Source organism: Paenarthrobacter sp. NPDC090517 (assembly GCF_044769165.1).
Taxonomy (GTDB): Bacteria; Actinomycetota; Actinomycetes; order Actinomycetales; family Micrococcaceae; genus Arthrobacter.
The window spans coordinates 284971-342323 of record NZ_JBIVXN010000004.1 but is presented as its reverse complement, the minus strand read 5'-3'; the positions used below and the strand labels follow the sequence as shown (position 1 = coordinate 342323).

The 57353-nt window shown below is 62.2% G+C and carries 51 protein-coding genes (1 of these 51 running past the window's edge); 36 read left to right on the top strand and 15 right to left on the bottom strand.

Annotated features, from left to right (window positions below; genetic code table 11):
• From ACIQTW_RS15140 to ACIQTW_RS15080, 13 genes are all read left to right on the top strand, one after another.
• Window positions 1-769, top strand: partial view of a thiamine pyrophosphate-binding protein gene (locus tag ACIQTW_RS15140; RefSeq protein ID WP_402938300.1) — the 3' portion only. It extends 935 nt beyond the left edge of the window; the window shows 769 of its 1704 coding nt (coding positions 936-1704); the start codon falls outside the window, past its left edge; it ends in the stop codon at window positions 767-769.
• Between the two features lie 215 nt (window positions 770-984).
• Entirely contained in the window at window positions 985-1467 is a 483-nt protein-coding gene (locus tag ACIQTW_RS15135) for a MarR family winged helix-turn-helix transcriptional regulator (protein ID WP_402938297.1), read from the top strand.
• Window positions 1468-1477: 10 nt separating this feature from the next.
• On the top strand, window positions 1478-3589 hold the full coding sequence (locus ACIQTW_RS15130) for an MFS transporter (protein ID WP_402938294.1): 2112 nt from the start codon (window positions 1478-1480) through the stop codon (window positions 3587-3589).
• Between the two features lie 308 nt (window positions 3590-3897).
• On the top strand, window positions 3898-5631 hold the full coding sequence (locus ACIQTW_RS15125) for an ABC transporter ATP-binding protein (RefSeq protein WP_402938291.1): 1734 nt from the start codon (window positions 3898-3900) through the stop codon (window positions 5629-5631).
• Complete coding sequence (locus ACIQTW_RS15120) at window positions 5628-7706, top strand: ABC transporter ATP-binding protein (RefSeq protein WP_402938288.1); 2079 nt, start codon at window positions 5628-5630, stop codon at window positions 7704-7706. The genes ACIQTW_RS15125 and ACIQTW_RS15120 overlap by 4 nt, the downstream gene beginning before the upstream one ends.
• A 56-nt stretch (window positions 7707-7762) precedes the next feature.
• Entirely contained in the window at window positions 7763-8179 is a 417-nt protein-coding gene (locus ACIQTW_RS15115; RefSeq protein ID WP_402938473.1) for an acyl-CoA thioesterase, read from the top strand.
• Between the two features lie 25 nt (window positions 8180-8204).
• Complete coding sequence (locus ACIQTW_RS15110; protein WP_402938286.1) at window positions 8205-8969, top strand: copper homeostasis protein CutC; 765 nt, start codon at window positions 8205-8207, stop codon at window positions 8967-8969.
• 218 nt (window positions 8970-9187) lie between these two features.
• Window positions 9188-12172, top strand: coding sequence for a glycoside hydrolase domain-containing protein (locus ACIQTW_RS15105; protein WP_402938283.1), 2985 nt, complete (start codon window positions 9188-9190; stop codon window positions 12170-12172).
• A 1-nt stretch (window position 12173) separates the two neighbouring features.
• On the top strand, window positions 12174-14114 hold the full coding sequence (locus tag ACIQTW_RS15100) for a DUF5107 domain-containing protein (RefSeq protein ID WP_402938280.1): 1941 nt from the start codon (window positions 12174-12176) through the stop codon (window positions 14112-14114).
• Window positions 14115-14212: 98 nt separating this feature from the next.
• A complete protein-coding gene (locus ACIQTW_RS15095) occupies window positions 14213-14815 on the top strand; it encodes a DUF1349 domain-containing protein (RefSeq protein WP_402938277.1) in 603 nt (200 codons plus the stop codon).
• A gap of 96 nt (window positions 14816-14911) precedes the next feature.
• The gene (locus tag ACIQTW_RS15090; RefSeq protein WP_402938274.1) at window positions 14912-17146 is read left to right on the top strand and encodes an McrB family protein; all 2235 of its coding nucleotides are present in this window, start codon (window positions 14912-14914) and stop codon (window positions 17144-17146) included.
• A 115-nt stretch (window positions 17147-17261) separates the two neighbouring features.
• Window positions 17262-18470, top strand: a complete 1209-nt coding sequence (locus ACIQTW_RS15085; RefSeq protein ID WP_402938271.1) for a restriction endonuclease — start codon at window positions 17262-17264, stop codon at window positions 18468-18470.
• A gap of 32 nt (window positions 18471-18502) precedes the next feature.
• Window positions 18503-18763 (top strand): PLD nuclease N-terminal domain-containing protein, encoded by a 261-nt coding sequence (locus ACIQTW_RS15080; RefSeq protein WP_402938269.1) that lies wholly within the window; start codon window positions 18503-18505, stop codon window positions 18761-18763.
• Window positions 18764-18766: 3 nt separating this feature from the next.
• On the opposite strand, the gene ACIQTW_RS15075 is transcribed toward ACIQTW_RS15080, so the two are convergent.
• The gene (locus ACIQTW_RS15075; RefSeq protein ID WP_402938267.1) at window positions 18767-20437 is read right to left on the bottom strand and encodes a sensor histidine kinase; all 1671 of its coding nucleotides are present in this window, start codon (window positions 20435-20437) and stop codon (window positions 18767-18769) included.
• A gap of 99 nt (window positions 20438-20536) precedes the next feature.
• On the opposite strand from ACIQTW_RS15075, the gene ACIQTW_RS15070 reads away from it, so the two are divergent.
• On the top strand, window positions 20537-21277 hold the full coding sequence (locus tag ACIQTW_RS15070; protein ID WP_402938264.1) for a response regulator transcription factor: 741 nt from the start codon (window positions 20537-20539) through the stop codon (window positions 21275-21277).
• Window positions 21278-21389: 112 nt separating this feature from the next.
• On the opposite strand, the gene ACIQTW_RS15065 is transcribed toward ACIQTW_RS15070, so the two are convergent.
• Entirely contained in the window at window positions 21390-21770 is a 381-nt protein-coding gene (locus ACIQTW_RS15065) for an Hpt domain-containing protein (protein WP_402938262.1), read from the bottom strand.
• A 191-nt stretch (window positions 21771-21961) separates the two neighbouring features.
• Between ACIQTW_RS15065 and ACIQTW_RS15060 the strand changes: the two genes are divergently transcribed.
• The gene (locus ACIQTW_RS15060) at window positions 21962-22150 is read left to right on the top strand and encodes a hypothetical protein (RefSeq protein ID WP_402938259.1); all 189 of its coding nucleotides are present in this window, start codon (window positions 21962-21964) and stop codon (window positions 22148-22150) included.
• On the opposite strand, the gene ACIQTW_RS15055 is transcribed toward ACIQTW_RS15060, so the two are convergent.
• The 6 genes from ACIQTW_RS15055 to bioB form a co-directional block, all read right to left on the bottom strand.
• Entirely contained in the window at window positions 22147-22587 is a 441-nt protein-coding gene (locus ACIQTW_RS15055; RefSeq protein ID WP_402938257.1) for a very short patch repair endonuclease, read from the bottom strand. The two genes, ACIQTW_RS15060 and ACIQTW_RS15055, sit on opposite strands and share 4 nt — an antisense overlap.
• Before the next feature lie 9 nt (window positions 22588-22596).
• Window positions 22597-23769, bottom strand: coding sequence for a cytochrome P450 (locus tag ACIQTW_RS15050; protein ID WP_402938254.1), 1173 nt, complete (start codon window positions 23767-23769; stop codon window positions 22597-22599).
• Window positions 23766-24449 (bottom strand): dethiobiotin synthase, encoded by a 684-nt coding sequence (gene bioD, locus ACIQTW_RS15045; RefSeq protein ID WP_402938252.1) that lies wholly within the window; start codon window positions 24447-24449, stop codon window positions 23766-23768. Before bioD ends, ACIQTW_RS15050 begins: the two co-directional genes overlap by 4 nt.
• On the bottom strand, window positions 24446-25618 hold the full coding sequence (locus ACIQTW_RS15040; protein WP_402938470.1) for an 8-amino-7-oxononanoate synthase: 1173 nt from the start codon (window positions 25616-25618) through the stop codon (window positions 24446-24448). Before ACIQTW_RS15040 ends, bioD begins: the two co-directional genes overlap by 4 nt.
• Window positions 25619-25626: 8 nt before the next feature.
• On the bottom strand, window positions 25627-26988 hold the full coding sequence (bioA, locus tag ACIQTW_RS15035; protein ID WP_402938250.1) for an adenosylmethionine--8-amino-7-oxononanoate transaminase: 1362 nt from the start codon (window positions 26986-26988) through the stop codon (window positions 25627-25629).
• 211 nt (window positions 26989-27199) lie between these two features.
• Window positions 27200-28234: a biotin synthase BioB gene (bioB, locus tag ACIQTW_RS15030; RefSeq protein ID WP_402938247.1), complete on the bottom strand. Its 1035-nt coding sequence runs from the start codon at window positions 28232-28234 to the stop codon at window positions 27200-27202.
• Between the two features lie 193 nt (window positions 28235-28427).
• Here bioB and ACIQTW_RS15025 point away from each other — a divergent pair, with 193 nt between their 5' ends.
• Window positions 28428-30155 (top strand): purine-cytosine permease family protein, encoded by a 1728-nt coding sequence (locus tag ACIQTW_RS15025; protein WP_402938244.1) that lies wholly within the window; start codon window positions 28428-28430, stop codon window positions 30153-30155.
• A gap of 158 nt (window positions 30156-30313) precedes the next feature.
• Here ACIQTW_RS15025 and ACIQTW_RS15020 read toward each other — a convergent pair whose 3' ends face one another.
• A complete protein-coding gene (locus ACIQTW_RS15020; protein WP_026005342.1) occupies window positions 30314-30499 on the bottom strand; it encodes a CsbD family protein in 186 nt (61 codons plus the stop codon).
• Between the two features lie 108 nt (window positions 30500-30607).
• Here ACIQTW_RS15020 and ACIQTW_RS15015 point away from each other — a divergent pair, with 108 nt between their 5' ends.
• A complete protein-coding gene (locus ACIQTW_RS15015) occupies window positions 30608-31588 on the top strand; it encodes an SDR family oxidoreductase (protein WP_402938242.1) in 981 nt (326 codons plus the stop codon).
• A 26-nt stretch (window positions 31589-31614) separates the two neighbouring features.
• Here the strand turns inward: ACIQTW_RS15015 and ACIQTW_RS15010 are convergent, their stop codons facing one another.
• Window positions 31615-32790: a zinc-dependent alcohol dehydrogenase gene (locus ACIQTW_RS15010; RefSeq protein WP_402938239.1), complete on the bottom strand. Its 1176-nt coding sequence runs from the start codon at window positions 32788-32790 to the stop codon at window positions 31615-31617.
• Window positions 32791-32921: 131 nt separating this feature from the next.
• On the opposite strand from ACIQTW_RS15010, the gene ACIQTW_RS15005 reads away from it, so the two are divergent.
• The 14 genes from ACIQTW_RS15005 (at window position 32922) to ACIQTW_RS14940 (ending at window position 44962) form a co-directional block, all read left to right on the top strand.
• Complete coding sequence (locus ACIQTW_RS15005) at window positions 32922-33125, top strand: hypothetical protein (protein WP_402938237.1); 204 nt, start codon at window positions 32922-32924, stop codon at window positions 33123-33125.
• A gap of 81 nt (window positions 33126-33206) precedes the next feature.
• On the top strand, window positions 33207-33416 hold the full coding sequence (locus ACIQTW_RS15000) for a hypothetical protein (protein WP_402938234.1): 210 nt from the start codon (window positions 33207-33209) through the stop codon (window positions 33414-33416).
• 110 nt (window positions 33417-33526) lie between these two features.
• Window positions 33527-34084 carry a hypothetical protein gene (locus ACIQTW_RS14995; RefSeq protein WP_402938231.1) on the top strand — a complete coding sequence of 186 codons (558 nt, stop codon included), beginning with the start codon at window positions 33527-33529 and terminating at the stop codon, window positions 34082-34084.
• Window positions 34085-34111: 27 nt separating this feature from the next.
• A complete protein-coding gene (locus ACIQTW_RS14990) occupies window positions 34112-34735 on the top strand; it encodes an SIS domain-containing protein (protein ID WP_402938229.1) in 624 nt (207 codons plus the stop codon).
• A 268-nt stretch (window positions 34736-35003) separates the two neighbouring features.
• Window positions 35004-35357: a hypothetical protein gene (locus ACIQTW_RS14985; RefSeq protein ID WP_402938226.1), complete on the top strand. Its 354-nt coding sequence runs from the start codon at window positions 35004-35006 to the stop codon at window positions 35355-35357.
• Window positions 35358-35447: 90 nt separating this feature from the next.
• Complete coding sequence (locus tag ACIQTW_RS14980) at window positions 35448-36518, top strand: alkene reductase (RefSeq protein WP_402938223.1); 1071 nt, start codon at window positions 35448-35450, stop codon at window positions 36516-36518.
• Between the two features lie 175 nt (window positions 36519-36693).
• Window positions 36694-37392: a GntR family transcriptional regulator gene (locus ACIQTW_RS14975; RefSeq protein WP_402938221.1), complete on the top strand. Its 699-nt coding sequence runs from the start codon at window positions 36694-36696 to the stop codon at window positions 37390-37392.
• A gap of 274 nt (window positions 37393-37666) precedes the next feature.
• On the top strand, window positions 37667-38668 hold the full coding sequence (locus tag ACIQTW_RS14970; protein WP_402938218.1) for a sugar phosphate isomerase/epimerase family protein: 1002 nt from the start codon (window positions 37667-37669) through the stop codon (window positions 38666-38668).
• Window positions 38669-38671: 3 nt separating this feature from the next.
• Window positions 38672-40426: a dihydroxyacetone kinase subunit DhaL gene (gene dhaL / locus ACIQTW_RS14965; RefSeq protein ID WP_402938215.1), complete on the top strand. Its 1755-nt coding sequence runs from the start codon at window positions 38672-38674 to the stop codon at window positions 40424-40426.
• A complete protein-coding gene (locus tag ACIQTW_RS14960) occupies window positions 40423-40905 on the top strand; it encodes a ribose-5-phosphate isomerase (RefSeq protein WP_402938212.1) in 483 nt (160 codons plus the stop codon). The genes dhaL and ACIQTW_RS14960 overlap by 4 nt, the downstream gene beginning before the upstream one ends.
• A 2-nt stretch (window positions 40906-40907) precedes the next feature.
• The gene (locus ACIQTW_RS14955) at window positions 40908-41906 is read left to right on the top strand and encodes a 3-hydroxyacyl-CoA dehydrogenase family protein (protein WP_402938209.1); all 999 of its coding nucleotides are present in this window, start codon (window positions 40908-40910) and stop codon (window positions 41904-41906) included.
• Between the two features lie 19 nt (window positions 41907-41925).
• Window positions 41926-42690 (top strand): SDR family NAD(P)-dependent oxidoreductase, encoded by a 765-nt coding sequence (locus ACIQTW_RS14950; protein WP_402938206.1) that lies wholly within the window; start codon window positions 41926-41928, stop codon window positions 42688-42690.
• A 148-nt stretch (window positions 42691-42838) separates the two neighbouring features.
• Complete coding sequence (locus tag ACIQTW_RS14945) at window positions 42839-44188, top strand: MFS transporter (protein WP_402938203.1); 1350 nt, start codon at window positions 42839-42841, stop codon at window positions 44186-44188.
• Between the two features lie 6 nt (window positions 44189-44194).
• The gene (locus ACIQTW_RS14940) at window positions 44195-44962 is read left to right on the top strand and encodes a triose-phosphate isomerase family protein (protein WP_402938200.1); all 768 of its coding nucleotides are present in this window, start codon (window positions 44195-44197) and stop codon (window positions 44960-44962) included.
• 73 nt (window positions 44963-45035) lie between these two features.
• On the opposite strand, the gene ACIQTW_RS14935 is transcribed toward ACIQTW_RS14940, so the two are convergent.
• Window positions 45036-48623, bottom strand: coding sequence for a TM0106 family RecB-like putative nuclease (locus ACIQTW_RS14935; RefSeq protein ID WP_402938467.1), 3588 nt, complete (start codon window positions 48621-48623; stop codon window positions 45036-45038).
• A gap of 97 nt (window positions 48624-48720) precedes the next feature.
• Between ACIQTW_RS14935 and ACIQTW_RS14930 the strand changes: the two genes are divergently transcribed.
• Both ACIQTW_RS14930 and ACIQTW_RS14925 read left to right on the top strand, forming a co-directional pair.
• Window positions 48721-49173 (top strand): nucleoside deaminase, encoded by a 453-nt coding sequence (locus ACIQTW_RS14930; protein ID WP_402938199.1) that lies wholly within the window; start codon window positions 48721-48723, stop codon window positions 49171-49173.
• Between the two features lie 132 nt (window positions 49174-49305).
• Window positions 49306-49740, top strand: a complete 435-nt coding sequence (locus tag ACIQTW_RS14925; protein WP_402938196.1) for a CBS domain-containing protein — start codon at window positions 49306-49308, stop codon at window positions 49738-49740.
• Between the two features lie 48 nt (window positions 49741-49788).
• Here the strand turns inward: ACIQTW_RS14925 and ACIQTW_RS14920 are convergent, their stop codons facing one another.
• Complete coding sequence (locus tag ACIQTW_RS14920) at window positions 49789-50085, bottom strand: hypothetical protein (RefSeq protein ID WP_402938193.1); 297 nt, start codon at window positions 50083-50085, stop codon at window positions 49789-49791.
• A gap of 87 nt (window positions 50086-50172) precedes the next feature.
• Between ACIQTW_RS14920 and ACIQTW_RS14915 the strand changes: the two genes are divergently transcribed.
• Complete coding sequence (locus ACIQTW_RS14915; protein WP_402938191.1) at window positions 50173-52623, top strand: Tex family protein; 2451 nt, start codon at window positions 50173-50175, stop codon at window positions 52621-52623.
• 93 nt (window positions 52624-52716) lie between these two features.
• On the opposite strand, the gene ACIQTW_RS14910 is transcribed toward ACIQTW_RS14915, so the two are convergent.
• From ACIQTW_RS14910 to ACIQTW_RS14900, 3 genes are all read right to left on the bottom strand, one after another.
• Window positions 52717-53751: an alpha/beta hydrolase gene (locus tag ACIQTW_RS14910; RefSeq protein WP_402938188.1), complete on the bottom strand. Its 1035-nt coding sequence runs from the start codon at window positions 53749-53751 to the stop codon at window positions 52717-52719.
• Window positions 53748-54110 (bottom strand): DUF1622 domain-containing protein, encoded by a 363-nt coding sequence (locus ACIQTW_RS14905; RefSeq protein ID WP_402938185.1) that lies wholly within the window; start codon window positions 54108-54110, stop codon window positions 53748-53750. Before ACIQTW_RS14905 ends, ACIQTW_RS14910 begins: the two co-directional genes overlap by 4 nt.
• Window positions 54111-54243: 133 nt before the next feature.
• Window positions 54244-55158, bottom strand: a complete 915-nt coding sequence (locus ACIQTW_RS14900; protein WP_402938183.1) for an MSMEG_6728 family protein — start codon at window positions 55156-55158, stop codon at window positions 54244-54246.
• A gap of 83 nt (window positions 55159-55241) precedes the next feature.
• Here ACIQTW_RS14900 and ACIQTW_RS14895 point away from each other — a divergent pair, with 83 nt between their 5' ends.
• Together ACIQTW_RS14895 and ACIQTW_RS14890 are read left to right on the top strand one after the other, a co-directional pair.
• Entirely contained in the window at window positions 55242-56273 is a 1032-nt protein-coding gene (locus ACIQTW_RS14895; RefSeq protein WP_402938180.1) for an adenosine deaminase, read from the top strand.
• 145 nt (window positions 56274-56418) lie between these two features.
• A complete protein-coding gene (locus ACIQTW_RS14890; RefSeq protein ID WP_402938178.1) occupies window positions 56419-57330 on the top strand; it encodes a glycosidase in 912 nt (303 codons plus the stop codon).
• Window positions 57331-57353 lie beyond the last annotated feature (23 nt).

Sequence of the window (57353 nt, the reverse complement as noted above, 5' to 3'; positions counted from 1 at the left end):
GATCGACGCCGAACCCCGGGTTCTCGAATCCAACAGGCCAGGCCTGGGCATCCGTGCCGATGCCGGCCAGGCACTCGCAGCGCTGGACAAAGCACTCGCAGAAGCGGGCGCCGCGGACGCAGCCAAGCGTGACTGGCATGGCACCAGCCCGGAAGATGTGGTCAAGGAGTCCCTGGCCAAGGTCAAGACACGCCTGGAATCACAGGACCTGGCCAAGGAACTGAAGTTCATGTCGGACATCCGCGAGGCTGTCCCGGCTGACATGCAGACGTTCTGGGACATGACCATTTCCGCGTACTGGGGTTGGAGCTGCTGGGACGCCCGGCAGGGTCAGTTCCACTCGGCCCAGGGAGCCGGCGGCCTCGGTTACGGCTTCCCGGCAGCAATCGGCGGCGCCGTGGGATTGGAAACCACGGGTAAGCCGAGTCGTGTGCTCGCGGTATCCGGTGACGGTTCCTCAATGTATTCCATCTCCGAACTCGCCACCGCAAAGCAGCACAACGTCCCGGTCACCTGGCTGATCGTGGACGACGGCGGCTACGGCATCCTGCGTGAGTACATGGTGGGTGCCTTTGGCCAGGCCACCGCCACCGAGCTGGCCCGTCCGGACTTCGTCAAGCTCGCCGAGTCCTTCGGTGTCCCGGCCCGCAGGGTTGCGCCCGAGGAAGTGGGGGACGCGCTCAAGGCGTCCTTCGAAGCAGACGGACCCAACGTCGTCGTGGTCGAAACACTGCTGAAGATGTTCGGCCCCACGCATTTGGACAACTAGAGCGACTAAACAAACTAACAGCCAACGCAGTCAGCCCCCGCACGGAACACCGTGCGGGGGCTGACTGCGTTGTTGGGCCTGCTCTGCGCCCAATTTCCCAAAAATAGGGTGCAAAGCGGGCCCCACAAGTTAGACACTCCTCGCATCTTTAGTTTCCCAAAGCAATCAATCTGGGTTATAGTTGCTTTAGGCAAACAAAAAGAGGGGTGTTTCGCATGTCCGTCGGTTCTGCCACAGCAACCGATCTTGTGCATCAGATTTTCGATCTCCAGCGCACGCTGCGCTGTGTGGTGACCGCCCATATGGCCCGCGTTCCCGACGTCGGAATGGCCGTGCAGGGGGTGATGCGTTTCATCGGCGAGGGGGAGACCCGCGCAACCCAGCTCGCCACGCGGCTCGGCGTCAGCGCCCCGGTTCTCAGCCGGCACATCACCGAACTCGAGGAGCTTGGCTTTGTCATCAGGCGGCCTGATCCTGCTGATGGTAGGGCCCAGCTTCTCGCCCTATCGGAAAGCGGTGCGGCGAAACTGCGCGAATTCGAAGAACAACGCAGCGTGAGACTGCGCGATTACCTGGCGGATTGGAGCGAGGCCGACGCCCTCGAGGCCTCCCAGGTCATCAACAAACTCACTGTGTCCCTCAAGGACTCAATCCGGGCAACGGCGGCCGGCTCCATCACAACAAACCAGACAGCTTAGGAGCCCACGCATGGCTACACCAGCAGTACAAAACTCCCAGGCGGTGGACGCCTCAGTTAACAGGGCCTCCGCGCCCATGACCCATCGACAGATCATGGAAGCCCTGACCGGGCTCCTCGCCGCCTTCTTTACAGCGATCCTCAGCAGCACCATCGTCGCGAATGCGCTGCCCACCATCATGTCCGAGCTCAAGGGGACGCAAACCGACTTCGCCTGGGTCATCACGGCTGCGCTGTTGGCAAACGCTGCCACCACGCCCATCTGGGGCAAGCTCGCGGACCTCTTCGACAAGAAGCTCCTGGTCCAGCTGAGCATCATCATCTTCGTCGCGGGCTCGGTCATGGCAGGCCTGTCTGAAACCATTCCGCTACTGCTGACCGCCCGCGTCATCCAAGGCGTGGCCATGGGTGGCCTCACCGCCTTGGCTCAGGCGATCATCGGCTCCATGATCCCGCCGCGAGACCGCGGTAAGTACTCCGGTTACATGGGCGCTGTCATGGCGGTGGGCACTGCCGGCGGACCGCTGCTGGGCGGCTTCATCGTTGACAGCCCGCTCGGCTGGCGCTGGACGTTCTTCGTCTGCGTGCCGCTGGCCGTCGTCGCGCTCATCCTGCTCCAGGTGACGCTGAAGATCCAGCACATCAAACGTCCGGCGAAGATCGACTGGCTGGGTTCCATCCTGCTGACGTCCGGCGTGAGCCTGCTCCTCATCTGGGTTTCCTTCGCCGGCAACCCTGACTACTACGACTGGTTCTCCTGGCAGTCCGCGCTTATGGTGGGCGGCGGGGTAGCCCTGCTGGCACTTCTGGTGCTGGTGGAAACGAAGGTTCCCGAGCCCATCATTCCGCTCAAGATCATCTCCGAGCGCACCACCGCATTGGCTATCGTTGCCTCCGTTGCCGTTGGTATCGCCATGTTCGGTTCCTCCACCTTCCTGGGCCAGTATTTCCAGGTTGCCCGCGGTGCCACGCCCACCGAGGCCGGCCTCCTGACGCTGCCAATGATCGCCGGCAACTTGATCGGTTCCGTTGCATCCGGCATCCTGATCAGCCGTTTCGGTAAGTGGAAGAGATTCCTGATTGCAGGGTCCGTCCTCCTCATCGGCGGCCTCGCGTTTGCCGGAACCATGGACCACACCACTGAGTTGTGGATCGTGGCGATTTACACCGGCGTGTTCGGCCTCGGCCTTGGCATGCTGATGCAAAACCTGGTGCTCGCTGTTCAGAACACCGTCCAGGCCAAGGACATTGGAACCGCCAGCGCTTCGGTGGCGTTCTTCCGCTCAGTGGGTGGCGCGATCGGCGTATCCGTACTGGGCGCCATCATGTCCAATCATGTGAAGGACCTTGCCGTTGAAGGCATGACTGCTGCGGGCATTCCGGCCCAGGACGGTGCCTCCGGAGCCAGCATGGACCTGGCCGACATGCCCGCTCCCATCGCCGAGATCATGCGGGCAGCCTACGGTGATGCGACCGCGCAGATCTTCCTGATTTCGGCGATCATCAGCGTTGTGGCCCTCCTTGCTGTGCTCTTCATCAAAGAACGTCCGCTGCGCCGCACGGTTGATGCTGCTCCGGAAAAGGAGCTAATCGCCGCGGCGTCAGGAGACGCAGGAATGTCACTGGACACGGCGTCCATGGACGCGGTGAAAGCGTCCGACGACGACGCACACGGCTTGGGTGCCGACGCTGCGGTTTCACGGGGTTCCCGTCAGGTCCCGGCGGGGGAGCGGTCGGCTTCAACGGGGGAGCGGCCGGCTTCAACGGGGGAGCGACCGGCTTCGAACGTGGAGTCCGGATCCGATCTTGACCTGGAGTTCGCCCGGATCCTCACGCAGGAACGACCCCAGGGCACGGCTGACGTGAAGGACGTCCAGGAACAGCTGTCCCGCACCCAATACGTCCTGGCCGAACAGCAGCTGCAGCTCAGCCGGGCCAACGTGGAACTGCAGGCCCGATTGCGGGAGCAGCAATCCATCGCGGAGCAGCAGGCTCGTACCGCGGAGGAGCTCGCAGCAATCCGTAAGGAGCTCAAGCGAGAGCGCAGGCAGCAGGAACGGATGGCGTTGTTGCTCGTCCAGGGCGTAGAAGCCCGTGCAGACCACGGCAAGCACGCGGGCTGACTCCTCTAAGGATCCCGCCCTTGTTTGACACTCCTCGCGTACTACGTGGAGCTTGACCAACGAGGGCGGGACTGAAAACGCCGGCTGGGAAACCAGCCGGCGTTTTTGTTGCCGGCAGGGTGTCTACCCAAGGGGGCTACCCCAGAGCGAGCACGACCGACACGGGAAATACTCCGCTGGGATGATCTTTTCCGTAAGTTGTTTCGCCCGGGCAACGGATTTCGTAGAGTGGGGAGGCTAATACTGTCAGCCCTTGCTGCCAAACTTCTCTTATCTCATTCACGCACTCTTTCTAAGGACCCGTGGGCATGCTTGTCACCCTTATACGGCGCTACTCCAAGCCGTATTTGCCGCAGATTGTGGCTGTGCTGATTTTCCAGTTGGCATCCACCATCGCCACGCTCTACCTCCCCAGCCTCAACGCCAAAATCATTGATGAGGGAGTTTCCCGCGGAGACACCGACTTCATCTGGCAAACCGGTGTGCTCATGCTCGGTGTCGCCCTTGGACAGGTGCTTACCGCCATTATCGCCGTGTACTTCGGCGCCCGCGTTGCCATGGCAATCGGCCGCGACCTGCGCCGGAGCGTCTACCGGCAGGTCAGCAGTTTCTCCGCCCAAGATGTCAACCGATTCGGTGCTCCAACGCTGATCACCCGCGGCACCAACGATGTCCAGCAGGTACAGATGCTGGTGCTCATGGGGCTGAACTTCATGGTTTCCACGCCCATCATGTGTGTTGGCGGCATCATCATGGCCCTCCGTGAGGACCTCAACCTCTCCTGGCTCGTGTGGGTTTCCGTTCCGGTGCTGGTGGCCGTTGTGGGCTACCTCGTGGTCCGGTTGATGCCCCTGTTCCGTTCCATGCAGACCAAGATCGATGCGATCAACGGTGTGCTTCGCGAGCAAATCATCGGCATCCGCGTGGTCCGCGCCTTTGTGCGTGAACCCCACGAGGCAAAGCGCTTCGGCGACGCCAATGATGACCTCACCGCAGTGTCCGTGAAGATCGGCAACCTGTTTGTCCTCATGTTCCCGGCCATCGGCATGATCCTGCACCTGTCTACGGCTGCCGTGCTGTGGTTCGGCGGCCAGCGCGTTGATTCGGGTGAAATGCAGGTGGGTGCGCTCACGGCCTTCCTCCAGTACCTGTTGCAGATCCTGATGGCCGTCATGATGGGCACGTTCATGGCCATGATGATTCCCCGCGCGTCCGTCTGTGCAGATCGCATCGGCGAGGTGCTCGACGTCGAGCCTTCCATCCACAACCCCACCTCACCGGTGGTGCCCGCTGAGAAGAAGGGTCGTGTGGAATTCCGCGACGTCACGTTCAAATACCCCGGTGCGGAGGCGCCGGTGCTGAGCAACATCTCCTTCACCGCCGAGCCGGGCAAGACCCTGGCCATCATCGGATCCACGGGCGCAGGCAAGACCACCCTGGTTTCGCTGCTGCCAAGGCTTTATGACGTCGCCTCGGGCGACGTGCTGCTCGACGGCGTGCCGGTTACCGAGATGGACGCATCTGAAATCACCAGTCGGGTCTCCGCCGTTCCGCAGAAGCCCTACCTGTTCTCCGGGACCATCGAGCACAACCTGCGCTTCGGCAAGCCCGACGCCACTGACGAAGAACTGTGGGAGGCGTTGGAGACTGCACAGGCCAAGGGCTTCGTCGAGGAAAAGTCATCCGGTTTGAACCGGCGCATCGCCCAAGGTGGGACCAACGTATCCGGTGGCCAGCGCCAGAGGCTGTCCATTGCCCGGGCGTTGGTTACCAAACCGAATGTGTACCTGTTTGATGATTCGTTCTCCGCTCTGGATGTCGCTACCGATGCCAGGCTGCGCAAGGCCTTGAAAGCCAAGACCAAGGACGCCACGGTCATCATCGTGGCCCAGCGTGTGTCAACCATTGCGGATGCGGACGAGATCCTCGTGCTGGATAACGGCCGGATCGTCGACCGTGGAACGCACGACGAACTGCTGGAGACATCACCCACGTACCAGGAAATCGTTGAATCCCAGCTGAGCGTGGAGGAAGTGGCATGAGCGAGCAGAACCAGCAGAAGAAGCGGGGCTGGGCTGCCAAGGCAGAGGCCGCCAAGGATGCCAAGGCAACGGCCGAGGCTGAGGTAGCAACTGAGCTGCTTGACGACGACGACTTCGTTGAAGAGGAATACGTTCCTTCCGAAGCCGACGGCGGCATGTTCGGCGACGTACCGGCCAAGAAGGCCAAGGAGTTCTGGCCCTCCGCCAAGCGCCTTATGGGCCTGCTGAAGCCTGAGAGCGTTGGCGTGTACATCGTGATCGGCCTAGTCATTGTCTCGGTGGTCCTGAACGTGATCGCCCCCAAGGTACTGGGCATTGCCATGGACGTCATTTTCGGCGGCGTCATCGGCAGGCAGGTCCCGGAGGGGGTCTCCCAAGAGCAATTCGTGGAGCTCATGCGTCAGCAGGGGCAAGGTAATTTTGCGGACATGGTTTCCAAGATGGAACTTACCAACGGGATCGACTTCCCTCAGCTGACGTTCCTGATTTCGATCGTGCTCCTCATGTACTTCGTGGCCAACATTTTCCTGTGGGCGCAGGGTTGGTTGCTCAACAGGATCGTCATGCGGGTCATCAAGAAGCTACGCAACGACGTCCAGGCCAAGCTCAACCGGCTCCCGTTGAACTACTTCGACACCCGCCAGCGCGGCGACATCCTGTCCCGCGTGACCAACGACGTCGACAACGTTCAGCAGGGTCTTCAGCAGGCGTTCTCCCAACTTGTCAGCTCCGTGCTCACGGTGCTGGGTATCACCGTCATGATGTTCATCGTGTCCTGGGAGCTGGCGCTGATTGCCTTGATCGCCCTGCCATTGTCCGGCATTGTTGCGGGCGTCATTGGTGCCCGCAGCCAGAAGCTCTTTGCCGCGCAGTGGAAGAACACCGGCGCACTCAATGGCCAGATCGAGGAGTCGTTCTCAGGCCACGACCTCGTGAAGGTGTTCGGCCGCGATGCCGACATGCTGGAGCGTTTCGACGAGAAGAACGAGGAACTGTACAAAGCTTCGTTCGGTGCACAGTTCGTGTCCGGCGTGATCTTCCCGGCCATGAACTTCGTCTCCTACCTGTCCTACGTCGGCATTGCCGTGGTGGGCGGACTCCGGGTTGCCTCGGGCTCCATGAGCCTCGGCGACGCCACCGCGTTCATCCAGTACTCCCGTGAATTCACCCAGCCGCTGGGCCAGATTGCAGGCATGGCCAACATGCTGCAGTCCGGCGTCGCCTCCGCAGAGCGCGTCTTCGAGTTCCTGGACGCCGATGAAGAAGTTGAAGAGAACGCTACGCGCCACCTGCCCTCCAAGACCGACGGCCACGTGGAGTTCGAACACGTGTCCTTCAGCTACGTGGAGGACAAGCCGCTGATCGAGGACCTGTCCTTCGCTGCGGAACCTGGTCACACGGTGGCCATTGTGGGGCCCACCGGTGCAGGCAAGACCACGCTAGTGAACCTCGTGATGCGTTTCTACGAGCTCAATGCCGGCCGGATCACCCTGGACGGCGTGGACATCAAGGACCTCAGTCGTGCCGAGCTGCGGTCCAAGGTTGGCATGGTGTTGCAGGATGCCTGGCTCTTTGGCGGGACCATCTACGACAACATCAAGTACGGAAACCTGGACGCCACCGAAGAGCAGATCATGCAGGCGGCCAAGGCCACCTACGTGGACCGCTTCGTGCGTGCCCTTCCGGACGGTTACCAGACGATCATCGACGAAGAAGGCAACAACGTCAGCGCCGGTGAAAAGCAGCTCATCACCATCGCCCGTGCCTTTGTCTCCGATCCTTCGTTGTTGATCCTTGATGAAGCCACGAGCTCCGTGGACACCCGTACCGAGCTGCTGTTGCAGAAGGCCATGGCAGCGCTCCGAACGGACCGTACGAGTTTCGTGATAGCCCACCGACTCTCCACTATCCGGGACGCCGATACGATCCTGGTGATGGAAAACGGCAAGATCGTGGAGCAGGGAAACCACACCCGGCTGCTCGCTCTCCAGGGCGCGTACTACCGCTTGTACATGTCCCAGTTTGCGGGTGAGGAAGAGACCGCTGTGGACGACTCGACGGCGGTGCACAGCTGAGCACGGAAACACTGAAGGAGTCCATGGCACCCCGGCGCATTGAGGTCCTTGTACCCATGCGCTGGGGTGACATGGACGCCTACGGACACATCAACAACGTCCAGATTGTGCGCATGCTCGAGGAAGCCCGTATCGCAGCCTTCGGGCCGCCCCGCGGTGCCGGCCTCCCCGGCGTCGAACCTCCTGCTGCCCTCTTCAACGATGTTGAGGATGGTGTCATGACCCTGGTTGTCGAGCATAAAGTCCGCTATGTCCGGACGCTGGACTACCGCAACATGCCGGCCGTTGTTGAGATCTGGGTCGGCGCCATCAAGGGCGCGAGCTTCGATCTCCACTACGTCATTAAGGACCCCGTCACGCGGGAAGACTGCGTCAAGGCCACCACTCACCTGGCTTTCGTGGCAGAGGCCACAGGGCGGGTCCTCAGGCTCACGCCGGAGCAAAAGGAAAAGCTCGAACGCTACCGCGCGTAGCTCCTGCTGCCCGTAGAGTTTCAGCATGAAACTTGAAATTGCCGTGGTGAGCGCGGCGGGTGCAGGCACGGCTGCCGCCGAAGGAGCCCACCGTGTTGAGCTGTGCAGCAGCCTGGAACTTGGTGGAATCACTCCAAGCCAAGGACTCATGGAAGCGAGCATGGAGCACGTCGATGGCCGTCTGGAAATTCACCCGCTGATTCGTTGCAGGCCCGGCGATTTCCGGTACTCGGCTTCAGACCTGGACACCATGGTCCACGAGATCCGCCATCTGCTCGCCCAAGGTGCGCATGGGGTGGTGGTTGGGGCGCTTACTCCTTCAGGAGAAGTGGACGTGCAAGCAGTGCAGCGTCTGGTGGGCTCAGCCAGGGATACCAATCCTGAAGCGCAAGTGACCTTCCACCGGGCCATCGATCAGTCAAAAGACCCTTTGGCCGCCCTTGAGCAACTCATGGAACTGGGCTTAACACGGGTCCTGACGTCAGGGCACGAGGCTACTGCCGGAGCAGGCCTGCGAACCTTGACCTCCATGGTGGGGCGTGCAGGGGGTGCTCTGGAAATCATGGCCGGCGGTGGACTCTCCTTAAAGGACATCCCGGCAATGCACGCAGCGGGCCTGTCCGCCGTTCACCTCTCGGCAAAGAAGGCCGTCTCCACCCTTGGAGAAGGAGCGATTTCCCTCGGCGCCCAGGATGGCAGCGATCCCACTGCCTACACCGTGACCGACCGCGAGGTTGTCAGGGCAGCCAAGGCGAAAGTCAACGCGCTGAACTTGGCCATGCCCACGTAGTCCCTGCCGTCCAGCTCACAGGCGGGAAAATTGCAGTGATCGCACATCGTAATGACCCTTTACGAGTCCGTGGAACATCGGGATGATGTAAGGATTCACCACTCGGTGGAAAGCCCCGGAAGCTACGTTCAGGAGTCCCAGCGATGCCGCTGCCCGCGCCGGTTTCACCGGCCCCCGTTTCCCCTCCCAAAACAAGCAGTCACAGTGCCCACCCGGAGGTGGAATGTGGCATTGGGGCGTGGGACAAACTGCTCTACGGGAACCACCGGTTTGTAGTGGAAGTCGTGGAAGTGGTGGAAGCGGCCCAGGAAGCCCACCTACCAGCCCAGGCTCACAGAGTGGTTATTCCTTGGCGGCGGCAGGACCACCACCCGGCGTCGATCGACGTCATCGTCGTCCCGGAGAAAAGCGGTACCAGGGTCCGGAACGTGATTGTGGAAGAGGCCACCAGGGAGTCCGGAAGCATCGTTTTCGAGGCGATCGATGGCCCGGGGATCTACTTCGTCTATTACCTGCCCTACGCCATGCTGGGTAAACCCCACTATCCCCAAGCACAGTACCTCCCGCATCGTTCGGCCGCGGACCCCGCGTGGGCTGCCGCCGTCGGGCATTCAGGGTGGATTCCGTCGAAGCGCGAGCTACCAAGGGCCACAGTCCAGAGATACGAGGCGGCTAGCGAGCGGGATACCTTCGCGCCGATGAACTTCACTGCCCGCATCGACGAACTCGAGAAGTTCCAGCGGGCATACGGGGGCGAGGCCTTCCTGGTGTTTCCGGAGGACCGACTGAACCCCATTTCCATGCATGCGGACCTTCCAGCACACTGGGTGATCCACGGACCAGCCAGGACTTTCACTGCCAAGGCCCAGCCCGGGGAGGACTACGTGGTCCAGCTTGGTTTGTATGCCCTGCAGGATCTCGAAGCCGTGACTGTCGAAGTCACAGCGCCGTCCGGGGGACATTGCATCAACACTGATGGCGTGGACCGTCTGGGCAGGCCATGGCAGAGGACGCTTGCCTTAAGGGCCGGGCAGGTGAAGGCGCTGTATGTGATCCTTCCAGTTCCCCACAATGCTGCCGGTGCCACCGTGGAGGCGTTCGTGAGGATTGCCGCTACTGGTATCACCGCCGCTGGCCAAACGACCCAGGACATCGAGGTCACGCTTGATGTGGCTGGAGTGACGGACACGGAACCCGACGGCGGTTTCGGAGATCCGCGTTTGCTGCGGCGCCTGGCATGGCTGGATTCGCGGGTTGCCCAGGACGCGGAGCTGGTCAGCCCCTTCACGCCCATCACTTTGGACGAATCGAGCAGGACGTTGGGGATTCTGGGCAGGTCCCTAAGGTTGACGGAGGCGGGCCTCCCGGCGCGGGTGACGTCCACCTTCACCGCTGCTGTCACCGCAACTGATGGTCCCGCCGTCGAACTTTTCAGCGCCGGGACAAGGCTGGACGTCGAGGGAATCGATTGGACGCACGGGCAGCTCGTCTTCACGGAGGAGGGCCCGGCGCGGACGTCGTGGCGGTGCGGCTGGACGGGCCGAAAAGAGGGCAAGTCAGTGCTGGCTTTGGAGCTGCACGGCATTCTCGACGCCGATGGCGCAGTTTCGTACTCGCTGCGCCTCAGTTCCGAGGGGACTTTGGACGTGAACGACGTGGGGCTGCAGCTTGAGTTTCTGGAGCCGGCGGTTCCGCTGGCCATGGGTTTGGGTGTCCCCGGTGGTCGACGGCCGGAAGCCCTGGACTGGACATGGGACGTTGCCACGAAGAACCAGGATGCGCTGTGGCTGGGATGTGTCAACGCCGGAATCCAGATCGCCCTGCGCGATGGCAGTTATGAACGGCCGCTCAACACCAACTTCTACCGGGAGAAGCCGTTGGTGGAGCCGACGTCGTGGGCCAATCGTCAGCAGAGCAGCGGGGACGCAATCGTTCGAGGCGGGGTTAGGCTGCACACGGCTGACGGTACGGTAATGCTGAACGCCTTCAGTGGCCCACGGACACTGGCTGCCGACGAACCGATGAACTTCGATTTCCGCCTGTTGCTGACACCGTTCAAGCCGATCGAGCCAGCCAAGCACCTTGGGAAACGCTACTTCCACGCTCCTGACGATCCGGCGGACGTCAGGGCGGCGGGCGCCACCGTGGTCAACGTCCACCATGCAACCGCTCCGGCGCCGTATATCAATGACCCCCTGCTGACCCGGGGCTCGCTGCGGAACTACGTTGCCGAGTGTCATCGGCAGGGTCTGAAGGCCAAGGTGTACAACACGGTCCGCGAGCTCACATTCCACAGTCCGGAGCTGTTGCCGTTGCTGCACCTGGACCACGAGATCTTCAGTGATGGACCGGGCGAGGGACATATCTGGCTGCAGGAACATGGGGGGTGCGGTTATGTCTCAGCGTGGTTCGCGCCCAACGTGGACGACATCGCCGTGGTGACTACGGGTGAGTCCCGATGGGAGAACTTCTACGTGCGGAGCCTGGAGGAACTCGCCAAGGGTGAGGACGGGATCGACGGCATCTACCTTGATGACATTGCCTATGACCGGCATGCCATGCTGCGGGTCCGCAAGGTCCTCGAGCGGGCAAGCAAGGAACGGGAAAGCGATGGCCCTGAAATAGACCTTCATTCCGCCAACCAGTTCACAGCCCACGACGGATATGCGTCCTCCGCCAATCTGTACATGGAGCAGTTGCCCTATGTGGACCGGCTCTGGCTGGGGGAGTACTTCGACTACCAAACCACTGATCCCGACTATTGGCTGGTTGAGTTATCCGGGATTCCCTTCGGCCTCATGGGCGAGATGTTGGAAGGCGGTGGCAACCCATGGCGGGGCATGGTGTTCGGCATGACGGGCCGGGCACCCGCCGTCGATAACCGCCCGCTATGGGATTTCTGGACGGCAACCGGGCTGGAAAGCGGGCAGATGCATGGCTTCTGGGATCCCCACGCACCGGTTCGAACCAACCACCCGGGCGTGCTGGCCACCACATGGTTGACGGAGCGCGGAATAGTTGTAGCGCTGGCATCCTGGGCCGGGCAAACTGAGCATGTGACGTTGATTTTCGACGACGATGCTGCCGCCCATGACGTCGTGGCCCCGGCCATCCGCGGATTCCAATCCGCCGCGAGCTACGCGCCCGGCGAAGCCATCACTATTGAGCCGCAGCGCGGCCTCCTTCTCACGATCGGATACTGACGTGGCCATCACCGCAAGCTCCAACCTCACCGTCACCACTATCTCCCTGACAATGGCGGAGCTCGGCCCATTGAACCCCCTGCCGGTGGTGGCAGCCGAATTGGGCCAGCCCTACACCGTGGGCGAGGGCGTGCCTGAGGAACTTCAAGCCTCGGCCCGCTACGGAGTGGTGCCCAACGTTTACCCGTACCTCATGCAGGACGGCTACAGCAGGGACGCGGCACCCAAGGAGTTTCCCGCCGTCGTGCTTGAAAACAGCAAACTCAAGGTGACCGTCATCCCTTCATTGGGTGGCCGCATCTGGGAGTTGTTCGATAAAGCCACAGGCAAACAGCTCCTCCACAGCCACGATGCCCCGCAACTGGCCAACATTGCGCTGCGGAAGGCGTGGTTTGCGGGCGGGCTGGAATGGAATATCGGCACCCGTGGACATTCGCCCACCAGTTGCGATCCGCTGCATACCGCGATCGTTCACACCCCGGAAGGCAAACACATCCTGCGCGTGTGGGAGTACGAGCGGCTGAGGGAAGTCGTCTTCCAAGTGGACATCTGGTTGCCTGCGGACTCGGCCGTCCTCTTCGCCGCGGTCAGGTTGCGGAACCCGAACGATCACGATGTCCCCATGTATTGGTGGAGCAACGCAGCCATCCCGGAAACGGATCGTACCCGGGTCATCGCTCCGGCGGACGAGGCTTTCGGCAGCGACTACGCCACGGATATCACCCGGGTGAAGCCCACTGAGCACGAAGGGTATGACGGCACGTGGCTGGTCAACAGCCCGCACGCGGCTGACTTCTTCTTCGACATCGACCCTTCCGAACGGCGTTGGGTTGTGGCAGCGGACGACGACGGCGACGGGCTGGCGATGCTGTCCACGGGCCTCCTGCGGGGAAAGAAGCTCTTCGTGTGGGGCCAAGGACAAGGCGGCAAACGTTGGCAGGAGTGGTTGAGCCCAGGGGCGGGACCGTACGCCGAGATCCAGGCCGGCCTCGCGCAGACGCAGTTTGAACACCTGGTGATGCCCGCCGGCGCCGAGTGGGCATGGGTTGAAGCGTACGGGAACGGGCACCTTGATCCGGACACTTCGCACGGTGCCGACTGGGATGCTGCGGTGGCACACGCCAGCGGACGTTTGGAACAGCTCCTGCCCCACGAGGAACTCGAGTCCATGCTTCCCGCCGCCATTAGCAATGCCGATGTCCCGCCGTCGAAAATGCTGCTGCACGGCAGCGGTTGGGGCGTTGTGGAGCGTGCCCGGCGCAGCAGGTCAGGCATGGCCTGGGTTGATGAAAGCGGCACACCTTTCGTGGACGAGAGCGCCACGGCGGAGCAGGAACCGTGGCTTGGGTTGCTGCACGGAAAAGCGTTCGACGGCGCGCCCAGCTTCGTCGCCGGCGCGGATTGGGAGGAGCTGCTGGCGGCGCAGAACAACGTTGAAGCGAAACTCCACCTGGCCACCATGAGGCATGCACGGCAGGACTTGGACGGGGCGAAGGGCCTGTATCGCGAGGTCCTTGCGGCCGGTGACGTGCGGCCGCTTACCAGGGCACTCGCGCATCGTGGACTGGGCTTGGCACTCCTCGCTGAGGGACAGGAACCCCAAGGGCTTTCCGAGCTTCGGAACGGCGTGGAGACTGACCATTCCACCACAGCCTTGATCACGGAGGCGGCCACGCTCAGCATCCGCCACGGAGACCCGGCCCTGGCCTTGGAACTTACAGAGTCAGCACCCAAGGAGGGCGCCGCCGTCGGCCGTTTGAGGTTCCTTCGGGCGCTTGCGCTTGCGCGGACGGGAAACCCGGGGGAGGCGGCCGTCATCCTGCGTGAGGGCGTCGAAATTCCGGACCTCCGTGAAGGCGAGGACGTCATCGCCGCGTTGTGGGAGGAGGTCTGTCCGGGCAAGCCTGTTCCCTTCAGCTATCAGTTCGGGATGCACCAGTAATTTTTCCGGTGGTGCCCGGGTGTGGCCTCCCCTACATCTCCGGCAATCTCTGAAAGCGTGTTCTTGACAATTTTTTCAGGCCACAGAGGAGCACCCAATTGATCCCCGAAATAGCAGGACTCCCATCCTTGGAGTGGACGTCGTCCCCCGGTCACGCCAGCTATGACGGGACCGAAGGGACGCTGACTCTCACCGCAGCGCCCGGGGTTGACTGGACCAACGACTCCCTCGGGGGAGAACCGCAGCACGGCGCTACAGCGCTGGGGTTCAGGGCGCCGGCGGCTTTCTCGTTGTCGGCCAGGGTCCTGGTGGCCTCACCACGGACAACGTTCGACGCCGGGGTGCTGACCCTGTGGGCGGACAGCGAGCACTGGGCCAAGCTCTGCTTCGAGTATTCTCCGCAAGGGGAAGCCATGGTGGTCAGCGTGGTGACCAACAGCTATTCGGACGATTCCAACGGGCCTGTGGTGACTGCCCCGTGGGTTTACCTGCGCGTCAGCCGGGTAGGTCCAGCGTGGGCTTTCCACTGGTCGCCGGATGGCCGCGAATGGTCCTTCGTCCGGTTGTTCAGGCTGGATACTGAGAAGCCCGTGCACGTCGGGTTCCTGTCGCAAGCCCCGATGGGTGAGAGCTGCGAGGCACGATTCGATGCCATCGAATTGAAGGACGAACCCCCTGCGGACCTCCGCGACGGAAGTTAGCGGCGGGGAAGCACAGGCCAGTCGCGGGTCACGCCGGTGGAACGGCAAGCCTGTGGATATCCAGATGCTTGGATAAACCAAACAAGGTAAGTTGGCATGGTGATTCCCTCCGTAAAAACTGCCATTGACCGTGCCCCCGGAGTCTCCAAGGAGATCGAGGACGCAGCCTGGTATGTGCTCGGTCCGGCGCTTCACGGGAGACCTTCGGCGCTGGACGGCAAAACATTGACGTGGACCGCAGATGCGGCCGGCGAGCTTCTTGAAAGGCTCGAACGCGGGGTTGAGGACTCAAAAGCCCCCATGATGACCAACCTGCGGCAGAACTTGGAAGGCGCTTCCCGGGAGGCCAAACTGCTGGCCGTGGAACTGCTGTTCCTGCAGTCACTGCCGCTCGCGCACGAAGTCAAGTCACTCAGGGTGAAGAGGGCACGCGTCGCCGAAGCAGCGTCATGGGTTGAGCCGCCCATCGAACTGCCGGAAGAACTCTACGAGGGCATGACGGACCACGGCGTTATCCGGGACCGCACAGCCGAGTTCAACTGGACCATTTGGGATCACTTGAAGTGGCTGTGCCGTTTCGTGGCCCACGTGGACAGCCAAAACACGGCCACCATCAACGAAGCGCTTGCGGACCCGTTGAAGTTCCACGAACTGGCCGCAGCGACGCCTGAGGATCAGCCCGCCCTTCGCCGCAGCATCGAGTACCTGGTGTGGCCCAGCTACTTTGAACCCGTGGTGGCCGATGTTGAACGCCAGGAGATCCGGGACGCCTTCGCCTCACTGGTGGGCGGTGCCAAAGGTGACACGGACGAGGACATCACCGCGGACATTCACCGCATTCGCCTCCACTTGGACGAGCAAGCCGGGCAGCGCATCGACTGGTATTCCCGCCAACTGGTGAGTCAGTGGCGCAAGGTGGGGGATCCGGGCCGTCGTTCCTGGCTCCTGCGCACCCATCACGACAACGGTGACCTCCTGGCCAGCTGGGTTGCGGAGGAAAAGGCCACCCTGGACGTGGAGCACCTGCGTACCCTCACGGCGGGTGTTACGGCTGGCGTGGTTCAGCATGCCGTGGACGAGGATTACAAGCACCTTGGCTACGTGGAACGAGAAGACACCAAGACGGCTGTTTTCGCCTTCCTGACGGTCATGAAGCCGGGCGACCTCACGCTGTACCAGCATGCCGGCCGAGTGCGCGTTGGTGTGGTTCTTGGTGAACCTGAACACGACGAGGACAATCGCCGCATCCGCCGCAAGGTCCGCTGGTTTGAGGACAGCTATGCCATCCCCGAGCTGCCCCGTCATGCTCAGCGTCAGCTTTCCACGCCGGGCATCATCGTGGACGTCACCAGGGTGATCCAAGCCCTGCAGGAACTGCTGCCGGTGGAGGCCGAAACCGATGGTGAGGACGAAGCTCCGCCCACCACCGTTGTCGAAATTGTCCAGCAAGGTTTCCGGCCCCTGACGGAAGAGTTCGCGGCCTCGCTGCACATGGACCTTGAACCGCTCAAGGAAATTGCGGAACTGCTCGAAGAGAACCGCCAACTGGTTCTGTACGGTCCTCCAGGAACCGGCAAGACCTACCTGGCCAAACACCTTGCCGCGGAGCTTGCCGGTGACCACACCGACGAACGGGTGAAACTGGTGCAGTTCCACCCCTCGTATGCTTACGAGGACTTTTTCGAGGGCTACCGGCCGGACAAAACCGACGATGGCCAGGTGTCCTTCAAACTCGTGGCCGGGCCGTTGCGGCGTCTGGCGGAGGAGGCTGCCAAGGCCGAGAATGCGCACAAACCGTACTTCCTGATCATCGACGAAATGAACCGCGCCAACCTGGCCAAGGTATTCGGTGAGCTCTACTTCCTCCTGGAGTACCGGGACGATCGCATTTACCTCCAGTACAGCCCCAACGAGCCTTTCAGCCTGCCGGATAACCTCTACATCATCGGCACCATGAACACGGCGGACCGCTCCATTGCCATGATGGATGCCGCCATCCGCCGCCGATTTGCCTTCATCGAGCTGCACCCCAAGGAGGAACCGATCCGCGGTACACTGCGTCGTTTCCTGGAAGCCCGCGGACTGGACACCCTCAACGCGGACCTGCTGGATGCGCTCAACGACGCGATCGACGATTGGGACAGGGACCTGATGATCGGACCGTCCTACTTCATGAAAAATGCCGCGCAGAACCCCACAGGACTACGTCGCATCTGGAAATACGAGCTCATGCCGTTGCTGGAGGAGCACTACCACGGGCAGCTGAACCGAGCGCAGCTTGAGGAGCGCTTCGGCCTGGACCAGTTGCTGGGACGTCTTGCAGCCCGCTAAATCCATCCCGCCCAGGCCGGGCCGGGCGCCTGCCAGCGCCGGACGGCCACCTGCTTCTGCCGGGCAAGCACCTGCTTCTGCCGGGCGGGTCAACTCCGGGCCGCGGCATATCGTCATGGACGAGCTCTCCCGCGGCGTGGTGGACAAACTCGATCCCGAATCGGCTGCGTTCATCAATACCAGCGGCCTGGCCAAAGCGTCGCCCATGGGCATGGGTCTTTACAGGATTGAACCCGTTGGCAAGGTGGGCTCAGTCCGGACCTCCACAGTGCAGTTGGAAGTCCGTCCCAAGGATCGGCTTGGCCTCAGCCGGCTTCTCTTCCTGCTCAGTTACGCCGGGGACCAAGGCTTCCGCGACCATTCCGTGGAGGCAGTGGAGCACCCGTATTTGTGGAGTGCGTTGGCCGAATCGCTCGCTCAATTGGCAGATAAAGCCCTGAGCCGTGGCGTCCTGCAGGGCTATCTGACCGTTGAAGAGTCCCTGCGTACCGTCAAGGGCCGCATCCGTATCTCGGACCAGATTTCCCGACGCCCGGGAATGATGGTGCCGCTGGAGGTCTCCTACGACGAATTCACGGAGGACATTGCCGAGAACCGCATCCTCCGTGCCGCGTTGGAGCGCATGGGCAAGGTTCCCGGGGTTCGGCCGGATGTCCTGAGCCGCTTGCGGCAGCTCAAGGGAAAGCTCGACGCCGTTACGCGGCTTCAGTCCGGAGCACCCCTGCCGCCGTGGCGCGCCAGCAGGATGAATCTCAGGTATCACGCCGTACTGCGCCTATCCGAGGTAATTCTGCGCAATGCCTCCGCCGAGGCCGGCGAGGGGAAGCAGCAAACCGCGTCCTTCGTGGTGGACATGGGCCAGGTGTTTGAGGAATTCGTGGGCACCGCGCTCAGGTCCGCCATGAGTGCCCATCCGGGGGAGATGCGCCTCCAATACGGGGCGCTGCTCAACGAGGCCGTCAGGGACTCTGATCGCCTGACTGTCCGCCCTGATGCCGTCCACTTCCTGGGTGGCCGCCCCGTGGTGGTCTATGACTCCAAATACCAAGCAGCCTCCGACGCCGGTGCCTCCCTGAGCGCAGACCACTACCAGTTGCTGGCGTACTGCACTGCCCTCAGGGTTCCCACCGCGTGGCTCGTCTATGCGGGAGCGGGGGAAATGAAGCTCCGCCGCATTCTCAACACGGACATCGACATCGTGGAGTACCCGCTGGACCTGTCCCTGCCGCCGTCGGAAATTCTGGCCGCTGTGGCTGACCTGGCCGAACAATCGTGGGGCGAAGTAGTACGCCAAGCTGTGGCGAACCGGTCGGCGTCGGACTAGCCTGATACTAAATCTTCACGGATGGAGGCATCATGGCCCGCAAAAAATCGTGGCGCGATATGACCAAAGGCCAACGGATCATGCTGTTGGTCAGTGGAGCGGTGAATATGGCCCTATTAGGTGCTGCGCAGAGAAGCATCGGCAAGACCCCGGACGAGCAGATCCGGGGCAAGAAGGCCATCTGGCGGGCGGTCTCCTTCATCAACTTCTTCGGGCCCGTGAGCTACTTCCTCTTCGGCCGCCGTCGGGGTGCAGAACATGCAGGGAAGGGCGCAGCGGCAGTAAAGCACTGACGGTTAGGCAGGCATCTTCACTGTAAAAGTGGTGCCCTCCCCGGGGACACTCTCCAGTGTGATGGTCCCGCCATGGGCCTCAACAATGGCTTTGCTGATGGGCAAACCCAGCCCCACGCCCGGGATGGCACTCTTGCGCACCCCGCCAGCGCGGAAGAACTTGGTGAAAGCCTCGGCCTGCTCCTCTTCGTTCATTCCCATCCCGGTGTCAGTGACCCGGCAGAAAACAAAGTCCTGCTCCTCCCAGGCAGCTACTTCCACATCCCCGCCGTCGGGGGAGTACTTGATCGCGTTGGACACCAAATTGTCCAGCACCTGCGCAATCCGTGATGAGTCAACACGGGCTTCCAGCGCGTCCGGGAGGTCCACCGATAGCCGGATGCCGGCCTTGGCCGCACGTGGTTCTGCAGAGGTGACGCTGCCCCGCACCAACTCCGCCACGTCCACTGAGTGCGGCTGAATGACGATCTGGCCCGAGCGCACGGCCAGTAGGTCCGAGACGAGGGTCAGCAGCCGCTCTGCGTTGCGCCTGACAATGTCGAGTTGTTTGCGGGCCCGGGCATCGAGGGCGTCCGGATCGTCCAATATGAGCTCGACGTAGCCAAGGATGGACGTCAACGGGGTACGGAATTCGTGGGAGACGTTGGCAACGAAGTCGTCCTTGGCGGCAAGCGCATTGACCAAGTCCGTGACATCGCTGAACACCACCACTGAACCGGTGAACTTTCCGGCGTCATCCACCATGGGGCGTGCGCTCGCGGTGAAGGCTCGTTGTTCGCTCCCCGAGCCCAACCACACCAACTGGTCCGTGAACCTTTCACCCAGGACAGCACGACGCACCGGTCGCCTGTCTGCCGGCAACGGCGTTGTCCTGTCAATATCGAAGATCAACAACTGGGACTCATTGGGATCGTCATTGTCCGGGGGAGTTGCCAGGACATGAGTTTGGCGTTGCCGGCGGTTCATGAGGATGTCATGCCCATCGCCATCCACAGCGACCACGCCCAGAGGCAGAGCTTCCATGACGGTGTTGAGGAGCCGTTCCTGCTTGGTACTGACGCTCAGGGCTTCCTTGAGTGCCTCGTCCTTCTCTTCCAGGGCTCGTTGCTGGCGCACCATGCTCAGCGTCAGGACGCTGACGGAAATTCCAATTCCCAGCATGAGGATGGGGAACAGGAGCGGCTTGGTGAAGTCCTGCTCGCTGAGGGTTCCGCGCACGAACAGGGGAACCCAGACGATTCCCAACGGTCCCAGGAAGGACATGACAATGGCGAGCTTCGGGTACAAGCCCGAAGCACACAACCAGATGACCGGCAGCACTACCAGGACACTGAGGCCGGTGATGGATTCCACCGCACCTTCACGGGCGAATCCGATGGAGACCATGTCCAGGATGGGGATGGTGAGGAAGCTGGCGAAGGGGAGCCGGTGCCACGGCACAATGATGCACAGCGTCAGCAGGAGTGCCTGGCTCAGCAGGAAAATGAGGAACAGCGGATTCTCAAGTGTGGCGGGGAAATACAGCCAAACCAGGACGGCTGAAATACAGACACACACCGACAATGGCAGTTGGCTGAGGACAACGCGCATACGCAGGGTATGTTCGTGGAAAGAGCGCCTAAAAACCAACAATTTCTTCTTTTCACCAATATCCCAAGTTGAAGGGTGGGTCATGGCACATCCACCAAAGATGCGGAAGAAAGTCGGTTCATGAGATCAGCCTAACCATAATGGATATACTTCTGAGGTTATCGAAGGGGCTGAGGGGCAGCGATGAGTGAAGCACGTGTGGGGCTGGTCATTGAAGATGACCAGGATATCCGCGAATTGGTACGCGTAGTTCTATCCCAGGCGGGATTTGATGTACATGTCGCGTCCACGGGATCCGCAGGTGTAACGTCGGCCCGCGAGCTGAATCCGGACGTTATTACGTTGGATCTCGGCCTCCCCGATATTGACGGTTTTGAGGTAGCACGCCAGATCCGGAAATCCTCGGACGCCTACATCATTATGCTCACGGCACGCGCCGAAGAGCTGGACACCCTCATGGGTTTGGAAGCCGGCGGCGACGACTACCTCACCAAGCCTTTCCGTCCCCGGGAACTGCGCGCCCGCGTTGAAGCCATGATGCGGCGTCCCCGCGCGTCGTCGGAATCCAAGAGCGGCCCGGAAGAAGTGGATCCCGAAGTGAGCCACAACGGGCTGGCCGTTTCTGCAGGTTCCCGCACCGCGGTCCTGAACGGCAAAGAGCTCAAGCTGACGCGCACGGAGTTTGACCTCCTGCTCGCGTTGCTGGAGACCGGACGGATAGTGCGGACCAAGGCAGACCTCGCGCGTCGCCTCCGGAACGAACCGTACGACGTCGGCAGTTACGTCAGCGATGCAGACGAGCGCGCCGTTGAGGTACATATGGGAAACCTGCGTAAGAAACTTGGCGACAGCATCCAGGCGCCGCGCTGGCTTGAGACCGTCCGCGGGGTTGGCTACCGGCTGGCTCCCTCAAGCAACAACTAAGCACACCCAACCAGGTAGCAGATCAGGCCGTTATGAGCGCTCATAACGGCCTGATCTGCGACCTACTTGGGTTGGCCGACGCGCAGAGGCTCTTCAGCGACGGTGAAGATTTTTACGGAATCGGGGTTTCCAATTCCCGGATCGTCGCCGGGACGAAGTGCTCGATTTCGTTGATCAGCGGGCGGAGCTCTTCCAAGTGGGCTGCGTTGGGCAGGAGCCTGATGCTGATCTCCAGCTCAGTGGCCAATCGACTCATGCAGATGGCACCCACCATGTGGCTGGATGTCTTCAGGCTAAGGACCGCATCCATGGCGTCTTCCATGTCGAGCTTTTCCAAGGCATGATGAAGCCGGTCCACCCGCCACGGCAGAAGTTCAACGTAGTTGCGCACGAAGGTGCTGATGATGGCTTGGTCGCCGCCAAGTTCAGCTCGGAGTTCGGTGAGGACGCTGGGATCCACCAGGGCGTCGGTGCATTCTTCATACTCAGACACCAAACCCCTCCCGCCTCCAAACAATAGATTCACGATTCAACAGTAGGACTCTTGGAACTTCCGCAGCGCCATTTAGCCAAAGATTGATCCAATCTTGAGCGGACTCAGAGCCACTCTTGATCTCGTCCCCACAAAGTAGTGAAAAGCAGATCCGGGCGTTGCCAGGCTGAACCAGGGGAACGGGAAACAACATGGAAAGTGGTGCTCGCCCGTCACTGGGCCTCATGCTCATCATCGTGGTCTGCATGACCGTCTTGCTCGGCATCGGCGGGTCGGCCGCTTTCGCACTATGGCAGCAGAGCTCTCAAACGTCTGTCACGGATCGATCCGTGGAGTCCGCACCGACCACCACCACCATGCCCACCGCAACTACGCGTTAGTCCGCCGCTGATTCCAGAAATTCGGTAAGCCGATCCTCTAGCATGGACCTGTCCTTCAGCTCGCACTCCCACACCGTGAGTACCTCCCAGCCGGCAGCCTTCAACTGTTCGCGCTGCAGCGCGTCCCTTTCGCGGGTTCGTGTTCTCTTGGCTTCCCAGAATTCCGCGTTCGCTGCCGGGGCATGCTGCCCTGCTTTGCAGTGATGGAAATGCCAAAAGCAGCCATTAACGAAAATGACCTTGCGCCGCCCCGCGAACACGAGGTCCGGGCGGCCCGGTAGTTTTGCCGTTCCGGCTTTTCCGTGGAGCCGGTACCGGTAGCCTTTCGCGTGCAGGAGCCTGCGGACCAGCAACTCAGGTTTCGTGTTCTTCCCACGGATTTTGGACATGTTGCGGCTGCGCTGCTCCCGCGTCAAAAGGTCCCGGCTCTCGGCCATACACCAAGCCTACCCAGGCTCTACCACCACTGTTCGGGGAGCCTGGAAGGACAGCAACCGTATCCAGTCCGGGTTTGAATCCTGCAGCCGGACCCCCTTGAGGGCGGCTGCTGTTTCATGAACGACGACGGCGGCCTCCAGCTCTGCGAGTTTGGCGCCGAGGCAGCGGTGGATCCCGGAGCCAAACGCCAAGCCGTAGGGCGTCGGTCCGGGGCGGTTGGTGGCCTCTGAATCTGCTGGTTCCGCCACTGTTGGCTCGGCCCAAGGAAATCCGTGGTTGCCGGTCAATTCCAGCAGGATCTCCTCACCGGCCGGGATGGTTCGTCCGTCCAAAAAGGTGTCCTGGTTTGCCACCCGCCGCCAAGTGGGAACGGACGACTCCGTTGCGAGGACGTGCCGGACCAGGTCGCGCGCCTTCATGCCGCTTGCTGCCTCGCTCCACGAGATACCCCGGGAGCCTTCGGCCAGCCGGAACAGCGTGGTGCTGATGAGTTGGGTAGTGGTCTCTTGCCCGGCGATCAGGAGGAAGTAGCCCAAGGAACAGATCTCGGCTGTGCTCAGCGCGTGGCGGCTCAGCGCGTTGAAAAGGTTGGGGTCCGGTGACGCCACAAACTCCAAAACCAGTTCCCTCAACCAGCGGTAGAAATCCGCGGCGCTGTGTGCCAACTCAAGTTGCCGTTCAGCATCCGGCCAACCCCAGAAAAGCTCCAGGGAGTCCAGGCTCCAGGCCTTCAAGGCCGGCAGGTCACGGACGGGCAGCCCCAACATTTCCAGCATGACGACAGCCGGGGGATTTGCCGCGACGGCCTTCACCAAGTCCACGCTGCCCTCCGAAGCCAGGCGTTGCGCCGCACGGGCCGCCGATTCCCGGGCCAAGCCGCGAATGCGGGGCTCCTTAGCCGCCACTTTGGCAGGGGTAAAGAAACCCGCCACCACCTTTCGAATGCCGGCATGGGTCTCGGTATCGTTGCTCGCAAGGATCGGCGGCAGCGCAAACCGGGCCTTCTGCAGTATGCGCAGCGCCTGTCCGCTCAAGGGTGTTACCGCGAGCAGGGCATTGGCCGGGCTGAAATCTTGAGGCCTGTGCAGCACTTCCCTCACGGTGTCGGGGTTGCGGAACACCAGGTAAGGACAGCGGCCGGACCCGGGAAGCCCCACCTCGGCAGTTGTCACCGCGCTCATACTGGCAAACCTTCGAGCCAATCGCACGCGTGCGAGCGGAAGTCGGCAGGATCCAGTCCGGAGGCACCGGCAGGAACCGCACCCATGAATGGAACAGGCCAACTCCGCAGAGTCGCCCGGTTGGTGAGCTCCACCGCGCCTGGCCTTGCCGGCCAGCTCCCGAGGACTATCCCCAACACCGGCAGGGACCGGGCATCCAACGCCTCCAGCGTCAGCGCCGTATGGTTCAACGTGCCCAACGCCGGCCGTGCCACCACGGCAAATCCAGCCAACTCTCCCAGATGCGTGCCGAGATCAGCCAGCGTCCCGCCGTCGTGGTCCAACTCCACCAGCAAGCCGCCGGCGCCTTCCACCAGCACATGGTCGTGGCTGGCAATCAGCTCACGAATCCGGCCGGCGTGGACAGCGAGCGACGGCAAAGTGACCTCGTCCAGAGCCGCGGCAGGGACGGGCGCCATGGGCTCTTCGAGAACGACGCCGGCTTCCGACGTCGCCGGATCGGCCAACCGTGCCACCTCGGCGCAATCTGAATCACCCAGCGCGTTTCCGCTCTGGCACGGCTTGTAGACGGCAACCGTCCGGCCGCGTGAATGTAGTGCGGCCGTGATGGCAGCCGACGTAATGGTCTTGCCGACGCCGGTATCGGTACCGGTGACCATGATGACGGGAGGCAGTTTCATGATGTTTTCTCCAGGATGTTGCGCAACGTTGCACAGGCTTGCTCGATGTCGGCCGGTGTGAGGGTGGCGCGCGCCGTCAGGCGAAGGCACGACACCCCATCCGGGACGGACGGTGGACGAAAGCAACCCACACGGACGCCAGCGTCGTATGCTGCTTTGCCGGCAGCGACGGCCGCTTCGGCGGACGGCATGCGAATGGATTGGACCGCTCCGATGGAATGCTCGACGGCGGTGGCGAGCCTTCCCGGCGCAGCTTGCAGTGGGGTGGCTTGCAGTCCGGCGGCCAACGCGGCTGCATTGTGATGGACTGCCGTCGAACGCCACGGCTCGGCCTTGATGACGCCAATGGCCGCGAGCGCGGCGGCTGCCGCAGGGGGAGCCAACGCGGTGTCGAAGATGAGGCTTCTGGCACGGTTGACCAGGTGCTCCCTCAGCAACGATGAGCCAAGGACAACGCCGCCTTGGCTGCCGAGTGCCTTGGAAAGAGTGGCGGTGACCACGACGTTGGGATGTCCGGCCAATCTGGTTCCTGCGATGGCGCCGTGCCCCGCTTGGGACCCTGAGCCCAAGACACCCAGGCTGTGGGCTTCGTCAACCAGCAGCATGGCGTCGCGTGCTTCCGCCAACTCCAAAAGTTCCATTAACGGCGCCGCATCCCCGCCCACGCTATAGATGGACTCGACGGCGATGAGCGCCCGCGGCTGGGTGCGGTTAGCCAGTTTGTCCGCTGCGTCCTGCACATGGTTGTGCCTGAAATTCTTCACTTCGGACCGGCTCAACCGGAACCCGTCGATCAACGAGGCATGGCATTGCTCGTCCGCCACAATCAACGTACCTGGACCGCCCAAGGCCGTAGTGACTCCAAGGTTCGCGAGGTAACCGGAGGAAAAACCCAACGCCGCGTCCATTCCCGTCAGCCCAGCGAGTTCGTGCTCCAGCTCCACGTGCAGCTCGGTGGTGCCTGCTACCAACCTCGATGACGTAGCGCCCGTGCCCCACTTCGCGATGGCTTCCTGTGCGGCTTCGGCGAGCCTGGCGTCCGTGGCCAAGCCAAGATAGTCGTTGCTGGCGAGGTCAATCATCCGATCCTTGGCCCCGCGCACCAACGGACTTCTCACCAAGCCCCTGCGCTCACGGACCCGGGCTTGCTCCTCCAGCCACTGAGTCATGGTGATACTCACGCGGCCACCCCGTGTTCCGAGGTTTCTTCCACGGCAGCCACCATCGCAGCGGCCATCACGCCCACTTGGGTGTCGGAACTGATGAACGGCGGCATTGCGTAGACGAGGTTTCTAAAGGGGCGCACCCACACGCCGTGTTCGACGGCGGCACGTGTCACTGCGGCGACGTCCACAGCGTCCCATAACTCAATGACCCCCACGGCACCGAAGGTGCGGACGTCAGCAACGGCGTCGAGCTTCAACGCAGGAGCCAGTCCCGCTGTGAGACCGGCACCAACACGTGCCACGTCCGCACGCCAAACCCCCGTTGCCAGGATGCCCAGGCTTGCGTTGGCCGCGGCGCACGCCAAGGGGTTGGCCATGAAGGTGGGCCCGTGCAGGAGTGCCCCCGCCTCGCCTGCGGAAACCGTACGGGCTACCTCGCCCGTACATAGCGTCGCAGCGAGGGTGAGGTAGCCGCCGGTGAGCGCCTTGCCAACACACAGAATGTCAGGGACAACGCCGGCGTGCTGTGCGGCAAAGAGCTCACCGGTTCGCCCGAAGCCCGTGGCGATCTCGTCCAGGATCAGCAACAAACCGTGATGGTCCGCGATGTCGCGGAGGATCCGAACACACTCGGCCGGGTACATGAACATCCCGCCTGCACCTTGCAGCATCGGCTCCACAATGATTGCTGCGAGCTCGTTGGAATGCTGCCTGGCCAGCTCCTCCGCTTCTGCCCGCCACTCTGCGATGGCTGCTGCACTGGCACTGGCACTGGCACTGGCACTGGCACTTGCGTTGGCTGTTGCAGCCGCAGGCGGACGGGGTGCAAACACGTTGCGCGCCAGCAGCCCAGGGAAGGAGGAATGCATGCCGTCCACAGGATCGCACACGCCCATGGCCGCGAACGTGTCCCCGTGGTAGCCGCCGCGGATGGTCAGGAAACGCTGCCGTTTTGGCCGGCCGTTCGCCGTTTGGAATTGGACAGCCATCTTGAGGGCGACTTCCACGGAGATGGAACCGGAGTCCGCCAGGAACACGCGCTCCAGACGGCGGACAGGTTCAGCCGGTGCCATGGAAAGCAGGCTTTCCGCGAGCTCAACTGCAGGTTGATGCGTCAGCCCGCCGAACATCACGTGGCTGAAACTTCTTAGTTGACGTCGGATGGCGGAGTCCATGACGGGGTTCCGGTAGCCGTGGATCACCGACCACCATGACGACATCGCATCAAGCACCTCATGGGTCCGCCCTTGCTCATCGCGCAGCCGCAGCGCTACGCCGTCGGCCGCTTCCACTTCCCACAGCGGCAATGTGGGGCAGGCCGGCGCGTACGGGTGCCACAACGTAGCCCGGTCCCGTTCGATCAGCGAGCTCATGACGCCAACCTTCCGTGGCGGGAACAGTCAGCGGTCCACCCCAAAGGCGTGACCTGCACTTTCATGCGGCGGCGGCACTGCGGGCAAAAGCGCGGCGGCTCCATCGCCAAATGCTGCTGGCAGCTACGGTGGGCGTCCGACGTCGGGCCGTCACTGCCGCAGTGCCGGTCACCGCCGCAATGCCCGCAGAACTGCTGTGAGACTGCGGTGGTCACAGCGACTTCTGGAATTCCTTGATGGGCATGTTGAGCTCCACCAGGAGGTTGAGGTCAGCGTTTGCCGGCCGGCCCAGAGTGGTGAGGTAATTGCCTACAATGACGGCGTTGATGCCACCGAGCAGGCCCTCGCGGGTGCCGAGGTCGCCGAGGGTTAGTTCACGCCCGCCCGCGTAGCGAAGGACCGTTCGCGGCATCGCGAGCCGGAAAGCAGCGATGGCACGGAGGGCGTCCTTGCCGTCCATGATGCCTTGGTTCTCCAGCGGTGTGCCGGGGCGCGGGTTGAGGAAGTTAAGGGGGACTTCGTGGGGTTCGAGGGCAGCGAGTTGGGCTGCGAGTTCAGCCCGCTGGGCCACTGATTCGCCCATCCCGATCAGTGCACCGCAGCATAGTTCCATTCCGGCGGCCTTCACCATGGCGCAGGTTTCCAGGCGTTCCTCGTAGCTGTGCGTCGTCACGACTTCAGGGAAGAAGCTGCGGGCCGTTTCAAGGTTGTGGTTGTAGCGGTGGACACCCCACTCTGCCAACTGGTCCACTTGGCGTTGCGTGAGCATGCCCAGGGAGCAAGCGATGTTGATGTCCACTTCCTCCTTGATGCGGTCGATCGCGAACTTGATCTGGTTCATGAGTTTGATGTCCGGGCCCCGGACGGCGGCGACGATGCAGAACTCGGTGGCACCCGTTGCGGCGGTTTCCTTCGCGGCCTTGACCAGCTCCGGGATGTCCAGCCACACACCGCGAACAGGGGAGTCGAACAAGCCGGATTGGCTGCAGAAATGGCAGTCCTCGGGACAGCCGCCGGTTTTGATGGAGATGATGCCTTCCACTTCCACGTCCTCGCCGCAGTGCTTGAGGCGAACCTCATGGGCGAGTTGCAGGGCCGCAGGGATGGCATCGTCCGGCAGTTCCAGGATTTCTTTTAGTTGAGCCTCGTTCAGGCCTTCGCCCTGTTGGAGCACCTGCCGGCGGGCGGTGTCCAGGATGGCGTAGGTGCCGGTTTCATGGGCTTCTTCTGTTGCTTGGGTGGTCATGTCCTTGACGGTATCCGCGCTGATGGATGGCGATTTTGTGGAGTGCGTACAAACCCCGGTGCTTGATTTTGGTCTTGGATGCGCGGGGCGACTGATACAGAAGTTACAGCTGTGAAACATGGACGTGACTGAATTGACGCGCTGCGTGACTAGCGTCGGGGACGAGACAAAGCCCCGACGAAAGCGACCACGAATGAGCGACGACAAGACGAGCACCGCCACATTGGAGCCGACGACGGCGGCAGGAACCGCCGTCGGAAACGGTACTTCAGCTGCGCCGATGGCAGGCAACGCCGACGCGATGAGTGCCGCGAAGGAGAGCCTGGAAGACTACACGCTCCGGTTCGCCCCGCGTTCCTACCGGAAGTGGAGTGCCGGGGTTGTGGCAACGAGTGCGCTGGGTGGCATTGCGTACTTGGCCGACTTCTCGATCGGCGCAAATATCGGCATTGCCTACGGAACCGTGAACGCGATCTTAGGCATCATCGTGGCCGCGGTCATCATCTTCGCTACGGGTTTCCCGCTGGCCTACTATGCCGCACGGTACAACATCGATCTGGACCTGATCACCCGCGGCTCAGGCTTTGGCTATTACGGCTCGGTGGTCACCAACATCATCTTCGCCACCTTCACCTTCATTTTCTTCGCCCTTGAAGGCTCCATCATGGCCCAAGGCCTGCAGTTGGGTCTGGGCATCCCGCAGTGGATCGGCTACGCGGTGTCCACCATCATCATCATTCCGCTGGTGATTTACGGGATGAAGACCTTGGCTACCTTGCAGGTGTGGACTACGCCTTTGTGGTTGCTGCTCATGGTGGTTCCGGTGGGTTACCTGCTCCTGTCCCACCCCGAAAGCATCGATGCCTTCTTCGCTTTCACCGGTGCTTCGGGCGAGGGCGGCCCCAACCTTGCTTCGGTGATGCTTGCCGCGGGTGTCTGCTTGTCCCTGATGGCGCAGATCGCCGAGCAAATCGACTACCTTCGCTTCATGCCGCCCAAGACGGCCGAAAACAAGGGCGCTTGGTGGCGCGCGGTGATCCTTGCCGGACCGGGCTGGGTCATCTTCGGTGCCATCAAGCAGATCATCGGCTTGTTCATCGCGATCTACCTCATCGCCAAGCTTGATCCTGCAGCAGCCGCTTCCGCGAATGAGCCTGTCCACCAGTTCCTGGGTGTTTACGAAGAAATGATGCCGGCCTGGCTCGCCATGACCCTGGCCGTGGTGCTGGTGGTCATTTCGCAGATCAAGATCAACGTCACCAACGCCTACTCCGGCTCACTGGCCTGGACCAACTCCTTCACGCGCATCACCAAGACCTACCCGGGACGCATGGTGTTCGTAGTGGTCAACCTGGTTATCGCGCTGATCCTGATGGAGTCGAACATGTTCGAGTTCCTCAACACGATCCTGGGTTTCTACGCCAACTGCGCCATGGCCTGGGTTGTCACGGTGGCCTCCGATATCGCGATCAACAAGTATCTGCTGAAGATTTCGCCCAAGGTCCCGGAGTTCCGCCGCGGGATGCTCTATGCAGTGAATCCCGTGGGGTTCGTGTCCATGCTCGTCTCCGCCGGGGTGTCCATCGCAGTGTTCTTCGGGGCGTTCGGTGCCGCTGTCCAGCCGTTCTCGCCTATCTTCGCGGTTGGCCTGGCCTTGGTGCTGCCGCCGGTGCTGGCTTTGCTGACCAAGGGCCGCTACTACCTTCGCAGGACCGACGACGGAATCGACCTCCCGATGTTCGATGCCGACGGAAACCCCAGCGATGCCAAGCTGCTTTGCCATGTCACCGGGCTTGAGTTCGAACGTCCGGACATGCTCCGCTCAGCCCAGGACGGGCCCGACGGCGAACCCCAGTTCATCTCCTCCCTCGCGTTGTCCACGGATAAGTCGGGGGAGCTGGTGCTGCCGGCGCAAAAATAAGTCTTGTACCCAAGTAGGTAGCAGATCAGGCCGTTTTGAGAGCTGAGAACGGCGTTAACTGCTACTTAGTTGGGTGCACGCAGAACGCCCCGGCTTCTTTTAGGTGGCCGGGGCGTTGTGCTGCGTGTTTCGTTCTATGCGTGTTTCTTGCTGCGGGCTTACTTGTCGAAGGCGTCCTTTGCGGTGTCCTTCACGTTCTCGCCCGCCTGCTTGGTCTTGGCAGCCGCCTGGTCAGCGACACCTTCGGCCTGCAGTTTCTCGTTATTGGTGGCGTCACCCAAGGCTTCCTTCGCCTTGCCGGTGACTTCCTGTGCCTTGTTGCTGATCTTGTCTCCGAGTCCCATGGGCCCTCCTTCGATGTAATCCAACACTGACGATTGCTAGGCTAACGAGCGATTCTGGGTACTTCCTGAACGCCTGTCAAGGATCGTAAGGATGCTTACACTGAGAGCATGGCTGAGGAGACCCGCAACGAAAATACGGAGCAGACCGACCTTGACGAGGACATCGCCATGGCATTGGTGAACCACGTCATCAATACCCCGGACGAGTCCGGGGAAACCGATCCGAGGACCAAATATCCGTCTGAAGAATTCGAGCCGCAGACCCAGGATTATCCCGGGTGGACCGAGGCCATGAACCCGCGGCCCCATCATGGCGAGCAAAGCTACGTAGGGCATCACCGCATGATGGGCATGCGGACGTTGGTCACTGGTGGTGACAGCGGGATCGGCAGGGCGGTGGCCATTGCCTACGCCCGCGAAGGAGCGGATGTCGCGTTTACGTACCTGCCTGAAGAGGAACAGGACGCAGAGCAAACCGTCCAGCTCATCGAGGATGCGGGCAGCAGGGCCTTGGCCTTGCCCGGCGACCTGCAAGACGAAGAATTTTGCCAGGAAGTCATTGCCCAGACCGTGGCTGAGTTCGATGGGCTCAACGTCCTGGTGAACAATGCCGGCTTCCAGATGACCACGAGCGTGGGCATCGAGGACCTCAACAGCGAACAGTTTGATCGGACCTTCAAGACCAACGTCTATGCGCTTTTTTGGCTCACCAAAGCCGCCTTGCCGCACATGAAGCCTGGGGCCGCGATCATCAATACTTCTTCGATTCAGGGCTACCACCCAAGTCCGTCGCTGATTGACTACGCAGCCACCAAGGCCGCGATCAACAGCATGACCTTCTCGCTGGCAGAGTCACTGGGGCCTAAGGGCATCCGGGTCAACGCTGTGGCTCCGGGTCCCGTGTGGACACCCCTGCAACCACCCACCCAGCCGTCGGAAAAGATCGAAAAGTTCGGCCAGGACACCCCGCTGGGCAGGGCGGGGCAGCCTGCCGAACTAGCCGCCACCTACGTTCTTTTGGCAACGGAGGAATCCAGCTACATTTCCGGATCAGTCATCGGTGTGACCGGTGGAAAGCACCTGGCCTAGGCTGCGGGTTGAGAGGCAGGCCATGATCAGGGCTTGAGCACTACTTTGATGCAGCCGTCCTGCTTCTTTTGGAATTTTTCGTAGAGGGCGGGGGCTTCATCCAGTCCTCCCGTGTGGGTGACCAGATGCATAACCCCCAGCGGATCGGCGTCGTCCTCTACCAGGGGCAGCAGATCGTCGGTCCAGCTGCGCACATTGCATTGGCCCATGCGGAGCTGGATTTGCTTGTCGAACATGGTCATGAGCGGCATGGGATCGGCCTGGCCGCCGTAGACGCCACTTAAGGAAACCGTCCCACCGCGGCGCACCAGGTCCACGGCTGTGTGGAGCGCCGCAAGCCGGTCAACGCTCATGGTTTCCATGGCCACCTGTGCAGGTTTGTCCGGCAACAACGAGACGGCCCGGTGAAGGAAGGATGCAACGGGGGATCCGTGAGCTTCCATGCCCACAGCGTCCACCACGGAGTCGGGACCGCGTCCGAGTGTCTGCTCACGGATATGGGAGGCGACGTCGGAACTGTAGTCCATGGTTTCTACGCCATGTGTCTCTGCCATCGCGCGGCGTTCAGGGACCGGGTCCACCCCAATCACCCGGAAGCCCTTGTGGATGCCTATCCTTGCGGCGAACTGGCCCACCGGGCCCAGCCCGAGCACGGCGAGCGTGCCACCGTCCGGCACATTCGCGTACTCCACTGCCTGCCACGCTGTGGGCAGGATGTCTGAGAGAAACAAGTAGCGCTCGTCCGGCGCGTCCGAGTCGATTTTGACGGGTCCGTAATCCGCGAAGGGAACGCGCAGGTATTGTGCTTGCCCACCGGGGACGGAGCCATACAGTTCCGAATAGCCGAAAAGTGCCGCCCCTGATCCTTTTGCTGTCACTTGTGTCGTTTCGCATTGCGATTGAAGGCCTTGGTTGCACATGTAGCAATGACCGCAGGAGATGTTGAACGGCACCACCACGCGGTCGCCCTTCTTGAGCCGGTGGACCCCGGAACCTACTTCTTCCACGATTCCCATAGGCTCGTGCCCGATGACATCGCCCTTGTGCATGTAAGGGCCCAGCACTTCGTAAAGGTGAAGGTCCGAGCCGCAAATGGCTGTGGACGTGATCCGGACAATCGCGTCCGTGGGTTCCTGGATGGAGGGATCGGGTACGTCTTCGACGCTAACTGAGCGCCGGCCTTGCCAAGTCACTGCTTTCACGATTGATTCTCCCTGCGTTTCGGCTGGGTGGGTCCCTCGCTGCTGGAGACCCTCCCAGCGAAGCAGAGATGGTAGAGGTGCACAAGGCTGCCAGCCTCGACACCACTAGGGGGCAGGCTTAGATTGAGGCTATGAGCGAAGAACCGAGCGAAACTGAACAGACGCCCTCCAAAGCCTCGAAACCCGGGGTGCCTGCCGCCGTCGGGAATGACGACGATGCCGCGGGCACGGGTGACTTCACTACCGAGCTGGACCCGACCTTCGTCCCGGACGAAAGCACTGAGACGCCGGAACAGAAGCGCGCCAGGGAGCATCCGGAAGCCACCGGAAGCTGAAACTAGTAAGCACCCTGATTATTAGTGTTAATATGGTGGAGGGAGAGAGTTTCGGGCAGAGCTGACCGAGGAGTGATCGCATTGTCCACCATGAAAACCGTGTCCGGCTTGCTCCAGTTCGGTGGGGCATATTTTCACTGCGGCGAGCCCATGTCTTTCGCTAAGTCCTCAGCCCGCAGCGTGTACGCCCCCATGACAACCGACGACGTTGATGATGGGCTGCTGGATGTGTATCTGCAGACCCGGGTCATCCAATGCCGGTGCGGCTTCCGGATGGAGCTGCCCGCCTGAGAGCCCGGAATCGTTTCGAGGAAGCCTGATCGGGGTACAGCTCAGGTACCAAGCACAGCGCGGGCCTTGAGTGGCGCCCACACAAGCCGCTCACCAGGGAGGTAATGCAGATGGATACAGGACAACTGGTACTTATCATCGTGCTGGCCGTCGTCGTCATCGCCGCTGTGATCGTTGCGGTTGTCATTGGGCGTCGAAAGAAAGCAGAGATCAACCGCCATCGCGCGGAGGAGCTGCGCGAGAAGGCGGCTGAAGAAGCCATAGGTGCACATCAGGCGAAAGCCGAGTCAGCCCAGGCCGAGGCCGCAGCGCTACAGGCAGAAGTCGAGGCGAACCGACTCCGCAAGGATGCGGAGAACCACGCCCACAAAGCCGGTGAAGCCCATGAGCGCGTCGAGGAGCACCTTCGCCGCGCCGACAAACTGGACCCGAATTCGAATCCGGACAGGTCGAATGCTGCGGACAGGAACAGGGCCGGGGACATGGACCGCGATCGTCCGGCGGACGCAGATCGTACAAGCGAAGTAGACCGTTCACGCGACGGAGATCACGATAGGACCAATATCGCTGAGGGTGAGCGCCTTACCCGGGACCGCAGCGGACGGGACGCAACCCGCGACGGCTCAACGCGCGACGGCTCAACGCGTGAGGGTGACAGGAACTTGTAGTTTCAGTGGAGGATCGGAGGTAGGGAAGTGAGTATCGTGGTGAGGCGAACAGGCCAGGCGCTGCGGTCGACCGAAATGAAGCCGAACAGGCATGCAGTCGACGTGGTTCTGGGACACTTGGGCGAAATCGGACCTGCCGTTGCGGCCCTGCGCCGCGAGTCTTCAAGGCTCGCTGAATGGGGCGAAGAACTGGCCCGTGTCAGGCTGCGCGGAGGCAGCGTCTACGCCGCGGGCAGCGACGGATCCTCGCATGAAGCGCAAAGATTCACGTCCGAGCTGAACGCCCACGATCCCACGAATGGATCCGGGTTTAAAGCCATCTCCATCAAGGGCGCCGATCCCAAGGGAGACGGGGCGGGCGGGAGCATCAGCAGCCAGGTATCGGACAAAGTGCGGCGTGGCGACATTGTGGTGTTGCTTGCAGCAAAAGGCATCACCGACGATCTGCGGGAGGCCGCCACGGCCGCGAAATCCAAAGGCGCTCGCGTGTGGGCCCTCACCGGTAAAGAGTCCAAGGACCTGGCCCAGGCGGTCCACGAGGCAATATGCATCGATACTGATCCTCCCCATGCCGAGGAAGCGCACCTCGTGGCTGTGCTGGCTCTGTGTGAGTGTTTCGACGACGCCCTGAAGACCATCAACCCGGGGTAGCTGCTTGCGTGGCCATCACAGGTTCCTTGGAGCCGTGTGTCACTGTGTTGTTCGTGAAGAATACTGTCGTCGCCTACGTCGCTATCTTTGCGCTCACTGGACTTGTCACGTTGAGCGTGCTCGGGGCGTCACTGCTCCAGAAGAGCGATCCGCGTGGAATTGCGCCGCCAAAGCGTGCGCCTTCAAAACAACCACAACAACGAGTTCCGCCGAGTATGTCTATTCGCCCGCTGTTGTCTGGTCGGCCATCCGGCCCGCAGAGGCAGCAATGGAGGGGAGCGACGTCGCTCACGCCTTCACGGTGCCGGCCATCCCCGATGGGCCAGGGGAACGGCAGTGCTTTTTCGGCTGGAACGGTATTTCGATGATTGAAATCATTGAGGAAGTTCCCGAGCGATTCGCTGCGACCCAGGTGCTTTTTCCTCCCGGTGAAGTCTCCACAAAAATGGTGTACCGCCTCGAACCGACCACCCTCGGTTGCAGGCTGACAATTGAGACCATCGAAGAGGCTCCTGATTACCTGACTCCCAATCAAGCGGCGATGCAGCAATTCAGCGATTCATTTCTCCACAACCTCGAACCGCTGTTGCAGAAGCGGACGCTGAAGGAAGTACGCGACTAGCTCCCTGTGATGTGCGCCTCTTCCGGAATAGTTGCAGACGCCATGCAGTTGCTCAGGATGAACTTGATTTCATTCTGAAAGGAACCGCGCATGCTGTTTTCCCCACTGGCCCTCGGCGAACTTGAACTTTCCAACCGACTGGTGATGGCGCCTTTGACCCGTCTCCGCGCAGGTCAGAACGGCGTGCCAGGTTCATTGATCGCCGAGCATTACCGCCAGCGGGCTTCCCTTGGGCTGATTGTCAGCGAAGGAACGTACCCGACGCCTGCAGGCCAGTCGTACCCGGGACAGCCGGGACTCGTCACGGAGGAGCAAATCGCAGGCTGGAAGAAGGCCACCGACGCGGTTCACGCTGAAGGCGGCCGCATCTTCGCGCAGATCATGCACGGTGGCCGGGTTTCGCACGCCGACATCACCGGCGGCCACGAGATCGTTGGCCCCAGCGCCGTCGCTATCGACGGCGAGGTCCGCACCCCTAACGGCAAGCAGCCCTACCCGGTACCGCGTGAACTCCGCACCGACGAACTCCCGGCAGTCATCCAGGAGATCGTCACCGCCAGCAAGAATGCGATCGAGGCAGGTTTCGACGGCGTTGAGCTCCACTCCGCAAACGGTTACCTGCTGCACGAATTCCTTGCGCCCAACTCGAACGTTCGTACCGATAGCTACGGCGGCTCCCCGGAGAACCGGGCCCGCTTCGTGATCGAGACCGTGAACGCAGTAGTCGAGGCCCTCGGTGCCAACCGCGTAGGCATCCGCATTTCCCCGGAACACAACGTGCAGGGAATTGCCGAGACTGACTCCGCTGATGTCCGGGCAACCTACGAGGTGCTAGTGGAAACCATCGCTCCGCTGAACCTGGCCTACTTGAGCATCCTCCACCATGACCCCAAGAGCGACTTGGTGCAGGACCTCCGCGAGCGATTCAACGGCACGTTCCTGGTGAACACCGGCTTCAGCGAAATTACCACCCGCGACGAAGCCTTCGCGATCATCGAAGACGGCCTCGCCGACGCCGTGGTGGTTGGTCGCCCTGCCATCGCCAACCCGGATCTCGCCCGCCGCTGGCGTGAAAGCTTGCCGCTGAACGAGCCGGATGCTTCCACTTTCTATGCGGACGGCGCCGAGGGTTACACGGACTACCCCTTCTACGCGAACTAAGCCCTACGCTCACCAAGAGCGCAAAGCACCTCTGCAAGATGACGACGTCGGCACCCGCCCGGGTGCCGACGTCGCGGTTTAAGGTGCGGTCACCCCGCCAGCCGGGTTAGCGGGGGCGGAATGTGACAGAACTGCGTCCCCGGCCATCTCCCGACGTTCCTATAGGATTTGTGGCATGGCTGAACCTTCCCCGACCGTTGCCCGCGCTGGTTTTCCTGTCAGCAGGCAAGTGCTGGCCGACCATGTTTACGAGGCCCTCCTCGAGTGGCTCATGGATGGCCGTCTGGAGCCAGGGGCAGCAGTCAGCATTGACGGGATGGCGAGGGAACTCGACGTTTCGCCGACTCCGGTGCGGGAGGCTTTGGCCCGCTTGGAGCACACCGGCATGGTGCGGCGTGTTGCTTTGAAGGGCTATCGAGTGGCTCCGGTTTTCACGCGAGAGGACTTCGCTGAGCTCATGGAAGCGCGTTTATCCATTGAGCCCGTCAACGCGCGGTTGGCCTGTTCGCGTATGACGTCCGACGGCCTGGACGCATTGAAGCAAGCTGTGGAGGACCTGAAGACTGCTCCGCGGGGCGGGACCTTCGCTGAGTATCGCAGCTATCTTGAAGCAGATGAACGCTTCCATCAGCTCATCGCCGCGCAGGCCAACAACCAATTCCTGCTAGCGGCCTACAACACCTTGGGTGGCCAGATCCAGCGCTTCCGACTGTTTGGGGGAGTGGGTATCACGGACGCTGAACAGGCAATTGCCGAGCACCAGGCAGTGCTCGATGCCATGACCAGCGGCGATCCGGAGAGGGCCGCGGCCATGATGGTGGACCACGTCGAGAAGGTGCGCGGCCGGGCGATGGCAGACGCGCCGGAGGACTAAGCCCGGCGCACCCGTTTGGTGCGGGTGCCACCTGCGCGCCTGTTTCCGCCCGGCGCACCCGTTTGGCGTGGGTGTCGCACCCTTTCGCGCCGAATGCACCAGTGGTTACGGGTGCGATCGGCGGGTAGGGGTGCGCCCGCAGCAGCACTCCCGTGACCCCCTTCACAGTCATATGTAAGACATATAGGATCTAGGAAGTTTCATAAAAGGGTTGACAGCTTCGCTCGGTTCGTAAATCCTATAGGAAACAGGATTCCACGAAAGAGTGATCATCATGGCGTATACAGCCGAGACTTGGCCCATCACCGCGGCCCTCCTGCAGTTCCCCGGCACTGATGCTGCGGGACAGCACGTCAACGACGCCGACGCTTCCGTTTGGGCGTCCGTACTTCAGGAAGTGAAAGAGGCCGGGTTCGCAAACGCAGACCTCACCGACAGCTGGGTCCGCCCAGGCGACCTCAGCAAAGAACGCCTGGTCGAGTTCAAGCAGACCGCCGACGAAGTAGGCATCGGTGTCCCCGTCATCTCCGCCATTCGCCGCAGCGTCATCCACGCCACGGATTGGGCCGACAACCTCGCCTACAGCCACCGCACCATCGACGCCGCTGCAGAGCTTGGCTGCGAAGTAGTCTCCTTCGGACTTCACCAGGCCATCACCCCCGAACAGCAGAAGCAGCTGTGGTTCTGGACCGTCGAGGGCTACAAGGATCCCGAAGGCGACAAGGAAGCATGGGGCAACGCAGTTTCCCGGATCCGTGAGCTCGGGCGGCATGCTGCAGAAGCCGGCATCCTGATCTCGCTGGAAATGTACGAGGACACCTACCTCGGCACCGCTGATTCCTCCGTGCAGCTGGTCCAGGACATTGGTCTGGATAACGTTGGCCTGAATCCGGACCTCGGCAACCTGATCCGCCTGCACCGGCCTATCGAGGACTGGCGCGAAATGGTGGCGAAGACCCTGCCGTACTCCAACTACTGGCACATGAAGAATTACATCCGCGACGAAGACGTGGCCCGCGACAGCTACATCACCATGCCGGCTCCGATGGAAAGCGGGCTCATCAACTACCGCGAGGCTTTCAAGGTGGCGCTGTCCGTCGGCTTCCAGGGCATCCTCTGCACAGAGCACTACGGCGGCGACGGACTCAGCGTCACGGCCAGCAACCAGGACTACCTCCGCAGACATGTCCTGCCGAAGTCCGAGGGCTACGAACTGGGCAAGAGCGAAGTAGCCCAGGGACGCCAGGTACCGGTAACCCAGCTCGCAGGAGTCTAGGAAATGACACAGATTTTCGACAATCCGGCAGACTTTGCCGATGAAGCTCTAGACGGCTTTGTGGCTGCTAACCGCGGCTATGTTGCCCGAGTGGACGGCGGCGTGGTCCGCTCCACGGAGGTCCCCTCCGGCCAGGTGGCCCTGGTAGTCGGCGGCGGCTCGGGACACTACCCGGCTTTCGCCGGACTGGTAGGCCCCGGACTTGCGACGGGATCAGCCTGCGGCAACATGTTCGCCTCACCGGCAGCCGGCCAGGTGTACCGCGTAGCGAAGGCGGCCAACGCCGGTGGAGGAGTCCTTCTCAGCTACGGCAACTACGCGGGCGACGTCCTGCACTTCGGCCAAGCACAGCTCAGGCTCAACGCGGAGGGCATCGAGACCCGAACCGTCACCGTCACCGATGACATTGCCAGTGCGCCGATCGAGCAACTGGAGAAGCGCCGTGGAATCGCCGGCGACCTCACGGTCTTCAAGATTGCCGGTGCCGCCGCAGAAGCGGGACTGAACCTTGACGACGTCGAGCGCTTGGCCATCAGGACCAACTACCGGACGCGGTCGCTGGGTGTGGCCTTTGACGGCTGCACGCTCCCAGGCGCCAAGGATCCGCTGTTCCATGTTCCTTCCGGACAAATGTCGCTGGGCCTCGGAATTCATGGCGAGCCCGGAATTTCGGAGCACCCGATGCCCACTGCCTCCGAACTGGCGGAGCTGCTGGTGACCAAGCTGCTCGCGGACAAACCTGAGGACGCCGGGGAGCGCGTGGTGGCTATCGTCAACGGCCTTGGCACGGTGAAGTATGACGAACTCTTCCTGCTGTTTGGAAAGATCGAGAAGCTTCTCAGCGCTGCGGGCCTTACCGTGGTGGAGCCCGAGTGCGGTGAGCTGGTGACCAGCCTGGATATGTCCGGGCTCTCCCTGACATTGCTGTGGTTGGACGAAGAACTTGAGCAGTACTGGGCTGCACCCGCTGACACTCCGGCGTTCCGCAAGGGCAGCATGTCGCCTCGCGCCCCTCGCGCGGAGGCAGCAATCGACGACGCCGAAACCGCGGACGTTGAACAACCCACCGCGGCCGCCGCTGAACTCGGGCGGCTGGCAGTGGCCATCCTCGCCCAGGTGCGGGACGTCGTCGTCGAGCATGAAGAAGAACTCGGCAAGCTGGATGCGATCGCCGGCGACGGTGACCACGGCATCGGCATGCGGCGCGGAGTGGATGCGGCAGCCGCAGCAAGCGAGGCTGCTGAGGGTTCTTCAGTGGCGCGCATCCTGACGGCAGCCGGGGAAGCCTGGAGCGAACGGGCTGGCGGGACGTCAGGGGCGCTTTGGGGGTCCGCAGTGATCGCCGCCGGGCTGTCGCTGGGTAACCGCGAAACGTACACCTCGGAGGATGCAGCCGCAGCTGTGACGGCCTTCGTCCGCGCGATTACCGAACTCGGCAAGGCCGATCCCGGGGACAAGACAATGGTGGACGCTCTCCTGCCTTTCCGGGACACCTTCCTGACAGAGCTCGACGGCGGGACTCCGGTTGACCGGGCCTTGGCAGTTGCCGCTGCGGCAGCTGAGTCCGCTGCCGCGAAGACTGCAGAACTCCGTCCGCTCAAGGGCCGGGCGCGTCCCCTCGCGGAAAAGAGCATCGGCCACCCTGATCCAGGCGCAGTGTCCTTTGGCTTGATTGCCGCCAGGATTTCCCACTTCATCGATTCACAACTGGCCACCGCGTCTTCAGCGGCAGCAGCAGGAAACGGAGCCCAAGCATGAGCAACACCCAAGGCTGGCGCATCATCGTCGGCAACGATGAGGCCGGTGTCGAGTACAAGCAGGCACTCGTTGCCTTGCTGGAAGCAGACCCGCGCGTGGCCTCGGTGACGGACGTCGGCGTTGGCTTCAATGACTCCACCGCCTACCCGCACGTAGCCGTCGATGCCGCCCGTAAAGTCGCTGTTGGCGATGCAGACCGGGCATTGTTGATCTGCGGTACGGGACTCGGAGTAGCCATCGCGGCCAATAAGGTCCCCGGAATCCGCGCCGTCACAGCGCACGACAGCTACTCCGTTGAACGATCGGTGCTGAGTAACAACGCCCAGGTCCTGACGCTCGGACAGCGGGTGATTGGCCTGGAACTGGCCAAAAAGCTCGTAGGGGAGTGGCTCGATCACCGCTTCGACCAAAACTCATCCTCCGCCGCAAAGGTGGACGCCATCTGCTCCTACGAGCCCGACTACACGAAGGCAGTCTGATCATGACCGAGACAAACACAGCTGTTGCAAGCGAAGGCGCCGCGAACAGCGCAACCCGGAACATCGCCGTCGTAGGCTCGGGCTACATGGGCGGCGGCATCGCCCAGGTGCTGGCGCTCGGTGGCGCCCGCGTTGCCCTTGCCGATGTCTCCGCTGAGGTAGCGCAGAAAAACTTCGACCGCTTGCTGGTGGAGTCGGACCAGTTTGTTGCCGATGGGCTGTTCCCGGCCGGTTCAACCGAAATTCTGAAGCAGAACCTGTGGGCAGCCAAGGACATTGAGGAAGCTGTTGCGAACGCTGACTTCATCGAGGAGTGCGTTCCGGAGATTCTGGAAATCAAGCACCAGTCCTTGGCCCGGATCAGCGCCGCAGCCCGCCCGGATGCTGTGATCGGTTCCAACACGTCCACGATCTCCATCGCTGCCCTCGCCGAGGCCGTCACCCATCCCGAGCGGTTCCTGGGGGTGCACTTCTCCAACCCGTCACCGTTCATTCCCGGCGTCGAGATCATCCCCCACGCTGAAACTTCTGCCGCAACGGTGGCCGTATCCCGTGAGCTGGTCCATGTGGCCGGCAAGCAGACCGCCGTCGTCAAGGACGTCACCGGTTTCGTGCTGAACCGCCTGCAGTACGCGCTGTTCCACGAGGCAGCGCAGCTGGTGGAGCAGGGAATCGCAACGGCGGACGACGTCGACACCCTGGTACGTACGACCTTCGGCTTCCGCTTGCCCTTCTTTGGTCCATTCGCCATCGCGGACATGGCCGGCTTGGACGTCTACAACTTCTGCTACAAGTCGCTGCAGACCGGTTTCCCGGAACGCTTCGCGACGCCGAAGATCCTCTCCGACCTTGTGGAAGCGGGCAAGCTCGGCACCAAGACCGGCGCAGGCTTCCTCAACGTGCCCGCCGAGCGCACTCCGGAACTCATCGCCTACCGCAACAAGGCCTACGTCGCCATGCAGAAGCTCATTGAAGAGCTCGGCCCGGCCCCCATCAACTAACTCTTCTTAGGAGAAAAACATGACTTTCCCCGCTGAACGCACCGCAATCGTCACCGGCGCCGTCTCTGAACGCGGTATTGGCCGCGCTACGGTCAACTACCTGGCTGCCCAAGGCTGGAACATCGGCATCATTGATCTTGATGATGCCGCCTGCAAGATCGCAGCCAAGGAAATCGCCGCAGAGTACGGCGTGCAGGCTCACGGCGTTGGCGCAAATGTGGCCAGCGAAGCTGAGGTCCGTGCGGCCATTGATGAAATTGAGGCCGAACTGCCACAGATCGTTGCCCTGGCCAACGTTGCCGGTGTCAGCTCGCCCGTTGGCTACCTGGAGCTCGAACCCGCTGAGTGGGACCGCGTCCTGAACATCAACCTCAACGGCGTCCACTACGCCACCCGCCGCGTGGCCGAGTCGATGGTCAAGAACCGGATCGGTCGCATCGTGAACATCTCCTCCGTTTCCGCCCAGCGCGGCGGCGGCACGTTCTCCAAGACCCCTTACTCTGTGGCCAAAGCCGGCGTCATTGGTTTGACCCGCGCTACCGCCCGTGAACTTGGCGAGTACGACATCACCGTCAACGCCATCTCTCCTGGCCCCATCGACACCGACATCATGGGCGGAACGCTGAGCCAGGAACGCAAGGATGAGCTCACCAAGGACCTTGTAGTGAACCGTGTGGGTTCCACCCGGGACATTGCCGCCGCCATCGCCTTCCTCATCAGCGAGGACTCCGGATACATCTCCGGCCAGACGCTGAATGTGGATGGCGGACTCTACATGCACTAGGGCCCGTGCCGTGAAGACCTGGACACGAGAACGCAAGATCTACCTTGCCGTGGGCGTCCTCGCCTGCGCAGTGGGCATGGTGCTCATTTTCTTCCCGCGCTGATCGCGCTGCACTAGTCATTTTCCTGTCACTCAAAGAGGAGTTTCAATGTCTGTTGCCACCAATTCCACTAAGGAGTTGCTGGATACGCCGGTCTTGAAGTCGGCGATTTCCAAAGCCTCGCGGCGGCTCATGCCAATGCTCGTCATCCTGTATGTGGTGGCCTTCCTGGACCGCACCAACGTTGGCTTCGCCGAAGCCGCGCTGGAAGTGGATAAGGGTATTACCGCAGGTGCCTACGCGCTGGGCGCCGGTATTTTCTTCATCGGCTACGCCCTGTTCGAGATACCCAGCAACCTGCTGCTCACCAAGTTCGGGGCGAAGGTGTGGCTTGCCCGCATTGCCATTACGTGGGGCATCGTTTCGGCGTGCTTCGCATTCGTCCAGGGTGAGACATCCTTTATCATTCTCCGATTCCTGCTGGGCGTCACCGAGGCCGGACTGTTCCCCGGCGTCATCATGTTCCTGGCGGCGTGGTTCCCCAACAAGGTCCGCGTGAAGATGTTCGCCATCTTCTACCTGGCCCAGCCGTTCTCGCAGATGATGGGTGCACCGCTGTCCGGGTGGCTCATCAACATCGGCGACCAGGTTCCGGGCGTAGCTGGCTGGCAGGTCATGTTCTTCGTAGAAGGCATGCTCGCTGTCGTGGCCGGTATCGCGGCTTACTTCTTCCTCATCAACAGCCCCCAGGACGCCAAGTTCCTCACCAAGGAAGAGAAACAGGCCCTGTCCGACGTCATGGCGCTCGAAGACACTGTGAAGGAAGAAACTGGTCCCCGGGGCGTTCTGGCGTCCATGCGCAACGGCCGGGTTTGGTACTTCACTGTCATCTACTTCTGCCTGCAGGTCGCGGTCTACGGCGTGACGTTCTACCTGCCACAGCAGGTGGCGCAGTTGACCGGGCAGAAGGTGGGTATCGCCGTCGGACTCCTGGCCGCGATCCCGTGGTTCTTCGGCATCTTCGCTTGCTACTTCATCGGCAAAGCTGCAAACACTGTGGAACGCCGACGCCGTTGGGGCACGGCCTTGTTCATCTCCACAGGCCTCTGCATCTTCGGCTCCGCATGGGCAGGCGCGAACCAGATGCCGGCCGTAGGCATCATCTTCATTACCCTCGCGGTGTGCAGCTTCCTGTCCACAGGCCCTATCTGCTGGTCATACCCGACGGCGTTCCTCACCGGAACTGCTGCGGCCGCGGGCATCGGTCTGATCAACTCCCTTGGAAACCTGGGCGGGTTCGTTGCCCCGATCCTGCGTACCACGGTCAACCAGGTCACCGCCTCGGACACTGGAACCATGGGTGTCTACGCGCTGGGTGTGCTGCCGTTCGTGGCGGCCCTCCTGATGTTCGGCACCAAGCGCTTCAGCAACAAAGCCGACGAACTGCTGGGGAAGTAGTCGTCCGTGAAGCTGCCTGCTACTGACGCACTGTTCATCGGTGTGAGCACAAAGATGTACATGGGCTATGCGCAGAGCCTGGAATGGTTGGATCAGTTAGTAGCTGAAGTGGACGCCCGTCCGGCCCTCGCGGCCGGGCGGGTGGTCCCGTTTGTGATCCCGTCGTTTCCGGTGCTGCCCGAAGCGGCGCGGTTGCTTGGCGGCACGCCGCTGGTCCTGGGCGCCCAAAACTGTGGCTGGTCCGATGGTCCGTGGACGGGCGAGGTTTCACCGTCGATGCTGGGGGAACTCGGCGTCGGCCTCGTGGAGATCGGCCATGCGGAACGTCGCCGGCACTTCGCTGAGGATGAGTCGATGATTGCGCTTAAGGTGAGCGCCGCCGTCGAGGCCGGACTGACGCCACTGCTGTGCGTGGGGGAGCCGGAGATCCTGGACCCGGCGGCAGCAGCTGACACGGTTTACCGGCAGATCAAGGCAGCTGTGTCCGGCGACTGGTCCGTTGCCTCTGGGCTGGTCATTGCCTACGAGCCTGTATGGGCGATCGGTGCTCCCGAGCCTGCTTCGGCAGAGTACGTTTCGCAAGTTGTGGCCGCGCTGCGGGATTCACTGTCGCGGCATGGCTTGTCCAGAATGCCCATCATCTACGGGGGTTCGGCCAAACCAGGTCTCCTGCCGCAGTTGAACGGGGTGTCCGGGCTTTTCCTCGGCCGTTTTGCGCACGATGCCACCAACTTCGGCCGGGTGCTGGACGAAGCCCTCGCCCTCCCCAATTAGGTAGCACTTCAGGCCGTTTTGAGCCCTCAAAACGGCCTGAAGTGCTACCCAGTTGGGTAGGGGAGACGGGTGGTCAGGGACGCGCCGGGGCGACTGCCCGCTGGCAGAGGGCCACGAAGCCGCCGAGGTTCTCAAGACCCTCGGGATGCGTCGGCAGGTAGTTGGTCAGTTCTGGTGAACGCACGACGACGGCACGCCACTGACCGCGTGACACTGCCACGTTGATCCGGTTCCGGGATAGCAGGAACTCCATACCCCGCGGGACTTCTCCAGCTGCTGACGCGGCCATGGAAACGATCACCACGGGAGCTTGCTGACCTTGGAACTTATCAACGGTACCCACCCGCACCTTGCCTAGTCCGGCGACCCGGAGATGGTGCTTGATCAGCTGCACTTGGGCGTTGTAGGCGGCGACCACCCGGACGTCGGTCTCTTCGAGGGGACGGGGGTCCGGCGATTCCGAAGGGTCGAGCCAAGTCAGGCCGAGGTGGGCCTGGACCTGCCGAACCACCTCCCCAGCTTCCTCGGGTGAGGACGTTGCGTTACCGGTATGCGGGACGTAGACGCAGGAAATGCCCGGAGCGACACCGTCCAGGTGTCGTTCCTTGGCCGCGGGGGCTGCTTCAAGTCGTTTGTCATAGGAAAGCTCGGAAACTGCCCCGCACAGCTCTGGATGCATACGCCATGAGAGCGCCAAAAAGTAGCCCAGTTCCGGCGGCAACGTGTTGTACCCGTCTGAGAGCCAGCCGAGTGCTGATTCATCAACGGGTTCCGGATGCTTCCCTTGGGTGACCTGTGGAAGCTGCTGCGGGTCGCCTAGAAGCAGAAGCCGTTTTGCAGCCCGGCTGACGGCCATGGTGTTTGCCAACGAGAATTGTCCGGCTTCGTCGATGACCAGGAGATCCAGTGAGCCCGCCGGGACCGAGCTGCCCACCATGGTCCATGCTGTTCCGCCAATCAACGCCCCGCCTGGCTTGGACAACAGTTCTTCCACGTCGCCTTTGGCGCACTGTGTCCATGGCACGGGGTCATCGTGTTTGACTTCCTTCGCCACACGCTGGGGATCTACTTTGGCCTTCTCCACAGCAGCGCAGAGCATGTTCTCCACCACGGCATGCGACTGGGCCACCACGCCCACTTTCCAGCCAGCGGCGACGAGCCGGGCGATGACGTGGGATCCGACATACGTTTTGCCGCTGCCCGGAGGTCCCTGGACGGCCAGGTAGGAATTGTCCAAATCCTCGACCGCTGCTGTGATCGCGTCAACGTAGCCGTCAGCCCCGGCCGCGACGGCTGGAAGAGCTGGAAGTGTACGAAGCTTCGGCGGCTGCCTCCGCACTAGATCCAATGAGCAGTCCCGAGGCCACTGCGGCAGGGCAGCGCTGAGTTTCGTGGCCAAAGCCGCGAGTGCTGCCCGCTGTCCGTTGGTGGCAATGGGCGGATCCGGAGTAAGCGCCATGGGCAGTTGGCTGAACGCCGTAGAGTCCTTGCGAAGGCCTTCGGAGATGGTGACTGTTTCGAAGTCCTCGTCGTCCCCAACCTCGGTGACCAGGGTTCCGTTCCAGCCTGCACGGCCAAACGCGGTGGATTCCTTCCCTTGGAGCGAGTCCGGTAAAGGAGCGCCGTACATGCGGAAGTATTTTTTGGCGGGCTCCAGCCCCGCACCGTCACCGGACCGGCCATAGAGTTTCACGAGCCGCGCAGGGTTGCTCCGAGGTGTCGGTTTTGCCCAGTCCTGCAGCAGTTCGGCGTGGTCGACAACGAAGAGGTCGCGCTCGTCAGGCCACTGGGAGGTTGGCTTTTCCAAACGGTCGAAGTGTCCCCACCAGTGCTGCTTGTCCTCACGACGGTGATACCCGACTCCCGCAGCGACAATACCAATAGCGCGTGACTCGGGAGTGGCCCTCTCGTTCTCGGGCAGTCCTGCGATGTAGTCGAACAGCGCTTTCTCTTCCGGCGCCGCCTCGTACTGATCTGCTTCGGCTGTATCCGGTTCGGTATCTGCCGGGGGCGCTTGGTCGGTTCCGCCCCCTGGCACTATGGAACGTTCCGCAGCACGGGCAAGCAGCCAGTTTCGTAGTTCCAGCGTCGACAGGCAGTCGTATTCGTTGTAGTCCCGGATACCTTCGAGGATCACAGCCGCTTCCTCGGGGTTTCCCGTATCCCTGGCCATGCAGTAGTCCGCGTAGGCAACAACTGAGGCGCCGGCGTCGGTCACGTCACCCGAGCGAAGGTGCTGGCCCATGTAGAGAGGCTCGAGCTTCTTGATGCTGTAAGAGTTCTCCGAGATCCGGATGCTGTGCCGGACGGTGTCGTAGAGGTCCACCAGAACACCCTGGCGCAGGAGGTCGTCGACGGCGGTTTCGCCCACCACATGCGTCAAGGACAGGTTGCGGAGCGCCGTCTTCTCGTAGGCAGCGTAGTGGTAGATGTGCATGCCCGGATACTGTGCTCGCCGCTTGGCCACGTACTCAAGGAAGTCCACAAACGCTTTGCCTTCTTCAGCACGTGAGTGCGCCCAGAAGGGCCTGAACACCGGCTCGGCACCGGGTTCTACAGGGTTCTCGATAACCCCGAACAGGTACTCCAGCCCCCACTTTTCCGTGACGGGGTCCTGCCACAGGGGATCGCCTTCGAAGTCGAAGAAGATGTCGCCCGGATCCGGGGCGGGTAGCCTGCCCAATGTGTGGTCCGCCAGGACGTTGTAACTGATGGCTTTGGCTTCACCGGACTTGGCCGTGTACTTGACTGTGCCATCAGGCGTACCTGTTCCGGTCTGCAGCCGCGCCTGCTCACGGAGCCGCAGCAACGTGGGGTCGCCCGCCTCGGGCATGGCTGCGAGTTCGTCGATGGTGGTGACGCCGGCCTCGATCAGTTTCTTGCGCCGGCTGATCCGCATGCCGGCCACCATGAGGAGATCCCGATGAAGTTGTACTTGCTCAGCGCAGTAATCACACCGGCCACAGGCGGAATAGCGGGAATCACCCCATTCCACGGGCCCGTCCCCTAAGACATGTGCCTCGGTCATGCCAAGGAAGCGTTCCCGGCGTTCCCTAAAGACGGGAAGGACCTGGGCAAGGGGGTGATCGCTGTGGACTCGGTTGCCCAGCACCAGGGTGACAGTGGGATCCGGGGTGATCCCTGCCTGGATGAGTTGATCTCCATAGGCTGCCAGCTGCAGGAGGGCTGTCACCTTGGCGTGCCGTGCGAGCTTGGTGTCGAAGACCGCGTACTGCCTGCCGGGGCGTTTCACCAGGAAGTCGGAGCGGCCATGGAATTGGCCATCGAAGAAGGCAGCCTGAAAGACGACGTCCGCGCCGGAGCGCAGGGCCTCGATGGATTCCGCATGCTTGGCCGAAAGGGTGGCGCGGTCCATCGCTGAGGCGGGAACGACGTCGTAAACGCCTTTTCCTGTGGCCGCGTCCCATGGCCCGAACTCAGTCATGAAATCATCCAGGACCCGGTGCTCGTGGACGTCGCCCAACTTGGCTGTGCGCTCCAACATGGCGTCAGTTGCGAAGTCCGGTTTAGGCGTGCGGCCCAGTTTTTCGTCGAGTTTCCGGAGCAACTGGTACTCGCAGGTGGCGGCGATAACGAGGTCGCTGGCCGAGAACACCAAGTCCTGCGGAGCGCCCGCGATCTGAGGATCGAGAAAGAACACCGCGACCCACCTGCCTTCCATGCCGTGATTAATCCGTTGCAGCCAAGCTATCAGCGGGCCCTGACAATAAAGAGCGCAGCCACTTTAGACTGCACGCATGACTGAAACAGCCCCGACCCCGGATCCCGCTTTCGAAGCCGCCTACCAAGCCGCACAAAAGAGCCTCAGCGAGGGCGGCATCCCTATTGGAGCCGCATTGGCACGCGAAGGGGAAGTCATTGCCAGCGGTCACAACGAACGCGTCCAGCACGGCGACCCGATCGCGCACGGCGAGATGTCCGCGCTAAGGGCCGCCGGGCGCCAGAAGAGCTACCGTGACACCACGCTGTACACCACCTTGGCACCATGCGCGATGTGCACGGGAACCATCATCCAGTTCAAGATCCCCCGAGTGGTGGTGGGTGAGGCTGAAACGTTCCCCGGTGAATTCGACCTCCTGCGTTCACGTGGCGTTGAAGTCGTGGTGCTGGACGACCCCCGGTGTGTGGACATGATGCGCACGTTCCAGCAGGAACACCCCGAATTGTGGGCTGAGGACATCGCCGAGTAGCAGCGGAAAGCGGACTCTACAAAGGGTGCAGAATTCGCCTAGTCACGGATAGCCGCCGAGCGTAGGCTGACATCATCGGCGTCGGTGCCGAGAGGCCCCGCGTCGATGACCCCAATCGATGAAGGAGGACCCATGAGTGCCGTACGTGAATTCATGACAACCAACGCTCAGTGCATCGAAGAGGACAAGACTCTTCAGGAAGCCGCCAGGCTGATGAGGGATATGGACTGCGGTTCACTTCCCATCTGCGGCCACGACGGCAAGCTCACTGGCTTCATCACCGACCGCGACATTGTGGTCAAGTGTTTGGCAGAAGGCAAGGATGCCCGCGAAGTACGCGCCAGCGAACTCGCCACCGGCAAGCCCTTCTGGGTGGACGCCGATGCCAACGTTGACGAGGCCGTCACCATGATGGAAGAACATCAGGTGCGCCGCTTGCCCGTCATCAGCGACCACAAGTTGGTAGGCATCATCAGCCAGGGCGACATCGCGCGCAACCACTATGCGGAACAGCGCCTCGGCGAGATGGTGGAGCACATTTCAGCCAAGGAGCGCATGTCGCACTGACAACCCAGCCACACTGATAGTCCAAGCCAGCCGCCGCGAGGCATCCCTTTAGAGGAACGCCTCGCGGCCCGTTCCTTCACGCAACACGAGCTCGCCATCTTCAATCGAGACGATCAGGCTCTTGGGTTTCCCAGCGAGCTTCTTCGTGGCGCTAAGTTTGCGGCTGCCGACCTCCACACCCACGGTGGCGCCCTTCGCCGGCAGCTCAACCGTTAATTCGTCGGCCATCCCCAACAGCGACTTGGTCGACACGTCCCTTTCAGACACGGCTTCCTTGCCGTTGACGGTCACTGTTACGTCATCGGAATCAAACCCGTCCTGAAGGATGATGAGCAGTTCCTGCATGGGACAACTACAGCACTAACGGCGCCCGTGGGATAGGCCTTCCCAGTACCGCCTTCGGAAACTGTCGGCCATGTGAGGCAAACTGTCATGGTGACTTCAAATCTCCAACTCCAGTCAGCTGACGCCGCCATCCATGCCCTGATCGCCGCAGAACTCGGCGTCAAGGCCTGGCAAGTCAAGGCCGCGGTGGAACTGCTCGACGCCGGATCCACCGTCCCCTTCATCGCCCGCTACCGTAAGGAAGTCACCGGGACGCTCGATGACACCCAGCTGCGCGATCTCGAGGAACGCCTCAGATATCTGCGTGAGCTGGAAGAACGACGAAAGTCCGTACTGGAAGCGATCGCCGCCCAAGGCAAGCTGACCCCGGAACTGGAAGCCGCCGTCGTCGGGGCCGATACCAAAGCGCGCCTCGAGGACATTTACCTCCCGTTCAAATCCAAGCGCCGCACCAAGGCGCAGATCGCACGCGAAGCCGGGCTCGAGCCGCTGGCCGATGTCCTGCTCGCCAACCCGCACCTGGACCCCGCCACCGAGGCCGTCAAGTACTTAAACGCCGAGCACTCCATCGACGACGCCGCCACGGCGCTCGCAGGAGCCCGCGCAATCCTTGTGGAGCGCGTTGGGCAGGATGCTGATCTGGCGGAGGACCTCCGTGAACGCCTCTGGAAGCAAGGCCGCATGGTGTCGCGCGTCAAGAAAGGCATGGAGGCTGAAGGCCAGAAATTCAAGGACTACTTCGAATTCACGCAGGTGCCTTCCGGCATGCCGTCGCATCGTGTTCTTGCCCTGCTGCGGGGCGAGAAGGACGGCGTCCTTGAGTTGGACCTCGCCGAAGCAGACCCAGCCGACGACGACGCCCTGGCCGCCGCCCGCAGCCGCTATGAGAATGCTGTGGCCAAGTGCCTTGGGGTTGCCAATCAGGGGCGGCCTGCGGATGCCTGGCTGACACAAACCGCGCAGCTGGCTTGGCGGGGACGCATCCTGGATCGGCTGACTACGGACCTTCGCGGACGCATGTTCGCCGACGCAGAAGATGAAGCTGTTCGAGTGTTCGCAGCGAACCTGCGCGATGTCCTGCTTGCCGCACCTGCCGGCAACCGGGCAACGCTTGGCCTCGATCCCGGACTCCGGACCGGCGTGAAAGTGGCTGTCGTGGACGGTACCGGCAAGGTTGTCACCACCGACACCATCTACCCGCACGCACCCGCGAAAAGGTGGGACGAGGCACTGGCCACGCTCGGACGGCTCGCCAAGCAGTACAACGTGGAGCTGGTGGCGATCGGCAACGGAACGGCTTCCCGCGAAACAGACAAGCTGGCCACTGAACTGATCAAATCCCTCGAAGCTTCAGGCTCCAAGGGGATCCAGAAACTGGTGGTTTCCGAGGCCGGGGCATCGGTGTACTCAGCGTCTGCCCTCGCGGCTTCCGAACTCCCGGGCATGGACGTTTCGCTTCGGGGTGCTGTTTCCATCGCCCGGCGGCTTCAGGACCCCTTGGCCGAATTGGTCAAGATCGAACCCAAGTCAATCGGCGTGGGGCAGTACCAGCACGATGTCACCGCTGCCAAGCTCGACCGCTCGCTGGATGCCGTGGTGGAGGACTGCGTGAACGCCGTGGGCGTGGACGTGAACACGGCATCGCCCGCGCTGCTTAGCCGCGTGGCCGGCGTCGGGCCGCTGTTGAGCGAGAACATCGTGGCCTACCGGAACGAGAATGGGCCGTTCGCGAAGCGCAGCGACCTCAAGAAGGTGCCCCGGCTGGGTGCCAAGGCGTTCGAGCAGTGCGCGGGCTTCCTCCGGATCACCGGGGGAGCGGAGCCATTGGATGCCTCCAGCGTGCACCCGGAAGCATATTCGGTGGCTCGGAAGATCCTCGTAGCGGCCGGTGGCGGTCCTGCCACAGCGTTGGATCCGCAGGCATTCGTCGATGGCACGTTTGGCCTGCCAACGGTCAAGGACATCATGTCCGAGCTGGAGAAGCCCGGCAGGGACCCACGCCCCGCGTTCAAGGCGGCATCCTTCTCTGAAGGCATCGAGAAGATCTCCGACCTCAAGCCCGGCATGATCCTGGAAGGTACTGTCACCAACGTGGCAGCTTTCGGCGCCTTCGTGGACGTCGGAGTGCATCAGGACGGGCTGGTCCACGTCTCGGCACTTTCCAACAAGTTCGTCTCGGATCCACGGGAGATCGTGAAGTCCGGCCAGGTGGTACGGGTCAAGGTGTTGGAGGCCGATCCCGAGCGCAAGCGCATTTCACTGACCTTGAGGCTCGACGACGAACCGGGCACCGCTGGTGGGCGCACCTCGGGTGGACGTGCTTCAGGCGGCGAACGTGCTGGTGGTCAGCGCGGCGGAGTTCAGCGCGGCGGCCAGCCCGGGCAGCGTTCGGGCCAGCAGAGCCAGGGTGCTCCGCGTCAGGGCCAAGGTGATCGACGTCAGGGCGGCGCGCGCCAAGGCAAGCCCCAGCAGGCGCAAGCCGCTCCCGCCAACACAGCCATGGCTGAGGCGCTGCGAAGGGCCGGACTGGGTAAGTAAGCCTCTCCGCTCACGCGTCCCGCTCTTGTTTGTGTGCCGCCCCCTTCTACGGTGAGTTGGACGAACAAGGGCCGGATTCCTGAGCCGGATGCCTCACAAACCCGCGGTCCTGGCCTCCCACGCCTCTGCGTTTGAAGCTTGCAGAGCCATCGGTAGCCAGCGCCCGATGCGTTCGAACGCCTGGCGCCTGACGGGTTCCGGCGAGAGGAAGATGTCGTGGAACGCGTTCGGCAGCCGGCTCACAGTGACGGTGTCCGCCAGGGATAACGCGCGGTGGGCCACGGCATCGACGTTGAGTGCCACGTCAGCGGTGAGTGCGTCGGCGGACCACTTTGGTTGGAGATAGCTCTTGTCCGAGAGCAACACGAGGACGGGAACCTCTATGCGCAAACCTGCCGCCACGGTTGCCTGGCCACGGAACACGGCGTCGAGGAAGGCCGGAGTGATAGGGAATCCGCGGTCAGGGCGCCACTCGAGGTTGTACTCCCATTCGCCGTCGAGAGTGGCTGATACGGCTCGCGTGTAGATGCCCGGATCTACTGGTGGCAGCGGCGTCAAGGGATGAAGACGGGCGTGGAGTCCCACGAGGGGCGCGATCGCCCGCCTGCCGAGTTCGGTTGCCTGGAATTCCAACCAAGGGCTGTTGAGGATCACGGCCGATGCGATGCCGGGATGGCGGGCGGCCCACAGGCTAAGGGTCAGCCCACCGGTGGAGTGACCCAACAGGATGAGCGGCCGGTCAACGCCCGGAACACCGGTGCGGCCCATGGCTGACAGTGCTGCGTCAATGTCGGCGTCGTATTCGGTGAGGTTGGTGACAAAGCCCGGCACCATGCCCGGGCTCAGGCTGCGGCCGTAATTATGCAGGTCCAGGGCGTGAAAGCGGGCGCCGGCCCGATGCCAGAACTCGGCTACGTGCTTTTGGAAGAAGTAGTCGGACCAGCCATGGACGTAGAGAACGTCGGCGTCGATTCCAGCGTCGTCCGGACTTTCGCCGCCGGAGACCGGGAGCCACTCCGGAGCGACCCCAAGGTACCGCACCAAGGTGGCGGTGGCGCCGCCGTCGAGCTTTAGCGTTTGTTGCTCGAATCCCTCCCCGAGAATATCCGGGGTCCATGGCTGCGTCATGCCTCTTTTTCCTTCTGCCACGGCCAACGGCCCGTAATTTCCAGCTCGAGGGAGAAGCTGAGGAAGGTGCGGATCAGCACGATGATGGCCAGGACGCCGACACTTTCGAACGTCGGGGTTACGGCGACAGTCCTGATGATGTCGGCGGCCACCAGGAGTTCGAGGCCCAGCAGGATGGACCTGCCCAGCAGTTGCCGATATGAGCGGTAGGGAGAAAAAGGAGCGAGGGCCCTGGCACGTTTCGGTTGATACCCGCGCAGGGCCAGAGGAACCGAAACAAGGGCCCCGATCACCATGACTGCCACCCCCGCGAAGTCCATGTACCGGCCGACTTCTTCGATGACGTGCTGGAAATCCATGGCCCTCCTGCCTAGGTGCGTGCCTCCACCGTCTCACACAGCTATCGCCGCACGCAGCAAACAACGACGGCGGCAGCCGGGTTCCCTTGAAGAGAACCTGGCTGCCGCCGTCGGGCGTTGGTGAAAGGTGCCGCTACAGCGCCGGCGCCGGGACCGGGAAGAACACCCGGGGATCCTGAAGCAGTGCGGGGTAGTCGAAGTCGGTGCGCTTGATCACGTTGGTGACCTCGAAGTTGCGCGCGAACCGGCCGTCAACGGTGATGGGCCGGCCCTGGATCAGGCCAACAGCGAAGATTTGGCCACCGTCGAAGGGCACGGCCAGCTCGGTCTTGCCGGGCAGGGTGTTGAACGCCTGCTCCTGGTCCTGACGCTTGCGCGTGGGCTTCTTCTCTTGCTGCTTCACGGGCCGCTTCTTCGGGCCCTTAACCTGACGGCGGGACTTCTCCTCCGCGTACACGAACTGGTACTCGTCCGGGTCTGACGGGGCGGCGGCGCGGGCCTTGCCGTGCGGCGGCATGGCGACGGTGGTGAGTTGCTCCGGACGGAGGTCCTCCACATTGGCGCGCAGGATCAACAGGCGATCCTCTTCCGGGTCCTCCGGGTGGAACTCGTGCTTGGGTTCCGGCCACACGTACTCGAGCTTCTCCTCGGTGCCGGGGAAGATTTGGGAGTAGTGCTTGGGATCCTTGGAAATCAGCTTGGAGCGGTGGCTGAGGTGCAGGTCCTCGTGTCCGAGCCACGGCGGCATGATGATCCTGGAGGCGTAATCCGGGTGGGCCGCCTGCGGCGCGAACTCCGTGATGTTGGTGCGGGTGTTATCCGGGTGGCCGCGCGCAATCCACTCGTCGGCCATGGCCAGGCCGTACATGGTGAGCGCGGGGACGTGGCCCATCCACATGCGTACGGCGGGGTGGGACTGCCAACCGTACTCCGGGATCACCAACGCGCGGAGAACCTGGAGGGCTTCGACGCGCTGTTTGCCGAGCCTTGAAGTGTCGAGCGCCGCGGCACTCTCACGGAAATCGGCGAAGGGGAGGAAAGTCTGCATCCTTTCAGTTTGAGGGTGCCGGGCGTGAGAACCAAGTTGAGTGCTCCGGGACACGTGCCGGGGTTGGGGCCTAGAGTTGTCGGGTGGAAACTTTTGGCGAGAAAACTACGACCACGGCGCCTCCGGTTGCCGAACTGCACCTGCACATCGAAGGGACTCTCCAGCCAGAGCTGATCTTTGCCCTGGCCGAACGAAACGGCATCGAACTGCCGTACGAAGACATTGAGGAACTCCGGGAAAAGTACGAGTTCACTGACCTCCAGTCTTTCCTGGACCTCTACTACGCCAACATGGCCGTCCTGCAGACCGAGCAGGACTTCACTGACATGACGCGCGCCTACCTGAAGCGGGCTGCGGCCGGGGGAGTGCGCCACGCGGAAATCATGATGGACCCCCAGGCCCACACCTCCCGGGGCGTACCCCTGGAAACCTGCGTCAATGGTGTGGCCAACGCACTGGCCACCTCCGAGGAAGATTTTGGTGTCTCCACTCTCCTCATCGCTGCGTTCCTGCGCGACATGTCCGAGGATTCGGCGCTTGAGGTGCTGGACCAGCTCCTGGCGATGCACGCTCCGATCGCCGGCATCGGCTTGGACTCCGCAGAGGTGGGCAATCCGCCGTCGAAATTCGAGCGCCTGTATCAGCGCGCCGGGGAGGCCGGCCTGCGGAGGATCGCGCACGCGGGCGAAGAAGGACCTGCTTCCTACATCACCGAAGCGCTGGACGTGCTTCACGTGGAGCGAATAGATCATGGCATCCGCTGCATGGAAGACACGGACGTAGTGCAAAGACTCGTGGCTGAACAGGTTCCCTTGACCGTCTGTCCTCTCTCCAATGTCCGGCTCCGCGCGGTGGATAAGCTGGCTGACCATCCCTTGCCGGAGATGTTGGCGATTGGCCTGAACGTTTGTGTGAATTCGGACGACCCCGCGTACTTTGGCGGTTACGTGGACGACAACTTCGAGCAACTGGCCAAGGTCCTGGAGTTCTCCGTTCCGGAGCAGGCCACCCTGGCGGCCAACTCCATCCGGTCCTCCTTCGCCAGCGACACCCGCAAAGCGGTGCTGTTGGACGAGGTCACCGAGTGGGTCAAGGCATCCGTAACGCCCGCTTAAAGCACGCCAGCCGAGACCCGTGGATCACTTGCGGCGTCTGTGATGTCACACTCAGTCACGACACACGGTGTTTACCTTCTGCAGTCGCGGGAATTAACAATTCATTGGCAAACTTTGAGGGAGTATCCACCGTTGAAGGAGAAGCATGGGCGCGAATACCGCCGAGAACACCAACCTTCGTCTGAAGGCCGTACTGGACATCCTCGCTGAGAGCGTATGGTCCGGGGCAACGTTGAACGCCGGCGAGGTGCTGGCCGAAGCGATCGTCCGAGTACCTTTCAATGACCATGAGGCTGAACTTCTCAGTGGCGGCATTCCTCGCGGCCACAAGACCCTGACGTCGGCCTCGGCCAAGCTGGTCAAGGCTGGCTGGCTGGTCAAGGGCCGCTCGGGTTGGACCATTCCGGAGGACGGCTTGCGTGCGACAGTGGCCTTCCCGGACGCGGAAGCATTTGGAGCAGCACTCGACGCCGGAACTCCGGTACCAGCCGACGTCGCCGTTCCGACAGCCCCGCCCGCGAAGCCCCAAGCCAAGAAGACGGCTGCAACCAAGCGGGCCGCTGCGAAGAAGGCCACCGCTCCCACAGTCGCGGCCACTGATGTAGCTGAGCCGAAGGTTGCTGCGGCCAAGGTCTCCGCGCCGAGGGCAAAAGCTACAACAGCCAAGGCTTCCTCCGCGGCGGCTGCCCCCGCCGCGAAGAAGTCCGCGCGCAAGGCGCCGGCGAAGGCAGCAGCAGCCTCCGCCGTCGAGACCCTTCCGCAGCCTGACGCCGTAGCGATCGCCGGGGACTTCAACAAGATCCTTGGAGCACCCGAAGATTGGGCGCCGCAGTACGACGAAGCCCAGATGGAGTTCAACCCGCTGGTCCAGGTGTGGACGCTGACGGCTGAATTGCCCGCCGGCTTTTACACCTACAAGATCGCGCTGAACCGCTCGTGGGACGAGAACTACGGTGCGTTTGGCGCCCGCGATGGTGCGAACCACGAGTTGAACCACGACGGCGGCCCCGTCACCATCACGTATAGCCACGCAACCCGGGACATCGTGGTCGGCTAGTTTTGCCACCGGACCCTGCCCTT

Bases quoted from the DNA above. Each gene is read 5' to 3' on its own strand.
- ACIQTW_RS14985 (WP_402938226.1), top strand. From the start codon at position 35,004: ATGGAGGGGAGCGACGTCGCTCACGCCTTCACGGTGCCGGCCATCCCC.
- ACIQTW_RS14920 (WP_402938193.1), bottom strand. From the start codon at position 50,085: ATGCAGGAACTGCTCATCATCCTTCAGGACGGGTTTGATTCCGATGAC.
- ACIQTW_RS15135 (WP_402938297.1), top strand. From the start codon at position 985: ATGTCCGTCGGTTCTGCCACAGCAACCGATCTTGTGCATCAGATTTTC.
- ACIQTW_RS15130 (WP_402938294.1), top strand. From the start codon at position 1,478: ATGGCTACACCAGCAGTACAAAACTCCCAGGCGGTGGACGCCTCAGTT.
- ACIQTW_RS15110 (WP_402938286.1), top strand. From the start codon at position 8,205: ATGAAACTTGAAATTGCCGTGGTGAGCGCGGCGGGTGCAGGCACGGCT.
- ACIQTW_RS14945 (WP_402938203.1), top strand. From the start codon at position 42,839: ATGTCTGTTGCCACCAATTCCACTAAGGAGTTGCTGGATACGCCGGTC.
- ACIQTW_RS15115 (WP_402938473.1), top strand. From the start codon at position 7,763: ATGCGCTGGGGTGACATGGACGCCTACGGACACATCAACAACGTCCAG.
- ACIQTW_RS14975 (WP_402938221.1), top strand. From the start codon at position 36,694: ATGGCTGAACCTTCCCCGACCGTTGCCCGCGCTGGTTTTCCTGTCAGC.
- ACIQTW_RS15020 (WP_026005342.1), bottom strand. From the start codon at position 30,499: ATGGGACTCGGAGACAAGATCAGCAACAAGGCACAGGAAGTCACCGGC.
- ACIQTW_RS15070 (WP_402938264.1), top strand. From the start codon at position 20,537: ATGAGTGAAGCACGTGTGGGGCTGGTCATTGAAGATGACCAGGATATC.
- ACIQTW_RS14915 (WP_402938191.1), top strand. From the start codon at position 50,173: ATGGTGACTTCAAATCTCCAACTCCAGTCAGCTGACGCCGCCATCCAT.
- ACIQTW_RS15085 (WP_402938271.1), top strand. From the start codon at position 17,262: ATGGACGAGCTCTCCCGCGGCGTGGTGGACAAACTCGATCCCGAATCG.
- bioB (WP_402938247.1), bottom strand. From the start codon at position 28,234: ATGACCACCCAAGCAACAGAAGAAGCCCATGAAACCGGCACCTACGCC.
- ACIQTW_RS15075 (WP_402938267.1), bottom strand. From the start codon at position 20,437: ATGACCCACCCTTCAACTTGGGATATTGGTGAAAAGAAGAAATTGTTG.
- ACIQTW_RS15005 (WP_402938237.1), top strand. From the start codon at position 32,922: ATGAGCGAAGAACCGAGCGAAACTGAACAGACGCCCTCCAAAGCCTCG.
- ACIQTW_RS14950 (WP_402938206.1), top strand. From the start codon at position 41,926: ATGACTTTCCCCGCTGAACGCACCGCAATCGTCACCGGCGCCGTCTCT.
- ACIQTW_RS15050 (WP_402938254.1), bottom strand. From the start codon at position 23,769: ATGAGCGCGGTGACAACTGCCGAGGTGGGGCTTCCCGGGTCCGGCCGC.
- ACIQTW_RS15015 (WP_402938242.1), top strand. From the start codon at position 30,608: ATGGCTGAGGAGACCCGCAACGAAAATACGGAGCAGACCGACCTTGAC.
- ACIQTW_RS14995 (WP_402938231.1), top strand. From the start codon at position 33,527: ATGGATACAGGACAACTGGTACTTATCATCGTGCTGGCCGTCGTCGTC.
- ACIQTW_RS15040 (WP_402938470.1), bottom strand. From the start codon at position 25,618: ATGACTCAGTGGCTGGAGGAGCAAGCCCGGGTCCGTGAGCGCAGGGGC.
- bioD (WP_402938252.1), bottom strand. From the start codon at position 24,449: ATGAAACTGCCTCCCGTCATCATGGTCACCGGTACCGATACCGGCGTC.
- dhaL (WP_402938215.1), top strand. From the start codon at position 38,672: ATGACACAGATTTTCGACAATCCGGCAGACTTTGCCGATGAAGCTCTA.
- ACIQTW_RS15090 (WP_402938274.1), top strand. From the start codon at position 14,912: ATGGTGATTCCCTCCGTAAAAACTGCCATTGACCGTGCCCCCGGAGTC.
- ACIQTW_RS14890 (WP_402938178.1), top strand. From the start codon at position 56,419: ATGGGCGCGAATACCGCCGAGAACACCAACCTTCGTCTGAAGGCCGTA.
- ACIQTW_RS14925 (WP_402938196.1), top strand. From the start codon at position 49,306: ATGAGTGCCGTACGTGAATTCATGACAACCAACGCTCAGTGCATCGAA.
- ACIQTW_RS14930 (WP_402938199.1), top strand. From the start codon at position 48,721: ATGACTGAAACAGCCCCGACCCCGGATCCCGCTTTCGAAGCCGCCTAC.
- ACIQTW_RS14905 (WP_402938185.1), bottom strand. From the start codon at position 54,110: ATGGATTTCCAGCACGTCATCGAAGAAGTCGGCCGGTACATGGACTTC.
- ACIQTW_RS15120 (WP_402938288.1), top strand. From the start codon at position 5,628: ATGAGCGAGCAGAACCAGCAGAAGAAGCGGGGCTGGGCTGCCAAGGCA.
- ACIQTW_RS15055 (WP_402938257.1), bottom strand. From the start codon at position 22,587: ATGGCCGAGAGCCGGGACCTTTTGACGCGGGAGCAGCGCAGCCGCAAC.
- bioA (WP_402938250.1), bottom strand. From the start codon at position 26,988: ATGAGCTCGCTGATCGAACGGGACCGGGCTACGTTGTGGCACCCGTAC.
- ACIQTW_RS14955 (WP_402938209.1), top strand. From the start codon at position 40,908: ATGACCGAGACAAACACAGCTGTTGCAAGCGAAGGCGCCGCGAACAGC.
- ACIQTW_RS15125 (WP_402938291.1), top strand. From the start codon at position 3,898: ATGCTTGTCACCCTTATACGGCGCTACTCCAAGCCGTATTTGCCGCAG.
- ACIQTW_RS14910 (WP_402938188.1), bottom strand. From the start codon at position 53,751: ATGACGCAGCCATGGACCCCGGATATTCTCGGGGAGGGATTCGAGCAA.
- ACIQTW_RS15060 (WP_402938259.1), top strand. From the start codon at position 21,962: ATGGAAAGTGGTGCTCGCCCGTCACTGGGCCTCATGCTCATCATCGTG.
- ACIQTW_RS14980 (WP_402938223.1), top strand. From the start codon at position 35,448: ATGCTGTTTTCCCCACTGGCCCTCGGCGAACTTGAACTTTCCAACCGA.
- ACIQTW_RS14970 (WP_402938218.1), top strand. From the start codon at position 37,667: ATGGCGTATACAGCCGAGACTTGGCCCATCACCGCGGCCCTCCTGCAG.
- ACIQTW_RS14900 (WP_402938183.1), bottom strand. From the start codon at position 55,158: ATGCAGACTTTCCTCCCCTTCGCCGATTTCCGTGAGAGTGCCGCGGCG.
- ACIQTW_RS15080 (WP_402938269.1), top strand. From the start codon at position 18,503: ATGGCCCGCAAAAAATCGTGGCGCGATATGACCAAAGGCCAACGGATC.
- ACIQTW_RS14960 (WP_402938212.1), top strand. From the start codon at position 40,423: ATGAGCAACACCCAAGGCTGGCGCATCATCGTCGGCAACGATGAGGCC.
- ACIQTW_RS15025 (WP_402938244.1), top strand. From the start codon at position 28,428: ATGAGCGACGACAAGACGAGCACCGCCACATTGGAGCCGACGACGGCG.